A 57,671-nucleotide genomic window follows, 5' to 3' on the forward strand; every position below is an offset into this window, starting at 1 on the left:
CGGTATCCCCACTAGCGGCCACATCATCAACCCTCATCCTGACGAATCCCTCAATACTGGATCCGATTCTCAGTGATGTCACATTAACCTTCCAAGTCGTGTCTGTTTCCAGGCGCTGGTTACCTACGGCGAGCGATCGCCCTTGGGCTAGTTGACCCGTGCCTGAAAGCGGACAAAGCCGTAGGACCCTGGGGGGTTACCCGCGCTGGTGGCCTGGGGTAAATTGCCCAGTCTAGCCACAATCGCCCCATTGGTGTTGCTGCCGCAGCCCGCCAACCGACTGTCAATGGTGGTCAAGTCGATACCGGGGGCAACGTACTGCCCGACATCGCCATCGCTGCTGTTAGACAGCGATACCAGAATGGGGTACGGGCTGGTGCTAGATTGGGTGCCCAGCCCTAACATGATGCCGCGATCGCCCCCCGAGGTGCTTATCCCCGGTACTGGACTGGGGCCATTAGCCGCAGGAGTAGCATTGTAGGCCGCTGGCAAAAAGGTGACATTCGCCGGTACCAGATCGCAGAACAGAGCATTTTGGGCCGAGGCAGTGCCACTGGAGAGAACGTAAATCGTAAACTCTATTTGGTCGCCAGGCTGAATGCGATCGCGAATGCGGCCTCTCAGAAAGCCGCTGGGCCAGTTAGCATGGTTATCATCTTGATCTCGGGGAGCATCAACATGGTTCGGAGCGCCGGGGCTATTAATGCCATCAACCTGGTCAGTAATCGGGACACCATTGATCGCCGTAATTCTTTTAACCAGTAGAAGACTGGGATTGGTAATCTGGGTGGTGATGATGACGTTAGAAAAAACCGCTTCACTGGGGAAGAAAGCCCAGGTGTCGATTCCTTTAAAATCGCCATAGTTACTGGTAAATCCGTGTCCGCCAGTAATGCTTCGAACCCCCTGCCTAGCATTACGCGGAGAAGTTGCGCCTGTGCCATCTAAGTTAACTTGCGTGCCGTTGACGGTCGTGTAGTTGCTGTCGTCATAATAAAATGTGTAGCGGTCTATGGGCACTCCGTTGCGGTCAAGAAAGTTGGGAAATCCTTGGGGAGGATTGGTCATTTCAATGATGAAACCGCTGGTATTGCTTTCGGCATCTAGCATGGGGAAGTGATATTCACCATTGCGAATGACAACTCTGGCGTTGTAGGGAGCATTGCCAGGGCGGGGCTGTAAGTTGTTGCCGTTGGCATCTTTCCCATTCCAAAAAACGCGATTGGCTCCGGGGACTAACGTGTTTTCTAGCACCCGATCAGTCGCCGAGTTGAATATTCCATCTACGTTTGTATCAAGAATGATTTGATAGCTGCTGCCGCTAGCGACCGTAAAGTCGAAATAGCCCCCGACCCCAATCAAGGTACGATTGTCGCTATTGTTAACACCCGTAAATCGGAAATCTGTAGGCGGCTGAGGTATAGCCGGAGCTGCGGGAATACCCAGAGCACCAAGCACTCTAATATCTGGGCGATTAAAAAAGACCAGATGGGTATAGGTGTTTGTGGAAGGGGCATTGGGCGCTAAAGGATTCTGAACAATGACGTTGCCTGAGAAAGGGCTGAGGTTGTTGTCAACGGCCCGTGCAGAGTGATATAGAGCACTCCCATCGCTATCTAGAAAACCTTTGGAGTTGCCAAAGAAGACAAACCCAAAGGGGTCAACGTTGTTCATGTCAGTTCTGTAGAGATACCCATCCCACGTTTGAATATAAAAATCGCTGGCTAGGCTGCGACCGTTGCTACCCATGTTCATGGCGACGTAGTTAGTAAATACTCGTCCAGGTTGGGCAACACCTCCGGCAGTTCTAACCGTAATATCCCAGGCGGCAACCCCAGAATTTTGAGTATTGCCTGTTGGAAAGGCAGCTATAGCGCTAGTGGCAGGAGGATTGCCGCTGGTAAGCGGGGCACGAAACTCAACTTCGTAAATACCCGTTTGAGTGACGTTCACGATGCAGGGAGTATAGCCACTGGTGTTGGGTAACGGCCCAGCGGTTTCTTTGGCGACAGTGTCAATCCAGCCAAATCCTGTGTTTAAGACATTGCAACTGCCCTGTACACCAGAGGGATTGCGATAAACAATGTCAGCTGGATTCGTAGAACTGGTATGGACGCTCGATCCTAGGTTTAGGGTTTCACCCGCTTGCACATATACCTTTAGCAGAGTTTTACGGGGAATGTTTGCCGTTGTGGCGTCGGCCCATTCGGTGAAGGGGCGATCGCCCCCGTCAGCCACCATTTCCCGGCTGCCCTCGGCTCTGACGGGTTGGGTAGACCCTGCCATCAGCGCAGCTGTGCAGATTAAGGCTGTGGGAATAACAGTCCTCAGCAGGTTCGTTGAGGCTGTCGTTACGCAAGTATGACGACGAAACCAAGATGTCATATTGCTTCCTCTAGAGAGCGGGGCTGATGATCGGCAGGTGTGGGTTCGCGGTTTGACATGGGCTCTAAAGGCACTGCTTCAGGCACCGCTTGAATAGAAGGGTCATCGTCAATGCTGAAACCCTCGAGCAGCGAGTTGTCGAGTTTGATCGTGAGGCCAAAGTAAGGGCCGCCAGCGGAGCGGGAGCCGTTGAAGTCGCGATCGTAGACACCGCCAAAACTATAGCCCGCCGAGAGCCGCAGGTTGGGGTTGAGATAGTACCCCGTCTCTAGGGAAAAGCCGGTTTCGCTGTAGCCAGCGCCGGGCTGGTTGATCCAGCGGGCTTCACCGACGAGATCCCACTGGTAGTTGAGGCGATAGGTGGCCCGCAGCTGAGCCAGGGTGACGGTGCTGCTGCCGACCAAATCTGAGGCCAAGTACGAGGTGCTGCTCCGCAGGGCAAATTTACCGTAGAATTCCCACTGCCAGTTGGGAGCATAGATAGCCTCGGCGGCAAAGACGTGATCGGCTGAGCCGCTGCCGCTGTTCTCCAGCAGGCTTTCGGGCAGCAGGCCGGGGTTGCGGCGGTACTCGTAGCGCAGCAGGGCATTAAACACGTCGTTGTCGGGGTTGCGGTAGGCGAGGCCGAGGCGTAGGTTGGTGGTATCTCCCAGCCCTGAGAGCAGTTGGTTGGCGGCACTGGCTTGCTGAAAGCGGCCCAGCACCGTGAGGGAAGGCGACAGACGGCCCTGGGCATCGGCGGAAATGACGGTATTCGACGCCGCGCCAGAGGTACGGTGCTCAAACCGGAGGTTAGTTTGGAAGTCGGGGCTGCCCGTGTAGGACAGGCCAATGCTGTAGCTGCTGCCGCCCGTGGGGGCTAGGGCGGCGGCAGACTGACCTACAGCGTAGGGCTGGGCAAACTGGGTGCCCGCTCCGGTAACCAGATTGTTGCTTTGAAACACATACTCGTAGGCCAGGTCGAGCTGAAGACCCGGGGCCAGGGTGACACCCTGCTGAATGCCCACCGACCCGGACATCTGGCCTCGGTCAAACAGGGAAAAGTTGCCGGTCAATCGGGTGCCTGAGCCAAACTCGTAGTCGCCAGAGAGGTAGAGGGAGGTGAGGCTGTCGTTGTCAAACTGACCGCCGTTGAGGATCTGATGGGTGACTCCTAGGCTGATGCCGGGCTGAATTTGCCAGTTGAGGCCGAGCAGGGTGCGGTTGGGGTAGACGGCATCGGCCTGTCCGGCCAGGGTGAACTCATTGAGGGCGGTGAAGGTGACGTTTTCGGTGACAGGCAGGGTCGCCATGGAGCGAATTTGGTTGGTCACCGTGCTGAACTGGGGGTTGAGGCGATCGCTGCGATCGCGGTGAATCCAATCCAGTGAGGTAGTGGCGCTGCCAATGCGCTGCTGAATGCCAGCGGTGATCGTGGTCAGCGAATTGTCGAGGGGCTGCCCAGGGGCGGCAGCAACACCAGGAAATAGCAGCGGCTCCAGGGCCGTCAGGGTTGCTGGGGCGACGCCATAGTTATCTTCGTGGTCGTAGCCAAGGCGCAGAGTGGTCGTTTCTGAGAGATCGGCCTGGAGTTCGGCCCCGTAGCGGCGCTGGCCCGGCACAAAGCTGGTGGTGGCATTGTTGGTAAAGCCGGGAGAGACCTGCTGCCAGTAGGCTCGGGCCGAGAGCTGATCGCTAAAGGCATTGCTCACCTCCAGCCGATAGGCCTCTCCCGCCACGGGAGTGGCGTTGACCAGGCTGCTGGTCGAGTGGGCATATTCGGCCAGCAACAGGCCACCACTGCCAAAGCTCACCTGGGCATCGGCCCCGTAGAGCTGAAACTGCTGGTCGGCGTGGTTTTCTTGTAGGTAGGTGGCTCCTAGCCAGCTGGCCTGGGCCGGGTCGCGGTTGAGGTGGTAGCGCAGTCGGCCACCATAGAGGCTGGTGCTGCCGCCGCCTTCGTGCTGGTAGGTGGCCACAATCCGCCGCACCAGAGTACGGCCCTCGCTATCGACCACGGTGCGCAACACCGGCTGACGAAAGAGTACTGTGCCGCGATCGTAGTCAATTTCGTAGTCGGGGCCACGGCTGAGCTGTTGGCGATCGAGCACCTGACCGGGCCGATTTAGCTCCTCTAGCTCAAAATAGATCGCCTCGCTGCCGGGTAGCAGCAGGCGGCGCGACAGGAAGTAAAACCCGCTGGTGCCGTCGGGGGCAATGGTGTCGCGCTGAAACCCCTGGATATTGTTGCCGTAGATGGCGGAGAGCTGCAGGTTGCCCAGGTTGTAGTTGCCGCTAAAGCCGTGGAGCGATCGGCTGATGCTGCTGTACAACTGCGATGAGGTGGCAAACTCGTCGGTGCGGTAGTCGCCCCACATCACATAGTCAGACCCGGCATTGGGTGTGGGAGAGGTGCGCTCTAGACGCAAATAGAGGCTGTCGGTGGAGGGGGCCAGCACCTCTGAGGTGGAGTCATCGCCGTAGACCGGGTAGGGGCGATCGCAGTCTTGATAATTGCGAAACAGCGGCACGGTGCCGTCGCAGCCTTCGTTGAGGGCGCGATCGCTGCGGTAGGCCCCGGTAAAGCGCCAGTCGCCAAAGGAGGTAATGGCAAAGGCCCCACCCCGTATCGCTAGCTGGGTGCCAGCCCCGCCATCGGCGGGCAAAAAATCCCGGTAGCGGCTGTAGAAATCGGTGCCACCGCTGCCAAAACGCACGTCTACCACCCCGGTCAGCAGCGTGGGGCGTAGCTCAGTCGTAAACTCCACCTGGGTGTAGGCTTCGAGATCGCCCCGACTGGCCCGAATTGTGGTCTGGCCTGGGGTCAACCCCGTTTGCAGCGTCGTGCTAAAGCTGCCCCCCTGGGTCTGCACCTGAAACCCAGGTTGATCGGAGTTTTGATCGTCCTCAACAAACTGCCCCTGGCTGGCCTCCAGGGTAATCACCGTATCCTGACTGGCGACATTGCCCTGGTCATCTAAGAGCTGGCCCTGCACGGTGACCGTTGAGCGGCCATCGGCAGCTACCCGGCTTTCCAGGGTGGTGACGCTCATACTGGCGATCGCCCCCCGCACCTGGATGGCCAGGTCTGTCTGAGTCAGCGCAGCACCTCCTAGCTGGCCCTGGGCAGAGAGCTGGTTTTCACCGGAGTGCAGCCCCACCCCGTACCAGGTCTGGGTAATCAACCCGGTTTCTAGATTGGTTTCGGTGCGGCCAATCAGGTCGTCGCCCACGGGGCTACCGTTCACCATCAGGGCGATCTCACTGCCCACCGGAAATTGCAGCGTTACCGTGGTTGACGGAATGTCGAGAACAGCCTCGGGGGTGGGGGTGAGAAAGCGAATCGCTGCCTGGGTGGCAGGTTCTGAAGTTTCAGTAGTTGTGGTTGCTGCCTCAGCGGCGGCAGGTTGACTGGCGGGCGCTAGGGTCTCACTGGTCTCGCTAGCTTCACTAGCAGAAGGGGCTGCTAAATCCACCGCCTCACTAGCAGAAGATGTGAAAGGGGTTACCGAATCCATCGGCAGCGGCGAGGGTTGAGCGATCGCAGGTGTCAGGGGCTCAGCCGCAGGAACTGCTGGCACTTCGGCTTGAATGTCTGCCGCTGGCATGGGCTCGAACGCAGCCTGGGCCATCGCTAGCGGTGTTAGGCTGCCCAAGAGCAGACCCGCGTTGCCTAAGGCAAGAACCGTTCTCCGAAACTGACTACTCATTTTGGCCACCTCCCAGCTGGGCCTGGGGTTGAACCCCAAAATTCATTCGCACTAGGCCGCCGGGGGCCAGGTGCACCAGCCGAGACGCACTGTTGCGCTCAATAAAGACCCGGTTGGGGGCCAGCTCATAGCCAGGCACGCTCAGCGGGTCGAGGGTGCCAGAGCGATAGCCGGGCAGAACGTTGGCCAGGGAAAAAATGCCCCGCTCGTCGGTGGTAATGCGATTGCCGTCATCTAAGAAAATCACCGCATTGGGCAGGCCCGGCTCCCCGGTCTGCTGTTCGCCATCGAAGTTCAAATCTTCAAAGACTCGACCAATCAGGGTGCCGCAGTCGGACAGCAGCCCCGGATCAATCCTCAGCCGGTGACTGGCGGGGCCATCTCGCAGGAGCGCGCCTGTGTCGCTACGGCGAGCCGTCACCAGCGCCGAATTTCGGCCCGTGCCGCGAGCGGCATCGGGGGTAAGCTGGGCGGCATAGACTAGGCTCAGAGCCTCACCCACCGGCAGCGATGCCGCCGAGTCCACCTGAAATTCCACGGTGGAATTTGACTGGCTCACCTGCACGGGGTAGGTCTGGTCTGCGATCGCCGCTCGGGCAGACCCTGCCACCAGCCTGAAGCCCAGGGGCAGGGTGTCGGTAAAGGCAATCGTTTGCAGCGCAATATCGGTTTGATTGCGAACCACGACCCGATAGATCACGGTGTCTCCGGGCTGGGCAACGGCGCGATCGCCCGACTTAGTAAGCTGCATCTGCCGCGAATTGCACAGCGTCGTGACCAGGGTGAGGGCAGAAAGCTGAAGCCCAGCCTGGGCAGCATCGTTGACCTGTACCGTTTGCTGATCGATCTGCGTTGCCCCCGTAGCGGTAATCGGTTGACCATCTAGGGATGTGGCCCGGTAGGTGATCACACCGCCGCTATTGCCGATAATTTGCAACTTGAGTCGTCGCTGTAGGTAAGCGGTACCCGCTGGGGGCGTAACCACCAGTAGGTAAGTGCGCCCGACATCCACCTGGCCCCTGGCGGCATCGAACAAAAAGTTGTAGGTTCCCTGGGCTGAAAGGTTGTAAGGGTTAGCGTTGATGGTGTTCGGAGCCAGCCCCCCCGGAACATTGTTGTTGGGGTTATTGGGCAGCTCAGTGGGCGTTAGCGAAACCAAGGCCCCTAGCTCGGTCTGGAGCGGATCTCCCGGCAGCGGCTCGTAGAGCGCCACGGTAAAGCCCATGTAGTTCGGCAGCAGGCTGCCGCCACAGCCCAAAAGCTGGCCAAAGGGGTCAACTAAATTCAGCCCTAGCGCCACTGAGCTACTGCCCGTCCACGTCGCTGGGCCGTTGCCAACGCTATAGGTGTAGGTGACCTGGTTACTTAAGCTCGGCTCAGGTGAGGGTTGCGCCACCAGCGGCGCAGTTAGCGTGAGGGACAGGCCCAGCGCCAGGCCAAACCCCAAGAGGTAGCCCAATCGTTTTCGAGGTCGACCGCCGCTGCCCGATCGGGCTAGTCGGAGAATCGTGAGACTCCATTGCCATAGCTGGTGGAAAGAATGCTTACCCATTGGAGTTTTACGAAAACGATTCAGGACTGTAGGGCGTGAGGGTCAGATCGCGAAGCCAGGAAAAATTGGCACAAAAACCCTGTCCTCAAGAGACTTGGGGTCGCTCAGGGCATAGTCAGTAGGGATGGAAAGCTGGGGCGATCGCCAGGGGTAGCGGGAGTAAGCTGCGATCGCCCCCAGGGCTACTTCACAGTGACGTCGTAGGCCACCTGCACCACCACCTCAGGCTCCAGAGTCTGGGCAAAGTCCCAGCGAATGTCGGTGTAGGCTTCAGCCGGGGCTGGTTCCAGAGTCACCGTGCCATCCTCCTGCACCACCTCTACCAGGGGCTCGGCCACAAAGGACTTGCCACCGTCAATGCTGTAGGTAATAGCTGTGCCGTCGTTGCCCGTGGCCGTCGCCAGCACGTAGGTCATCTGGGGCGGAATCGACTGGGTGATCACGAGATCCTTAGCCGGCATTTCTCCGGCATTTTCTGACGCAACGGTGTAGCGCAAAACGTCCTGGGGCTGCACCGTTGCTTCCCCCTCCAGGGTTTGCCAGAGCAACTGGGGTTTACCCTGTGCATCGACCGTTTGCACCTGTTTTTCTGCCTGCAACACCAGCTTCATCTCTGGGCGGCGCACCTGCTGGGCAATCTCGGTGCCGATCGTCTGGAGCCGCGCCATCACGGGGCTACCTTTGGCCAGGGGAACGATGAACAGGGTTGCCAGGGCAGCTAAACCTAAACCAATCGAGCGTTTCATAGTCATAAACCTTGTCCAAAAATGCTGTGTAAGTTTCAAGTGGCGGTATTCGCAGAGGACGAAATGCTGCGCAAAATGCCGGATTCCGTCCCCAACGTGTTGGAGGCTTAGTTGACAATTCGGCGGAAGGTTAGCGTGCCGCCGACCTGAGGTGCCAGGGATGGAATGGTGTTAACGTACCGGGTTACCGCCGCCCCCGAGGCTGGATCGGTGCTGCCCAGCAATACCGCTCCGTTGTAGAACTGTAGGGTGCCGCCAGTGGCCACCGTGTTTTGACGGTGGGTGGTAATGCCTGCCCAGGTATTCGGTGCGGCGGCTCCATCCTCATTGATTACCAGGCCATTGCCGGTGAGCAGCACGTTGCCGCCGCCGCTGGCTGGTTGAATCTCAGAGATGTTTTGGTACGTAATCTGGTATTCCACAAATTGCCCTGGCCCAGGCCGCCGGGTCGGAGTCACGGTAAACGCCTCAAGCTGCGTTGTGCCATCGCGGTCAATAATGCGAGCCGCCTTCACCAGATTGACGAAGCCGGGATAGATTCGGTTGTTGGTAAAGTTGTAGACCGTGTCTGTGGTGGCAACAAAGGTGTTGCTGCTGTCGTTATCCACAAAAGCCACGATGGGGATGGTGTAGCCCTGAATTTGATTCGTGCCCGCAGGCAGATCTACCGTTACCTGGTAAGACTGCTGCTGGTTTGGCGTTAGGGTACCAATGACCACGGGTGGGTTAGCCGAGGCAAAGCCGCCAGCGGCGGTGTAGGTGTAGACAGCCGTTTGGGCACCAAAGCTAATAGTCACCGTTGTGCCATCGGGAATGCTGGCGTTGGTGCCGTGAATACCACCAGTTAGAAGGTTGGCCGCAGTGGGGGCAAAGGGCAAAAGCTTGACGTTGTCGAGATTGGTGGCAATGGTGTTCCTGACGGTGTTGGTGATGGTCGCCGCCGCCGGATTGCTAGCGCTGCCCTGCGTCCCTACCGTATCTACCGTGGTGGCGGCGTTGGTAAAGTCGTCCTGGGCATTGGTGGGGCCAATGGCGTTGGGAACGTTGTTAGGCCCATTGAGCAGGGCGCTGTTAGCTGCTGACAGGGGCAAAATGCCAACGACGTTCGATTCCCCATCGGGGCCAGTACCGGTATTGTTGCTGCTGGTGTCTGGGTCGTTGGGATTGGCGGTACCCGTCTTAGGGTTAGCGATAAAGTCGCTGATGTTGGGATTGGGCGGGAAGACGCCATCGTCATAGTTGTTGGCATCCTGGTCGCCCGACTCGTCGTAGACCAGGTTATTGGCCAAATCGCCAAAGGTTTGACCAAAGATTTGACCGATGTTGGTAATGGTGCCCCCAGTGGCGGGCAGGCCGCTGGTCACCACGGTAAACCTAAAGTCGTTGACGGTGGTGCCCGGCGGCAGGGCCCCGTTGGTGCCAGCATCGTAGATAAAGCCGATGCGCTTAACAGTACCTGCCGCTGGCGCAACGGTAGTCCAATTGACGCCGTTGATTGGGTTTTCGGTGCCGACGTAGGCATCATCGGTGGAATAGACCGGAATCCAGTTGCCATTGGGCACGATGGGCGCGATGCCATTCCACACCGTGTTGGGGGGCACGGTGGTGGAAACTAAGATGCGCTCGACTGGCGAACCATTGAGGTTGATCGGGGTGCCTTCCAAGCTGCCTGCGGGGAAGCCTGGCTGAGGATTATTGGCAACTCGGAAGTCGAGATCGTAGGTGATGGTGTCGTCGCGAGCATCGCTGGCCAGGGCACCGGGTGCCGTGGTTGAGGTCATTAATAGAGTCGTCTGGGCCAGGGGCTTGGGCTGGGTAGCCAAAAACTCCTGGTGGGACGCAGCCGCTTCCCGTTCGCCGTTGGCAGGAGCCAGGGTGCCATTGGCATCTAAGGTGTAGACATCGTTGGTAGTGGGTGCTGTATCAGTACTAAAGGCAATATTTTGCTGGTTTTGGGTATTAGGGGTGTTGTCAGCCGTATTACCAAACTGCACCCTTACCGCATCGCCTGCATTGGTGGCGGTGACGGCCATGGTTACCCGCACTCTAAAGTTTTGGTCGGCTCCAACAATGCCTGTATTGGGGAAAGTGGCCAGGTTATTGGTGCTATTACCTCCGGCTGGAACGGCGATCGCGGTGCCTAGGTTTGTACCATTGACGGCAATAATCTCCACGGCAGTGATAGTCCCCCCTGTGGCTAGAGGGCCAAGGGCCGTGGCCCCCGGAATGTAGACGAAGGCGTCGGCGTTGCCGGTGTTGGTGACCAAAAAGTCAAAATAGAGATTGTCGCTGGTGGCGACGCTGCCGCCGTTGGCATCCGTAAAGCCCGCATCGGTGACGGTTAGACCCCGTACCTCTTCTACCTTGATGGTGACGGTGTTAGAAATGGCGTTGAAGTTGGTGGTGCCATCGCTGTAGGTTGCGGTAGCTCGGTTAATAATGTCGGTACCGGCAGCGGTGCCTTCAGCTAAAACGGGTGCTAGGAAGTGGAGAGCGCCACTGGTGGCGATCGCCGTAATAACCAGGGGTTTGAATCGACTGGTAAACCGAGAATGAGGCGATGGTTCTGTATTTTTCATGGCTAATATATGGCGCAACAAATTCCCCTGGATAACGCCAGGGCTTTTACCCAAACAACCCTGCGAGGCATTAAGGACAAGCAAAAACTATAAAATATGGCATTAAAATAGATTGGTTAAGGCCTGAAAATGGCTCGCCTCCTGAGTATTCCCCTGAACGAAAGGAGAGAACCAGTTTTCAATTAATTACTTGAGTTTTAGGCCTGGAACCTTTTAGTCACGATTTGCCTCGAATTTGCAGCCGCTCTTCGAGGATTACTCGGGAGAACATTGGCAGGTTCTAGCTGTGTGGTGGCCATGGCATAAAGACTGAGTTTCTCTAAAGCTCTAGATTACAGGCATATGTACCTTGCGTTCATTCCTTCTGATGCCGTTTTTGCTTTGAGGAATATTTCAGAGAAGCAATAAAATTTAATGTGTTGATCTAGATTTTTTAGGCATGTCCAAAGAAATTTTTCCTCAGCAAATTTACCAATAGAATTTCTGGTTTGGGAAAAAGCTAAGTAGAAATAACGATGCGAAGTGGCTACCTATGATTGCCAGCATTTTGTGGCCAAGAATCGCAGGCTTTTGTCGATCACCCACCTTTAGGGAAAAGACTAAATCCTGTATCGGTGGCCAGCTCGATGCATTGACGAATGGCTATACGGGCTGTGCTGCGTCTAAGGGCAGCTAGCAGCAATGATTTAGACGCTAGACCAATCGGTTAACCAGAAGCCAGGTTTGCTTCTTTAGTCGCAGTTCGTCCAACCGGTGAGCAGTAGCTGTAGACGCTATAAAGTCTACAAACAGCCTATCTTGCAGGCCACACCAGGGTGGCGGTGTTGTCGATCGCCTGGGGGTTGCCGTCGCTATCGACTGAGTTAAAGTGGGCCAGCCGCCGCTGCACGTCGGGTGGCAGGTGCGAAAAGTCGAGCTGGGTATCGCCGTCGGCCACCGCTGCCCAAAAATGCCGCAGCTTGGGGGCGATCGCCTCGGCCTCAGCCTGCTTGAGCCCCACTGGCGGGCTGACCAGAAACTTAGTCATAAACCCTCCGGCGCGATCGCACATCCACTTATGCGACATGGCCTGCAAGTCGTCCCAGGGCTCGACGGCGGTGAGGCGGCGCGATCGCACCTCCATACGCAACTCCCCATCGCCGTGCTCGATCTCCACAATGCGGTAGGGATGGGGGTAGCTGACCAGCGACCCGGTCAGCACCTCGCACAGGTCGCCCCGACGCGCTATATCCTGCACGTGCAGGTGGCCCGTGAACATCAGCCGCACCTTCGCCGCCTCTAGTCGCTGGATGATTGCCTCAGCATTGCTCACCATGTAGCGCTGGCCCAGCGGACTGTTAGACTGCCCCGGCAGGTGTTCCAACACGTTGTGGTGCAGCATGACGAGAATCAAGTCGTCAGCGTATTCTGCCAGGGTGGCCTCTAGCCAGTCGAGCTGCGCCTGATCCACATAGCCCACCCGAATCTGCTCGCCGTTGGGCTCAAAGGCATTGGAGTTGAGCGTCACCAACCGCACGCCGGGCAGGATTTCGCGCTGGTAGTGCAGGGTTTTGCCGTCGCTGTAGCCAAAGTCTTGGTATAACCGGGGGAAGTCGTGGAGGCCAATGGCGCGATCGCTGGCATTGCGGGCAATCACGTCGTGGTTGCCTGGCACCACGTAGGCTGGAAAGGGCAGCTGTTTGAGGCGTTCTATGAGCCAGTGATGGTTCACCCATTCGCCGTGCTGGGTGAGGTCGCCGGGCAGCAGCAGAAAGTCAAGATCCAGCGTTTCTAAATGGTCGAAGATTTGCTCAATGCCCGGAATGCTGACTTCTACTAAATGAAAGCGATTGGGGCCGTTGTAGATCGTCTCAGGTCGAGCAATGTGAGGGTCGCTGACGATAGCGAAACGAAAACGCTGTCCCATGGAATTAAAACGTTGATTTTTATGCATGTCCCTAACAGCCTAGCCTTTAGGTGCCCAATTGGCCCAGGCAAAGTGGCATGATAGAAAGCCGTGATTCCAGCGAGGTCTAGGCTGTGGCAGTTGTTCGGGTACGTCAGCACGTCAACCCCCTAAGCGGAAAATACCAGGCTCCCGTTGAGGTTCCCAACTGGAGCGCAGTCTTCGCCAACCCCCAGCAACCGCTGCACATCGACATTGGCTGCGCTAAGGGCGTGTTTTTGCTGCAAATGGCCCAGCTTCAGCCCGAGTGGAATTTTTTGGGCCTTGAAATTCGCAAGCCTGTGGTCGAATCGGCCCAAAAGCGCCAGCAAGAGGCGGAGCTGACCAATCTGCATTTTATGTATTGCAACGTCAACATTTCCCTGCGATCGCTGCTAGAGAGCTGGGGCGACCAGAACCCGTTGCAGCAGGTGTCGATTCAGTTTCCTGACCCGTGGTTTAAGAAGCGCCACCAAAAGCGGCGGGTGCTGCAACCCGAGTTGGTGAGCACCATAGCGGAATTTTTGCCGTCGGGTGGGCGGCTGGTGGTGCAGTCGGATGTGGAAGAGGTGGCGGTGGATATGTGCGATCGCATCGCTGAAAACCCCCACTTTCTGCGCCAGGGCCAAGACTGGCTGCCTGAGAGCCCCTTTCCGGCCCAGACCGATCGCGAGCGGGTCACCCTAGAGCAGGGGCTGCCCGTTCACCGCGCGATCTTTATCCGCGCTTGACGGTCCACCCTCAACCAGGGTGTAAAATGTCCGTAGTTAAGACCTGGGGCTGTAGCTCAGCAGGATAGAGCGGCCGCCTCCTAAGCGGCAGGTCGAGGGTTCGAATCCCGCCAGCCCTGTTTTCACGTTATCGAGCCATCAATAAATAGACCATTGCCAACGGTGTTGGTGAGTTGCTGGGTTTTTGGAGCAACTGGCAGAGATGTCAGAGACTGCAAGAACGGATGAATTTCAAGACTCGCCAGGGTACTTTATAGATGCCTGCGCTATGTATGGAGACAAGCTTTAAGATGTCTGATCCAGAAGTGCAAGGTGTGGGTGGTGGGGTGAGTATGGTGGATAGAGCGCACATTCAGTCGTTTTCCGAGTTTTGCAGTGTATTTGTTCGCGAATGGGCAGGTGCTCTATAGGAACCAGCATTGGGCCTTTAATCACAGCTAGTTTGGGGTGGATGGTAACTTACTAAATTCTAGTTCTTCTAGATAGGTTTACGGAGGCGGCGGTAGAGAGTAGGCAAATGAGAAGATCTCAAGAGGAACAAATACGACACACAGAGAAATCAAATACAGACCAAATTTAAACACGCCAGAATGGCATATAGCGAGATGAAGTATTCCTGAAAAATTACAACAAAATTGAACAAAGCAATGCCAACAAACTATGCAAATGCAGTATGTAACTAAACCTCGAAGCTTAGTCCATACCTCTGAAGTACTATCAAAAGTTATTCTTGAAATCAAAGACTAAATATGACCTCATCATTTATAAGAAACTGGGATGGCGACGAATGGGAGAGATATATTCAAGGACTCCTCAAGCGGCATTATGGGCCAGGTAATTATCAAGATATTCCAGCAAGACATAAGGGGGACTTTGGCATTGAAGGTTATGCAGTGAAAGATGGTTGTGCTTATCAATGCTACGCCGCACAAGAGCCTTGCACAGTTGAACAGCGTTATAATGCTCAGCGCAATAAAATAACTACTGACATAGGAAAATTTATTACCAATGAGAAAGATTTAAGTCGGGTTTTTGGAGCCACAACAATTCATCGTTGGATTTTGGTTGTTCCAATTTCGGAAAGTGCTTTGCTTATGCAGCATGCATCAAAGAAAACGGAAGAGGTTCTCAATGCAAAGCTTCCTTACGTTGCACATGATTTTAAGGTGATGATTGAAACCGATCTGTGCTTTCAGAAAGAGATCAATGAATTGGCCAAAGTTGGTGTATTTGAAGTAGACTTGCCTGATTTATCAGTCGAGCAAGAATTCATGAAAATTTGGATCGAAGGGAATATCAAAACATTAAACAATCTGGAGCATAAATCAATAAAACTACTCTCTTCTAGCGAAGAACAAAAAGTCGAGAAATTTCAGCGAATCATGATTGATCGCTACTTAGTTGGGCAAAATTATTTAGATTTACTGAAGAATAAATACCCGGAAATGTACTTTCAAATTAGCCATTGCAAGCTAAGCTATGAAAGACATTTAGAAGTAATGAGTGAGATTAGTGATTCTTCGCCTAGGCAGCACTTTGATAATTCACTGGTCGAATATGGTCAGAGATTAGAAGGCTCTCTCACGTACAAATTGCCTTATTCTAGTATTCAAAATTTACAGTGGGAGGCAATGTCAGACTGGATGATGCGATGCCCGCTTAATTTTAATTAAGGGAGCATCGTCATGGATAATCAAGATATATTTAATCTCATTGACATTCCCTTTTCATTTCAAAAAAGGCCATCCCCTCTTTATTATCCTTATAGAACTGTCTGGGGCATCTCTATATTGGTTCTCATCTTGCATGTTTGCTCTCGAGGAAAACGAAGTTCAATTACCCGACTTCATATCTTGAACTGGGCAACGCGAAATAGTGAAAATCAAACTAAAATAGTAGAGCTATTAGAGGGTAGACTTTCTCGGACATCACTTATTGTTAGTCATGACCCAGGCTTTGATAGGGCTATTGAGTATTCAATCGCTGAGGGGTTAGCCGTAGTTGAGGGGAAAGCGAGGATTAAGCTAGTGGCGAAAGGCATTCAGATGGCGAAGGAAATAATGAGCATTGAAGACTGCCTACTAGAAGAAAAAGTTTTCTTACAAAAGAAAGGTTCCTCTTTAACTGAAGGACTGTCTGCAAGTCTATTAAAGCTTCCTTAAAAATGACTCTTGAAATCGTACATCTAAAATTAAAAATAAATACTCCTAAAGGTTTATTCGGTGTCGAAATACCCTTTTCAAAAGGGCTGTTTATTTTGCATGCGAACAATACATCTGGCAAGTCTACGTGCTTGCAATCTATCATTTATGCTCTTGGTCTAGAAGGTATGCTAGGTCCGAGCCAAGACATTCCAATGCCACCAGTAGTAACAGATTTTCTAGATTTTGAGGGAGAAGTTTACAATGTTTTGGAATCTGAAGTGTTACTTGAGATCTCTAATGGCAGGAAAGTTGTTACTGTCTGTAGGCAAATTAAAGGTTCCCGAAACAAACACTTAGTAACTGTTTGGGATGGGCCAATACTATCTCAATCAAACACTAATTGTATTTCAAGTGACTACATCGTTCGAGAGCCTGGTGGCGCTTCTCGTGAGAGAGGATTTCATTACTTTCTTGCAAATTTTATTGAATGGAAATTGCCTACTGTTCCAACATTTGAAGAAGGCGAAGTTTTGCTCTACATGGAAACCATATTTCCACTCATTTTTGTTGAGCAAAAGCATGGATGGTCAAATCTTAGAAATCGATTTCCTACTTACTTCAGAATCAAAGATGTTAGCAGAAGAGTATTTGAATTTTTATTTGACCTTGATGCCCAAGAAATTGCTTCCAGGAAAATATTTCTTAAGCAACAAGCTGCGGAACTGAAGACTCAATGGGCATTGAAAATTGATTTATGCAATCGTCTCTCTAGGTCGATTGATGCCACTATTAGTGGTCTGCCAACCCAACCTGTATCAATATGGCCTCCGAATGTTTTCCCACATATTTTAATGCCGTCAGGTGATGATTGGATTAATTCAAGAAGCTATATTCTTGAATTAGAAGAAGATTTAAGGGGCTTGGAGAACATAGATATTCCTAATACCGAAGAGGTATCTAATGCTGCCCAAGAAGAATTGCAATCTAAGCAATTGATACTAGCTGACATCGAGGTTCAGCTCAAGCTTAAGTTTGAGGAACTGGAAAATCAAATTGCATATATCGAATCTCTCAGATCTAGAATCACCTCATTGCGTGAGGAGCTATCAAGAAACCGAGATTTAAGAAGGCTTATAGAATTGGGTTCAACACAGGAACTACAGTCAAGTGGTGGAGTCTGCCCAACGTGTGAGCAAAGTATTAGTGACTCTTTGATTTCACCTCAGCCTTCTAGCGAGATAATGACGGTAGAACAAAACATTGACTTCATAAGAGAACAGCTTAAAATTTTTGAAGCTATGCTTGATAGCGAAAGTTCCAACATAGATTTAAAAAGAAGAAAAGTTAGTGCAATTGGAAATTTTGCATCAGAACTAAGGCAAGATATTAGATCCCTCAAAACTACTCTTACTTCAGAGTCTAAAGCTCCTTCATACGCTACTATAGAACGACGAATTCGAATTTCAGAAAAGATTCGCCAGACTAAAGTAGTTATTGATCAAACCGATCAAGTTCTAGGTGAGTTTAGCGATTTAGCAGAACAGTGGCAGTTAGTCCAAGCTGAGCTTTCCGCATTGCCAAAAGGAATTCTCTCTGATGAAGATGTCTCCAAAATTAGAAGTCTGGAAAGAAAATTTCGTGACCAACTCCGTGAATATGAATTTAGGAGTTTGAACGCCGACGATATAAGCATCTCTCAAAACACATACTTTCCTGAGTACGATGGATTTGATCTACAGTTTGATGCTTCTGCTAGCGATTACATACGAATTGTTTGGGCTTATTTGCTAGGGTTACTTGAGGTTTCTAGGGAGCATCACACAAACCACCTAGGCCTATTGATATTAGATGAACCTCGACAACAAAGTGCTGGAGAATCCAGCATTCAAGCTTTTTTAGCTCGTGCAAGTGCTGCAAGACAACATGGTCAACAAGTAATTGTCGCTACTAGTGAAAGTGAGCCTTTGTTAGAAGGTATTCTTGAAAACATCCCATATTCTTATGGATATAAAAGGTTTGACAATAGACTCATTGCCCCACTCTAGTCTCTCAGTATTGGCGAGTAGTGAATAGGTGCACTTAATCATGGAAAATATCAAACTTCATCACCTAAATAAAGTTTTATAAAAACCTCAGCAGCTTCAGGGTTCATAGATTTTAGTGCTCTAACAATCTCAACAACGGTTTCAGCCGACGGATCGCGCTTTTCATTCGCCCATCGGTAGACATTGTTGCGTTCAACATCCAGTACGGCAGCAAGGCTGTACTGGCTGATGTTGTAAGTCTCAAGTACTTGCTTGAGGGCGGCTCCTGCTTTTCCCATGCCCCCATCTTTCCAGAGGATGTTGTTCTCTCTAGCATCTAAAGGGTTGACGCAGTCAGAAGTGACGCTATAATCGTGGCATCCAATTTGACGCTAATGATGGAGTCTTCTATGTCATCCAACCCCACCGCTCGCTACAGTGCCCGCATCCTCAACCCCGAATCTTCCGGGCCAGTTCATCTCGAACTCACCCTCAAACTCCACAGCTACCCCCACCCCGATCGCGAACCCGTCAAAATTCTCGTCATCGGCAGCAAGCGCTCTGTGAGTTCCATCGTCGTCGCTCTCCACCAGCTCGGCTTTGCCGAAATCTTTGAGTGGACAGACTTTCTCAGCGCCCCGAATGCCGACAGGCCGATCCAGTTTCAACCCGGCGAAGTGATGAAAGCCCTGGTGAAGTTTTTGCCGAGAGAGTAGGTATGTGGTGGGTTAGAGTTACTGACTCGACTTTAGGATGCTCTGCTATAGGGCCACTTTGCGGATGGTATCAACGTTGGGCGTTGCCTGCCATACTCTTTACTTCCCACACCAACGAAGTCGTTACAATTGGAGCAGCTAATCTCTACAGCCCCTGTTCAATCAGAAGCCCAACCGTGGATATAACAGCCGCTGAATTAGTCAAACGCAAGCAGGCTCAGATTGTAGAGCTGTGCCGCCTCAACCAGGTCGCTCGGCTCGACCTCTTCGGCTCCGCTACCCGGCCCACCTTTGATGCCCAAACCAGCGATTTTGACTTTTTAGTCGAGTTCGCTACCGACACCCCAGAGGGCGCTGCCGATCGCTTCTTTGGGTTAAAGCACGGTTTATCGACCGTCCTGGGTCGCACCGTAGATTTAGTTGACCTTGCCGCCGCCAAAAATCCCTACTTCTTGCAGGCGATCGCGGGCGATCGCATTACCCTCTATGGGCCTTGAGGTTCAGCGATAGTAGGGGAAAGGTTAATACCCGCTCAGGGAACCCCGCTGCTTAGCAGTGGCTTCGGCCCAACGGAAAACCAGCAGCCCAATAGCAAAATAGACGACCCCGTTGAGCAGGGCCAGACCGTAGATAAACCAGTCTAGACCCAGGCTTCGGGCCATCAGATCGCGCAGCAGGCCGGTACTGGGCAGCATGGGCAACAAAAACCGCAGATACTGCATCAGGCCGGTGGCTTCCTCCAGGGGGGCCGCCAGCAAAAACAGCAGCAGAAACTGAAAAATCCCCAAAATTTGCTGCACTCGCTTGAACACCAGCGCCGCCGCCCCCAGCAAAAAGGCCAGACCATAACCGCCCAGCAGCAGCGAAGCCAGCGGCAGCAGCAGGATCGGGGGAAAGGCCAGGCGACTGCCGGAGAGCCCCATGAGCAGCAGCAACACCACTATCAGAATGAGCAACCGCAGGGCCAGGCTGGCAAAGGCTCTGGCCAAAAACACTCGCGGTGCCCCATAGGGGGAGAGAAAGACCTGCTCCAGGGTGCCGGTTTCAGCTTCGATCTGGAGATTGATAGCAATATCGTTGTTGACAGAAATGATCAGCGTCCACAGGGCGTAACCGAGCACTACGGCATCGAGGCGATCGCCAAAGGCAAATCCAGGCCCAGCCATGTACTGGGCACTGGCAAACAGCCCGTAGAAAACCGCCATGATGATGACGATTCCCGAGATCACCTCCGTGGGGTAGCGAATGAACTGAATCCAGGTGCGCTTGAGTTCGGCATACAGCAGATCGATCATAGGGAAGCATCCGGGTGGTCTTTGACCAGTTTGAGAAATACTTGGGTGAGGTCGGCGCGATCGCGCTGCACCGCTACTAGCGGCACAGGACTCAGCGCCCCCAGCAGCCCATAGAGATTTTCTGGGGTGCCAGCGTAGGTAATCTGCGCCCCCTGCACCGTCGCCCCCAGCTGGGTCACCGTGTGAATCTGCTGGGTGGAAAGCTCGCCTTCCACCTCCAGGTGATAGGTGGAACTCGAAAATTCTTTTAGTAACGATTCGGTAGACTGCTCAGCAATGATGCGCCCTCGGCGAATGATGGCCACCCGGTCGGAGAGTTCTTCGGCCACATCGAGCTGGTGGGTCGTCAGCAGCACAGCTCGACCTTCCTGAGCGATCTGGCGCACCAGGGTTTTGACCATTTCGCTGGCCTCCACGTCGAGCCCCAGGGTGGGTTCATCTAGCAGCAGCAGTTTGGGATTGTGGATCAGGGCGACGGCGATCGCCACCTTTTGCTGCATCCCGCGCGAGAGCTTTTGCACCGGGGTCTGGCGCTTTTCCTCTAGCCCAAACCGGGCCAGCAGTTCCAGTCCCTGGCGATGGGCCACTTGACGGGGCACCTGCCGCAGGACGCCGAAATATTCCAAATTTTCTTCCGGCGTCAGCCGCCAGTACAAATTGCGGTTGCCCTCCAGCACGGCACCAATGTGGCGCAGTGCCCGGGGCTGGCGGTGGGGGTCTTCCCCTACCACGGCAACCCGCCCGAAGGTGGGACGCACCAGGCCCGCAATCATCTTGATGGTGGTGGTCTTGCCAGCACCGTTGGGGCCTAAAAAGGCCAGCACCTCTCCCTGGTGCAGGGTTAAAGAGACCTGCCTCACTGCTTCAAACCGCTGTTTGCCCCGCCCATAAACCTTAGAGAGATCGCGGGCATCTAGCACAATGGAGTTTGGTGAAGAATTTTCAGCCCAACCATCGGTTGGACGATGAGCAAGTTGCACGAAAGGGTTAAGCTCCCAACGACAGGTAGAGTCTTTACTTATCTTAAAGTTTTTTGCTGGTTGGTCAGCGTGGTCTGGGTGCAATTGACTTGCACCAGCTTGGCTTTGCCCAATCTTTGAGGAGATAGACTTTTCCAGCGCTCCCAAACAAAAAGGAAGCTGTAAAACCCCCGGTCGGTTACTCATCTTTCAAGGGTTGGGGGAATCGTTTCAAACGTCTCTATAGCCATTCCTCTTTTGCGGAATCGGTATGAGCGGTCAGGTTATGGGTTAAAGCTTGCTACCGCCCCACTTAAAAAGCCCTGATGCTCAAGCTTGAGCATCAGGGCTTTTTGACTATCTTCTAGGGTCGACGCCGAGTTTACTCGTCCTCGTCCAGATAGGTTTCGTCTTCGACCTCGATCTCCACGTCGGCCACATCAGACACCGTACCACCGATTTCGAGCTTTTCTCTCACCTGAGCTTCGACCTTGGCAGCAAACTCAGCATCTTCTTGCAGGCGCTGAATCGTGTTCTCACGCCCCTGGCCAATGTTGTCGCCTTCGTAGCTGTACCAGGCTCCTTTGCGAACAATCACGCCGTGCTGCTCGGCTAGGTCAACCAGGCAGCCCATGGTCGAAATGCCCTGGCCAAAGAGAATGTCAAACTCACCAATGCGGAAGGGTGGGGCCACCTTGTTTTTGGCGACCTTGACTTTGGCGCGAATGCCGTACTCTTCGGTGCCTTTCTTCAGGGTTTGAATGCGGCGAATATCGAGGCGCACCGAAGCATAGAACTTGAGCGCGTTGCCCCCGGTGGTGACTTCGGGGTTGCCATAGGAGATGCCAATTTTTTGGCGTAGCTGGTTGAGGAAAATAACCGTACACTGCGACTTGCCGATGCTGCCGGTGATCTTCCGCAGAGCTTGGCTCATCAATCGGGCCTGAAGGCCGACGTGGGCATCGCCCATTTCGCCTTCAATCTCAGCTCGAGGTACGAGGGCGGCTACGGAGTCAACCACCACAACGTCAATAGCGGACGATCGCACCAGCTGATCGACCACTTCAAGCCCCATTTCACCCGTGTCGGGCTGGGATACCAGCAGTTCTTCAACGTTCACCCCCAGAGCGGCGGCATAAATCGGGTCGAGGGCATGCTCAGCATCCACAAAGGCCGCGACGCCACCCGTTTTCTGCACTTCGGCCAGCACGTGCAGGGCCACGGTAGTTTTGCCCGAGCTTTCAGGGCCATAGATTTCAATGACGCGTCCCTTGGGCAGGCCGCCACCCAGGGCTAGGTCGAGGGTTAGTGCGCCAGTGGGAATCGTTTCAACCTTCATGCGGGCAGCATCGCCTAGGCGCATGATGGAGCCTTTGCCAAAGTTGCGCTCAATCTGGCCCAGCACCATCGTCAGGGCTTTTTCCTTCTCGGTTTGCTCTTTGCTTCCGCCTTTCTTTGCCGCCATAGTCGCCTCAATGCTTTAGGAACAAGACACCTGAACCCCAGAACAGTTGTCTTCAGAAAACCAGTATAGTACAATTGACCTAAATCGTAATCGGTAGTTATCTAGTTCGTCTAGTTATTTCTGAACTCGGTCTTCCTGTAGTTAAACCTCCCAAATCTATGGAGGAGGTTAGTTATGGCACCTGAACAACTCAATACCTTAATTGCCCTGGCAGACTGGCTCGTGGCTGTGACCTATCGGCGTTCGACGGGCTTCTGCTGCTGGGTGATAACACCTGAGCTATCGAGCCTCACCGATGGCGAAACCTATGCCAGCAGCAGTGCGGCTCTGGCCGCTGGGCGCAGTCTAGTGCAATATTCCACCGGGCCGCAGATCGACTTTAGCCGCTGCCGCCTTTCGGAGTAGCGATCGCCGGCCTAGCCCATATCTAAGACCCCACGGCCTGATTCCAGTAGTTGGTAGAATTTGCCCGGCAGGCCTGTTAGCGCCATCGCTTGGGACAATGAACAGGCCCAGTTTACGAGTCTTACCCATGCCCGGAACTCTCATTCGCCAAGTTATCTATGCCGCGCTAACCCTAATCGGCTTCGTCTGGACGAACTACTACCTGGTGCAGTTCACCATCGCCACCAAGGGTGAGTTCACTGCCACCAACCTACTCAACTTTGACTTGTCTACCTTTATCGAGCAGGTCTGGGCTAACCCCGCCTCTAGCTTTATCGCCGTAGACCTCACCATTGCGCTGCTGCTGGTGATTACGTTTATCGTGTCGGAAGGGCGGCGGCTGAAAATCAGGCTCTGGGGCATTTATATTGCTCTGATGTTTGCGATCTCCTTTGCCTTTGGCTTTGCGCTATTTATGTTTGTGCGTGAGCGCAAGCTGGCCGAAACCGCGGTTTCCGACCCCACGGCTTGAGTCTTGCTACAGGCCTGGGGTGGTTTGAGCAAAGAGAGCGTCAAAATCTGTGGTAACTACAGCCCCGGGCGTGCCCTCTGGTTTAGAGATTACGTCAAAGGCTTTATTGCGGGCGGCAGGCGCTAGCAACGCCTGCACCACCACCTCGGCCACATCGGCGCGGGGAATGGAGGTGGGAATGCCGTCAGGCGGATGGGCCAGCAGTTGGTCATCTTTGCCGACGATCAGCTCGCGCTGGCCGCCCGGCTGATCTTGCAGCCCGCCCGCTCGAATAATGGTGTAGTCGAGGCCGGAGTCGATTAGGTAGGCTTCTGCCTTGCGCTTCCAGATCAAAATGTTGCCGTTGGCCATGCGGTTGAGGGGGTGTTGCTCATTGGTGCCGCCCATGGAGCCGACTAGGACGATGTGCTTGACTCCGGCAGCTTTGGCGGCTTCGATCTGATTGATTTGGCCGTGGTAGTCAACCTGCTCGGGGGTGCCCCCTTCGGGATAGGTAAACTCTGGCCGCTGCCCCGGTTCAGGTGGAGCTTTCATTTGGGGGATGGCGCTGGTGAGAATTACCAAGGCATGGCAGCCTGTTAGCGCAGTTTGGAGGCGATCGCGATCGCTCACATCCCCCAAATAAAACCCTTCCGTTGTGCCAAACAGCTCTTGCACTTTTGCCTCAGACCGGGCAAAGCCCTTGGCCACAAACTGCTCTGGCCGCTGCTGAAGTTTTTGAACGGCGATCGCCCCAGTACGCCCGGTGGCACCAGTGACTAAAACAGAGAGGGGAGTAGTCATAGAATGTTCTTTCTCTTGCTTCTATAGTTCTATATCGACAAATTTTGCTCTGAAGCTGTTTAGGCAAATGGCCTCTCTACAATACACAGCTAGGGGATAGCGAAGGAAGAGCATTGTGGAGCCAGCCCAGAACCAACGACAGCCAACCATGATTGGATTTTCGGCAGTGCTCATGTGGGCAACCCTGGCCCTGCTGACCGACCTGAGCGGCACCGTGCCGCCCTTTCAGCTAACGGCGATGGCATTTACGATCGCATTCTTCATTGGTCTAGCGGCCTGGGTGCAGGCTGGGGGCAATGTGCTGCGCCACCTGCGGCTGCCCTGGCAGGTGTGGGCCTTGGGCATCGTCGGGCTGTTTGGCTACCACTTTTTCTATTTCATGGCGCTGCGCCACGCCCCAGCGGTGGAGGCCAGTTTGATTGCCTACCTGTGGCCGCTGCTGATTGTGTTTTTTTCGGCGCTGCTGCCCGGTGAGCGGCTGCGCTGGTTTCATGGAGCGGGGGCGATCGCAGGCTTTCTCGGCGCGGGTCTGCTGGTCACTAAGGGTCAGGGGTTTAGCTTTGACCCCCAATACACCACCGGATATCTGGCGGCCCTGGTCTGCGCCCTCACCTGGTCGGGCTACTCGATTCTTTCCAGGTATTTTGGAGCAATTCCGACCAATGCCGTGGGGGTCTTTTGTGGGGCCACGGCCCTGCTGGCCTGGATCTGTCACGCTCTGTTTGAAACAACGGTAGTGCCGGTTGGGTGGGAGTGGGCGGCAATCCTCGCTCTAGGGCTGGGGCCGGTGGGGCTGGCGTTTTTTACCTGGGATTACGGGGTGAAACACGGCAATATTCGCGTGCTTGGGGCGCTGTCCTACGCGGCTCCCTTGCTCTCGACGCTGCTGCTGATTGTCTCTGGCCGGGCAGAGGCCACAGCGGTGGTGGGGCTAGCCTGTGCGCTGATTGTGGGCGGGGCCGTGTTAGCCACGCTCGATTTTTTTAGGCCTCGGGCTGAGGAAACTCCCACTCAGTGACCTTTTTATGGTCATCTAATTCAAACGACAAATATTTGCGAATAAAGTTTTCTGCTCTGAGGTTATAGGATAAATCCTTAAACGCTAGTAGCCATCGCCGTCTTGCTTAGGAAGCTTGAAGGTAGAGTATACAACTTACATTTTTAGAGCGAGAAAGTCGCTGAGTTCTTGCCCTAGCCACCACAGTTCAGCATGGGAGAGGAGTGAATGCCCTACCACGTATTCAACTCTGCCTACAAAAATAGTCAGTTTAGGAGAAATAGTTACCTCGCCGCCCCTAATGGTGAGCCCATGCCATTGATGTAGCGATCAAACGTATATCCGGATCTGTAGGTCAAAAGGTTAATAATGTTCCCTATTCTCAGGAAGCTTGGGGGTAGAGTATACAACTTGCAGTTCCAGATCTAAAAAGTCACTGAGTTCTTGCCCTAGCCACCACAGTTCAGCATGGGAGAGGAGTGAATGCCCTACCACGCATTCAACTCTACCTACCAAAATAGTCAGTTTAGGAGAAATGGCTACCTCGCCCCTAATGGTGTGCCCATGCTCATTAATGTAGCGATCAAACGTATATCCGGGGTTGTAGGTCAAAAGGTGGATGTTCCGTACTGCCAACGATTGAACATCCCATTGAATCTTGCTGATTTTTGAAAACTTTCTGATTTTTCCGTTGCGTTCAATGGTTATAACCGAATAAAAAGGCAGTTTTTGAATGACATACATGACTAAGAGAATGCCCGTCGTCATGATCAGCGCCCCGCTCGCACTGATCGTCATTGTAGCGAGGAAGCTAACAGCGATAAAACTCAAAAACCCAATTGAAGTTGCAAACAACGGTTGTAAAATCTTGATTGCGATGCGATCGCGCTCACGAAGAACCTCAATTTGGCTATTCTCGGGCCTTAGATTAGGATAGCTACAATAGCTACCGTCCTGAGACTCAAGCGCTGCCAGCGCCACCTTGGCTGATTCAAACCGTTTATCTAGCTGTAGGTAGGTCATTTTTTCGAGCCATCGAGAAAACCGCTTGCTAATAGCTCTACTGTCAAACTGAACTCTGCCGTTGACCTGGCTCAGATCGGCTGGATGCTTTCCCGCAATTAAATAAACTAGGGTCATTCCGAGACTGTATAAATCTGAAGCAGGGACAGTTTGCCCGGTGAACTGCTCCAGAGGGATATAGCCATAGCTACCGACAATCGTAATGGTGCCATTCTTCTTGTCGGCAACGGTTTGAACTGAGCCAAAGTCTATTAAATAGAGATCGCCTGCGCGATGCCCAGATCGATCCGAAAATAAGACATTGCTGGGTTTGATATCGCGGTGAATAACTGCCGGAGCATGTTCGTGGAGATAGACCAAAATCGTTAGCAATTGCCTGGCAATATCCACGAGTTCTGTCTCAGAAAATCGCCGCCCTGCCTGCGCCGCTACCTCAAGAGACATCGCATCGATATAGCTCTGCACCAGGGCAAATCCCTGACCTAGATCAGTACTGATATCAAAGCTGTCAAGATACCTAGGAATAGCCGGATGATCAAGAGCTTTCAGAGTTTCGGCTTCGCGCTCAAAAAGTTTGAGATCGTCCCAGGTAAATTCGGGGCCAAACAGCAGTACCTTGACCACAACAGGCAATTGAGTCTCTAAATCAGTTGCCAAAAAAGTTCTGCGTCCAACTTGTCGGCTCAGTAACCTCTGAACGTGATAACGGTTATGCAGGGTGTGGCCAATAAGCGATTCCATAGTCTTACCAAAAATTGTTTCTCGGAATATTAATCGAGGGTATCAGAAAGCATTACCGTACTTTGCACTATGGGTTTGTTCCCTTGGGCTCAATATTGCAAGTGAGCAGAGCATTAGGACATGTCGCTGCTAGGGAGTCCTTTGGTGCGGGGGCTTGCCTCAATAGGTGTCCTAATCAACTGGACATCTGCAATAGCGACCCGATCACAGATTGGTTTGAAACAGATCTCTGAGTAAAACTTGAACTTTTTCAGGAGTGCCTTCGTAGACGGCGCTTTCTCGAATGGCCGCGATCGCCGCCAGTTCTCGATGATTAACCTCGCCGTAGGCAATGGGATACACGCGCACGCCGCTCTGCCGAATCACCTCCTTAACTTGGTTGAAGGTGAGGCCGTCAGTGCGATCGCCGTCCGTCAACAACAGCAGACAAAACTGGCCGTCGGGGTCTGTTTTTTGCATTGCCATCAGCTCGGCTAGGGCCACTGCCAATCCGTCATATAGGGCTGTGGAGCCTTCGGGCTGGAGCTGATCAATAGCGGTAAACAGCCGCTTTTGCTCTAGCTCATTGAAGGGAGCCAAATGAATGCGGCGGATGGGGCGATCGCTGAAGGTCACTAAACCAATTTGGTTGCCGGGGTTAATCTGCTGGCTGGCGAACCGCAGCGCCTCCTGCACGGCTTTGAGTCGATTGTTTTGCTCCATTGAGCCGCTAGTATCCACCACCAGCTCCATATAAACAGTGCGACCTCCGTCTTTGCGCTGCTTCCAAAACGCCTGCGCTGCCTTTAGCACCTCCCCCGAGGGCCGCGGCGGAAAGTTGCCCTGCTTGAGATAGTCGGTCTGTATGTGACCCTGCTGAACCGCCTGTTTCTGCATGGGGGCAGCGGTGGCAAAGGCGGCAAAAGCTTTTAGAGCCTCGCGTTCGGCAGAGCTTGTCCAATCAAAAGCGACCAGGGGCGAGGTTTCAGGTACCCCAAAGGGAATCTCCACCAGGTGAGCAAACTCCGGCTCCTTTTTCAGGTTCACAAAGCTCTGGCGCGACATAATAATGGCCTGAAAAGCGTCGGGGTCTTGCCGCCAAATTTGCTTTAAATCGAGGTAAGTGGGGGTTGTCAGGGCAATCTGCTGCTGAAAGGCGGCAAACACTGAGTTCACCGCTGGATTGTCTAAATCCTCTACCTGCAGTGGGGCACCGGTCTGGTCATATCCTGCTGCTCGCCAGAGCAGCGTATACAGAAAATTAAGCGCCGGGGAGGCAATGTAAGGGTTGCAAAAGCCCACCTCAAACTCCCCCGCTAAGATGGCCGCAACCACGCGATCGAAGGTTACCTCCCCCTTCTCAGCCAGGGTTTCGTATACCTGGGGCTGGAGGGCAAAAATTGCCTGATTCGCGACTAACGCTGGTGCGATCGGGGTCACCGCGACCCCGTCAGCCTTGAGCAACTCTAGCCACAGCTCGTGGGCTGGAGTATAGCCCGCGGGCTTACCTTTCTTCGCGGCGATGATTTGTGCCCCCAGCCCCGATGGAATATTGCGCACCCCCACCTGAATCACCTGCCCGGAGGAAAGCGTTTGCCGCCGCTGATTAAACGCCTCAGCCACATCCACTAGCCAGCGCTCATCGGCGCGATTGCCGTTGGCCTTTTCGGCAGAGCTGTAGATCTCGATGTAGACTACCTCGGCATCGCTGGTGGGCTGTGCCCCGTGCAGCGGATAGGTGTTGGGGTCGGGCACCGCGTCGGCCAAGGGCGGAATGGCCGTGCTGTAGGCAGATGTATCTGAGACGAGCTGAGACTCGACCTCGACTTTTGGCAAAAGTTTTTGGTGCAGGTAGCGATCGGCCGACTCAAACGAGTCAATTGACCTACCCGAAAGTAGCCCCATCGCGCTCAACCCCCATAGCCCACTTAGGCATAGCCCCACCCCCAGCCACAATTTGAAGCGTCGTGGTTTCATTGCTCTCACTCTCCTAAAAGGCCGTTTTGGTTCTCTGCGTTTAGGGTCTGTAGCCAGGTTGAAATTTCAGCCGACGACGTCAATGACGGCTGCCGAAAGGTATCTAAAACTATTTGGTCGTGCAGCTCTTGCAATTGGGCGCGGGTTTGCTCAAGCCGCTTGTGGCTGCTATACAACTGCTGCTGAGCGAGCTGTTGATAGCGGTACGTTTTTACCTCCCGAATGGCCCTCAGAGCCTGGGCTAATTGTTCGGCTAAATCCAACACGGTGTGCAGGGTCTCTAGCAAATCGGGGATAAAGATTGATTCTTTTTGGGCAATTTGGGCCGCAACGGCTTGGATAGCTTCTGCTCGTTGCCGAGCCAACATCCAGAACGAGTGAGGAATATCTGAATATTGGTGTTCTACATGATTTAGGTGGCTGATAAAAACGTCTTTTTGCAAGAGATTAGCCGCATTAGGCGTTGTCGAAAGCATGCGCCTGCGCTGATTAAGCTGTCGCTGTATAGTGGCGATCGCCGCCATACTAATAATCAAAACGCTAGCAACCACAACCCAGCGCAATCCCAACCACAGCACTATCCCAAAACTGCCTAGGGCTAGAGCTATCAGTAAAATCAACGTATGGGGGAGATGATACCTATACTGTCGGGAATAGATAGCCATAGCGGGAAATCCCAAATAACGAATTTTGATGCCTGCAAACGATCGGCCTGAAGCTAGAGCGTTGAGACAGGTACGATAAGCATTAGTTGCTGAGCATCAAGAATTGGCGGCTCTTAGGCGATCGCCAAACCAGTTAGAAAAGCAGAGTATCAATGCCCAACAGCTGCCAAGAGTTAGCGGCAGCAAAAGTATCGTTTGCTGAGACACTGATGTCCAGGTTATTGGGTTAGTGATTAGGTCGAAGGCAGGACGGACAGCGGTTGCGATCAGCGGTTGCAGATAATTTTGGACTCAGTCCCAACGGTTTCCTTCAATCCGCTGCACCGCAGTTGTTAGACGGCTTTCAATCAACCGCCACCGCCACCACCGCCACCACCGCCGCCACCACCACCACCGCCGCCACCACCGCCACCGCCGCCACCGCCGCCACCGCCGTCATCACGATAGAAAATAGTTTTTTCAAAATCGCGATGGTAAGAACAATTACGATTGTTGCAGTGTTGAATAACTCGCCTAGTGCCACTTGATCGAGATGTTGGGTAAATCAAAACTTTAGATTGAGTTTCGAGCATAAACTTTCCACAACGTGGACAACGACGATCAATAATCCTCTTCACAAGGAAGATGGGACTTAATAAAACTATTAAGACGGGGAAGGCATCTGAAAGAAATTGAAATTCGTCAAATTCATCAGACCCGACCTGCTGCCATTGTGGTTGAGGCAGATGCAAAATTGATGAAGGAAAGACAACCTGTACTTCAAGTTCATCTCCAGGTTGCAATGCCTGGTTTGCAACGAATTCAAATGTTGTTCCATCAATCGTTCGGCTAGTAGCGGGAACTCCATAGGCACTGTAGCCGAGGACTTGACCTGACAGAACATCGGGTAAGTGAACAGTAACAGCACTAGATAGGACAGCGGCTTCGCGATCGGCAAAAACGGCTTTCCAATAAACCTGAGTTTCGTCACCGTTAACTTGTAGCCCGCCGACAACCCGATACTTAACCACAAACACATGGGATTCAGGCGGGTTCAGAGAATGCTGCCAGCGAATCCACAGTTGATTGTCTTGAGTTCCTGTCGTTGCAGCAAGTTGCTGCCCATTTTCTGTGACTGTGACATCCGTAATGTTGTCCACCATGCCCAAAGGAATGTAGCGATAGCGTTCATTTGTATAATTGGCTGTGAAGACATAATTCTGTGTTTCTGTCACCCACATATCACCATTAGGTTGAACATCCACTTCTACCTGAATGAAATTCCAGTAGAATGGAACACTTGATGCACTAACGTGAGTAGTTAAAGTCAGAATAGCCACCAAAGTTGCAATAACTACAGCTGCAATTTGGCAAAGTTTTTGAGAATTAAACATAAAGTAACCCGCGTATTGGGTATCTGGCTGGCTCAAAGAAAATACGTGAATTTGTTTGCATAGCTCTATCGATCGAGAGTTTATCTTTATTAATCGGTTATCCATAAACCCTACCTCTGAGAAAAGCTGCTTCCAGTGGTCTATCTCCTGAAAAACTCAACTAGGTATGAAATTTATTGTTTTACAAAAAGCTGAATGCCAACCAGTAACCTTGCAAGTTTTGCCCAGCCCATACCCTCAGCCGTCTAACAACTGGTTCAACCAACCACGCTACGGGATGGGCGATCGCCCCTGTGCGTCGGCCAGTGGATTGCATAGTGAGCACCGTAGAACTAGTAACAGCAGGCAAAAGTTGACTGCTGTTACGCGACTAATTAAATAGAAACGCCCCCAAGGGCGATCGCATTTGATCAGGTCTTACCGAAGGTCTTGCCTATGGGAGCCGTGGAACTGATGAGGTAAATCCTACTTAAATGCTGAGTAAAAGTAAAGTAAAGTTTGATTAAATCCTAGAATTGGCCATAACGCTAGGCTTTTGTCAGGGTAATGCCTGAGTTTTGCTTGGGTTGAGTAGAATAAAGGCGTCGTAGGTTAGGAATTTTGTGATGGCAAAGCCTTCCCTCAGGGCTACGTCCCAGGGGGTTGAGATGGCCAGTCAGGCTCTCACCCGCATGGGCTTAACTCAAGCTCGCCTGGCTGAGCAGGTAGGCTGTAGTCGTCAGCCAATCACCAATTTCTTCAAGGCAGAGGCAATTTCCCAAGCGATTTTTATGCAAATTTGCGATCGCCTTGGTCTGGACTGGCAGGCGATCGCAGGCTTAGCCAGCCCCATCGCTATCGCCCCCAATCCAACACCCCACCCTGTCGTTACCCCACCCAGTCTCGATGCGCTGGTGCAAACCCTGCGGCGGCAGGTCTACCCCAGCATTCGTGAGCGCTGTGGCACTATGCGGGTGCTCGACATGTCGCATCCTGTGGCGGTCAACGATATTTATGCCAGCGTCAACATCCTGGAGCAAATTTCCGGTCGCCGCTACCGGCGCGTAGAAGAGTTGCTGCACAGTTGCGATGGTGATTTTGAGCGTCTCGGCCTAGGGGCAATTGCCGAAGAACGCATGCCCGCTTTAGACGCCGTTAAGACCTATAGAAAATTAATCATTTTGGGCAAGCCTGGGGCGGGCAAAACTACCTTTCTAAAATACTTGGCTATTCAATGTAACGAAGGAAAGTTTGAACCAGACTGCGTGCCTATCTTTATCACCCTGAAAGATTTCGCCGAAGCAGAGGATGAGCCCAGCCTATTAAGCTACATCGCTGATTATTATCATTCTATTGAAACCGCTAATTTAAACTTAGCCGATAGTTTTCAGCAACTTTTTGCTGCTGGCAAGGCGCTACTACTGCTCGATGGATTAGATGAAGTTAGAGGAGAAGATCACCAGCATGTTATCAAAGAAATCAGGAATTTCTCAGAACATTTCTGGCAAAATCAATTTATCATAACCTGTCGAATTGCGGCCTGGGATTATGTGTTCGAGAAGTTTAACGAGGTTGAGGTCGCTGATTTTGACCAGGCTCAAATTGAAGCGTTTGCGTTTAAATGGTTTGATCAGAAGGTAGTCAAGCCAGCTCAGTTTCTCAAGCAGCTTAACCAGCATCCTCGCATCAAGCAACTAGCCACGAGTCCCCTGCTGCTGACATTGATTTGTTTGGCCTTTGAAGAGTCGGGTGGCTTCCCCGGTAGCCGTTCCGAGCTCTATAAAGAGGGCATCGATGCTCTGCTGAAAAAGTGGGATGCGAAACGCGGTATTCAGCGTGATCAGGTTTACAAGAACTTATCTCATTTGCGCAAAGAAGACTTGCTGAGTTATCTGGCGCTGATTACGTTTAAAGGGAAAGATCTGTTCTTCAAAAAGAATATTGCTGAACGCCATATTGCCGACTATATCTGCAACCTATCTGAAGCCGATGACGCTCCTGAGGCTCTACAAATTGATAGCGAGGTTATTTTGCGGTCGATTGAGGCTCAGCATGGCCTATTGATCGAGCGAGCGAAGGGTATTTACTCCTTTTCTCACCTCACGTTCCACGAGTTTTTTGTGGCCCGTGAGATCGCCATCAATAGCCTTGCGCTGGAGCAGGCTCTTCAAGAGTTGGCGAGCCATGGGACAGATAAGCGTTGGCGAGAGGTGATTTTACTCACCACAGAAATGCTGCGGGATGCCTCGCTGCTGCTGCTGCCGCTGAAGCAGACCATTGACCAACTGCTGGCCGATTCGCCCCGGCTACAGCAGTTTTTGCAGGAGGTGAGCGATCGCGCCACCGCTCCCGAATTTGCCCCCTTTAATCCCGCTGCTGCCCGCGCCTTCTGCTTCGATATTGATTTCGATATCGACGAAAACCGTGCTGTGGCCCTGGCCCTCGACAAAACCGTTAATCTGCTGGTTTGCGCCAGCTTTCTCACTCGCATGATGGAGGATATGGACCTGGCCGAGGCCATTGCCGTTGCCCAAGCCTACGATGCTCAGGCCGATCGCGAGGCCAAAATTACTCATGCCAGCTCGGCTAATGCCGTTATGTCGATTGCCATTCAAATTGCTCTGGATTCGGGAGGGTTGGACAACCCAGCCCGTCAAACCCTCAAAACCCTCAGGCAGCGGCTTAAAGGCCACACCGCCGACGATGAGACCGTGCAACAGGTGGCCGATCAGGCCCGCAAAGTTGCTAAGAATCGCCACCACATTGGCCAAGACTGGCATTTCACTCCTGCAGAAAAATCTCAGCTCAAGCAGTACTACACGACAACGCTGCTCCTGGTTCAATGTCTCCAGAGCAATGGCTGTATGCTGTCTCCCAGGCAGCGTCAATCGCTTCAAGCCTCTCTGTTTTTGCCTTTGCCTTAGCATAGAGGTGAGGCCTAAGCGAGGGGCCGAAACGTCAAACCCTGTGCCAACTCACCATTGTATTTGCGATGACTTTCACCCTCTATTCTGTTGCCACCCCTGTGGTCAAACACCTGGGTCCTGAGGGCTACCCAGGCAGCGTGAGTACTTGGCAGGACGGCGTGACACTAGCTGGCCCCGGTACGCACTTCGGATTCGTTTACACTGGGTCACCGACCTTAGAACGGCAGGGAGAAGAGGGCCAGGGCAAAACCACCCAGGCCTTTGAACTGACCCAAGGCATGTATTTTTGTTTACCTGGAACCGGCCAGCTTAAGGGGCAAGGTGCCATTGGCTTAGTCATCACCTGCCCAACCTACCGGGGCATGTTTAGCCTTGGTGGCCCCCTGGAGCCAGCGGGGCGATTGGCCTACATCGATGGCGGCACCAGCAGTTTGCTGATTCCTCCAGTGATTGTGGGCGACCCTTGCCTGAACGCCATGTACTTTCCGGTTGGGGTTGAGCAAACGCTGCATACCCATCCCAGCGATCGCCTAGGTCTGGTTGTCGCCGGGGCCGGTGTGGTTGAAACCCCAGAAACTACGGTTAGAGTTGCCCCTGGCGACGTTTTTTGGATTTCGGCGGGCCAATTGCATTGCTTCTGCACTGCCGACAGTCCCCTGACCATAGTGGTGTTTCACCCCGACAGCGAGGGAGGCTTTAACCACCGCGACAACCCCATGCTGCGGCGTACTCTCGTAGATGGCATCAGTGCGGCAGAGTTACCTGAGATTCAAACCCCGGTCGAACTGCTGTTGTCGAGCCTAGGCTCTGAGTAGTGACGATCGCCCTCCAGGGTCATTTATTACCGATCACCTCGCCACCCCAGCACCAGGGTCAAGCCCAACAACAGCGGCGTCAGCCAGTCGCCCCAGCGAATATATGGGGTGAGGGTCTGGCGGCGATCGAGGGTGGCGCGGTGGGTGAGATAGGTGTGAGGCTCTCCCAACCAGAGGGTGCGGCCGTGGTTGTCGACCAGGCCAGAAAGTCCGGTATTAGTGACGCGCAGCGCCCAGCGATCGCTCTCTACCGCCCGCAGCACATCAAACCCGTGGTGCTGCCTCATCATCCACACCGGGTAGGGGTCGTTGTTGGAGGCGGTGACCATGAACTCGCCGCCGCTTTTTACCTGCTGGCGAAACAGACGACTGTAGGCCGACTCATAGCACACGCCGACAATCCCTTGGCCGACGCTGGTCTCAAACCGCTGATTGGATGCCCCTGGTACCAGGTAGCTATCCAGCGGCGACAGGCGACTGATCAGGCGTCCCAGCACCGCCTCAAAGGGAATGTATTCTCCTAGGGGCACCAGCTGCACCTTGTCGTAGCGTCCGTAGGTTTGGCCGTCGGGCCGCAGTTCGAGCAGGCTCTGGGTGTACTGCGATCGCCCTTCCCCCGGCACCGGCGCAAAGGTACCCAACCACAGAGGCACCCCGGCTTGCTCCACTGTGTGAATGATGGCCGCAATTTGAGGCGCATTCGGATTCCACAACTGCGGCATTGCCCCTTCTGGCGTTACCACCGCATCTACGCCCTCGGCTACCAGGGAGCGGTAGCCGTTGATGTAACCCGCTAACGCCTGGTTGACCCCTTGGGGCGTCAGCTTTTCGCGGGTGGGCACATTGCCCTGGATTAGGCCCAGGCTGAGGGTCTGACTGACAAAAATGACCTCGGTGCGGCCATAGAGAATGGCACCGAGGGTATGCCCTAGCAGTACCAGCGCGATCGCCGTGAGGGCGAGGGAGCGGCGGGTGGATGAGTGGATGGGGGGATGGGGGGATGGGGAAGGTGGGGGAGGGCTGCCCAGTAGCTTGGGGACTGGGGAAAAGGCGAGGGTGAGGAGGCCGTTGGTGGCAACCAGAATGGCGGTGATGGCTCCCGGCCCTGATAGGCGGGACAGGTGCAAGATCCACAAGTTGTTGGGGCTTTGGGTCAGGCTGAGGGGCGACCAGTCAAGGGGGCTGTGGTTGCGCAAGGCTTCGAGAGCGCACCAGAGCGCAGTCCCAGCAAGCACCAGCCAAAATCGGCGGCTAGGCCAGCGATGGGCAGCCCAGGCAGTCACCCCACCCCAGACAGCAATGTAGACAGAACCCCAGAAAACAATGAAAAGCCAGGAGGAGAGGGCGATCGCAACGCTACTTTCCCAAGGCACCCCCATCCACATCAGCGGATGCAAGTGGGTAATCCACGCCAGCGAAATGCCGTAATACACCAGCCCCCACAGCAGCCCATAGGCCGCCGCCAGCCCTACCGAAGGCGTTGCTAACACTACCCACCACAGCGGCACCAGCCCCACCCAAGCTAGCGGCCAAATACTCCACGGCGGCAGCGCCAACGCCATCAAAATTCCGCTGAGGGCAACTAGACCCGTCAACCGCCAACTCCAGCCAGAGCCAAGATCTCGCAAAAACGTCGCTGCCACCTTCATTGCCAATCTCAGCTATTCCTTCCAACCCAGATAAATGGTTGTTTTACGAGCGTCTTCTCAAATAGTGGGCATTGCCCACCCTACAGTAGCGACCAGAGCCGCAAATTAGCCAGTTAGCAATACAGAGGTTTAAACCGATGACAGATCAGTCCTTTCCGTTGGGTCCAGGGCGGCGGCACGGCCCTGGTCGAAGGGGGTCTGGGGCCAGCGAAATGGCCCCAGCGGTAGGCTTGGCTTTAAGACAATTGCTCTCCGCCCATACTAGCGGTGCATCGCTGCGCGGATGCACCCTACGCCCCAAAAAATTGAGGAAGCGACGGCGAGTCACTTCCTCAATACGGTAGTTGAAAACAGAAACCAACGATTTGGAATAAACCGAAGATTCTACTCGGCGGTCGCCAACTCAGTGCTGCCCCGACGACGGCGGCTAGTCAGCGTATTAAACAGCATCTGACCGATCGCCTTAATCAGATTCCCTTCCAACTCTTGGAACATCTGCATGTTGACGCCAAAGGCATCGTTAGCCTCTTCGACAATGCGGGCAATCATAGCGTCATCCACCGGAGCCGCATCCATCGACTCGCGGTACTTGGCCTTAAATGCCTTCTCATCGGAGATCTCGGGGAACTCGTAAAACGCCGTACCCTCGCCCTCAGAGAGATTCATCGCTCGCTGGGCAATACCCTTAAGAATTTGCCCCCCCGACAGATCGCCAATGTAGCGAGTGTAGGAATGGCTCACCAGCAGCTCAGGCGCGTTGTTGCCCACTTCGCGGATGCGATCGACATAGCGCTGACCGCCAGGAGTCATCGAAATCTCATTCGCCCAGTTAGGGCCGTAGTAGTAGGCCAGATCAGACTCTAGAGAGGCCTTGCGGTGTAGCTCAGGGAAGTAAATCTTAGAGACAACCAGATGGTCTTTGTGACGCTCTAGCTCCTCTTCCATCGCCGCGTAGGCGTAGTAAAAGTTGGCCACCAGCTTGCGGTAAGAGTTCTTCTCAACCACACCCCGCAAAAAGCAACGCACAAAGCCCATATTTTCGGCCATGGTGTGGGCTTTCTTGGTGCCTTCGCGCAGCTCGGTGGATAGGTTACTGCTCATGCTGACTGTCTCGCTCTAGGGTGAATTAAAAGGTGAGGTTTAAACGGAGTTTCGGTTAGACAATACTTGGCTAGCCAGACCAGCTTCAATTATGAGAAGCCGTAACATGCCCTGACAAAAGCCACATTTGTTTAACTTAGACCTATTTGACGATCGTTTGCATTACGAATTTTTACAGGCAGTTACTCAACGTTATGCCTTCTCAGGTTCTTCGCAGAATTGATCGGGGAATTTACCATTGCGCCCCTACTGCCTAGGGCAAAGACGCAACGGTAGGCGTTATTTGGCTGCCATCCGAGTTAGCAGCACTGGGCAGGGGGCATACACCCGCACAAAGTCGGTCAGCGACTCGCCCAGCACTTTGTCTAGGTCGGGTAGACCCTTGGCGATGGTCGGTCGGCGATCGGGGGAACCCAGAATGATCAGATCCACATTGCGCTCTTCGGCTAGCTGGCAGATGCGGCGACCCGGCTTACCCTCGGGGGCCGACAGCTTGTAGGCGATACCATACCGTTTTGCTTCAGCCGCCGCTGCTGTCAAAATTGGGTCTTGGTTGGGGTCGGCGCTGACCACGTCAAAGGGCTTGGTTTTGAGGCTAGAGACGCTGTGTACCAGGGTTAGCTCACCGCCCTTAACATCGCGCAACAGAGAAATAGCAATATTTAGTCCTTCGCGCGCTGAGTCAGATTTATCCATTGCCACCATGACTCGCTTGATCGGACGAATGCTGTAGAGATCGTCTTTCACCAGCAGCATGGGCCGCGACGACAGCTGAAACACATACTGACTGACAGAATTTTCGAGAATCGCCTTGAGCCCCTGCAACCCGCGCGAGCCCATGATGATCAGATCGGCATTGACCTCATCAGCCACCTGGATCACCACATCTTTGGGGTCGCCCTCCCGCAATACGGCGTTTACCCGACCGGGGTCGAGGTTGAGGTTGGTGATGGCATTGGCCAGGGTGCGCCCGCCCGCCTCCCAGCGCTCGGCCATAGTCTCCGCAGACACCTGGGATGGCACTACATGGAGCACCGTCACTGAAGCTCGCTGCACTAAGGGAATCTCCATTAGCGCTTTCATCATGGCTTCGGTGTTGCCAGTGCCAGAGTCGGCCAAAAGAATTTTTTCGATCATGGTGTCCTCGTATGGTTGCGCTTAAGGGTTGAGAGCGATGGGAACGTTATTCAGAGCCAAGGCCCCTTAAAAATTCTGAGGTGAGGCCTTCCCACCCATCTCAAACCATCGGCTCAAGGGGGGATAAAACTGAGCTAAGGTGTTCTCAATCATCATAGGCACTGGGTTTGAGCCTATTTTGGCGCGATTCATAATTTGTAGTAGAGTCGGCCCGCTGGTTGGCGGCCCCTAGATGAAACAGTCCCACTGGTATGAGCACCGGGTCGTTGTCCAGCCCCACCACACCGATTATGCGGGCATTGTCTGGCACGGCACCTATATCGCCTGGATGGAGGAAGCGCGGGTGAACTACCTCAGCGACTGCGGGCTCACCTTTGCGGACTGGGTGAAGGCCGGGGTGGATTTACCCGTGGTCGATTTGGGGTTGAAATATCGGCGATCGCTCGCCCTCGGCGACACTGCCCTAGTCAAAGCCCGCCTTGAACCGGCTAAGGGAGTTCGCATCCTCTGGCACTACGACATTCAAAATGCTGCCACCCAAGAGACCTGCATCGAGGGCACCGTCACACTGGCCCCAGTAGACTTCAAAACTCGCCGCATACTGCGCCGTCTGCCAGAGGACCTACAGACTGCCCTCAATTCTATTCTCTAAAGCGTTAGCTCCCCTAAGACACAGCCCCAAAACTTTGCCTCAAAACTTTTGTAGGATGAGCAAAGCGCAGCGTGCCCATTCAGCCCTAGATCGCCGATCTGATGGGTACGATCTAGCGTCCTCTGCCCATCTACGGTTGCCTCGAATATGTTTCTTCCCCTCCCCCAAGCCTTTGCTGTCATTTGCGCCCTAGTCGTCATGCTGGCTGGCTGGCTCGGCGTTGCCCCCACCGCCCACGCCCAAGAGAATACGGTCGATTACACCCTCACCGACCTCAGTTTTCGCGACTTCTCGGGCAAGCAGCTTTCGGGTACCTCCTTTGCGGCGGCAGAAATGCGGGAGGCCAACTTCGAGAAAGCCGACCTGAGTAAGACCATTCTCACCAAGGCGTCGTTTTTGCGGGCTAACCTGGCTGGGGCCAACCTAACAGGCACCTTTGCCGATCGCGTCATTTTTGACGGGGCTGACCTCTCTAATGCTCTCTTTATCGACGCGCTGCTCACCAGCAGCAGCTTTGGCGATGCCAATATTACCGGGGCCGATTTCTCCGGGGCAATTGTCGATCGCTTTCAAACTGCGCAGATGTGCAAGCACGCCGACGGGGTGAACGAGACCACTGGGGTGGCGACGAGGGATAGTTTGGGCTGTCGGTAGGGGGGTAGATGAGTGGGCGGGTGGATGGGTGGATGGGTAGGGCGAAGTCGCCACCGTAGGGTGGGCAGTGCCCACCATTAGGGAAAAAGTTCTCCAGAAGTCGCCTCAGACTGCGATCGCGCCCAACCCAGCCGAGTCAAAGTGTTTTTGCAGAGTGGCCTTAGGCAGCGGCCCTAGCAGGTGATCCCAGGGCAGGGGGCGATCGAGATCCCAGTCTTCGTGGACGTAGTAGTCTAGCGGCGGAATTTGGCCCTGGAAGTCTTTGAAAGCGCGGCGGTAGCTGCCTAGAGTGTCGCCATAGTGGCGGACGCGTTCGAGCACGGGGCCGAGGCGGCGATCGCCCCGCGAAATCAACGCCTGAATCACCGACCAGTTGTAGCTCTCGGGCCGAAAGTCGATGCCCTTCGAGCGCAGGTGCTTTTGCAGATACTTGAGCCGCTTTTCGGCTTCGCGGTTGACCCCGCACCATTGAAACGGAGTGTGGGCTTTAGGCACAAAGGTGCTGCACCCAAAGGTGAGCCGCAGCCCCGGGGCAGCTTTCTTAAGCCGCAGCATCAGGGCGACGGTCTGCTCCAGATCATCCATGGTTTCGCCAGGAATACCCGCCATGCCGTAGAGCTTCATAGCGCTGAGGCCACCAGCTTTGGCGTTGACGGCAGCATGCTCAATATCGTCGGTTTCGAGTTTTTTGTTGACGATGTGGCGCACCCGTTCTGACCCACTCTCGATCGCAATGGTGATCGAGCGGCTGTCGTGGCGGGTCAGGGTCTCAGCCAGCTTGGGGGTGACAGTGTTAGTCCGCACCGAGGAAAGGCTGATCCGTACATCGTCAAACTGAGGTCTATTTAAATAGTCAAGCAGTTGGTCAAATTCGGGATGCTGGGTGACTGAAGCCCCAAGCAATCCCAGGCGACTGGTGACGGCAAGCCCCTGCTCAATCGCGGGGATCAAGGACGCTTCTAGGCTGGCGGGGCGAAAGGGTAGCGTCAGGTAGCTGGCCAGGCAAAAGCGGCACATCTCTGGACAGCTGCGCACCACCTCCACCATGTAGATGTTTTCCCAGGCGGCGTGGGGGGTGACAACGGTTGAGGCCGACAGCACATTGCCTCGGTAGGTCTGCTTTTGCACCGCAGCGGAGATATCGGCATCGACTGGGGCGATCGCCCGGACACCCCCCGTTGGCCCATCGTAGGTAACCTCGTACAGAGAGGGGACATAAATGCCCGGCACTCTCGCTAAGCGGCGCAGGGTTTCGGTACGGGAGGCAGATTTTAGCTCGACCAAGGCATCAACGAAATCATCTAGTAGAGTCTCGCCATCCCCCAGCAAAATTACGTCAAAGAAGTCAGCAAAGGGTTCGGGGTTGGCGGTGAGCACTGGGCCGCCGCCAAAAACCAGGGGGTGGTCGGCGGTGCGATCGCTCGCAAACAGCGGAATATCGAGCTGCTCTAGCAGCGTCAGCAGGTTGGCGTAGTCCAATTCCCACGACAGCGAAAAACCCAGCACATCAGCTACCGCAGGCAGCGGCTCATGGCCGTCGGTAAACAGCCGACTCACCTGAACATCGCCGCGACGGGCCAGCGTGGCCCACACCACCTGATAGCCCAGACTGGTAATGCCCACGCTGTACTCGTTAGGAAAGGCAAACACCACCGCCAGCGCACCCTCCTGGGGAGCGGCGGGTTCAAACAGCAGAGTTTCATCCTGAAGGGGAAGGGAGGGCACGAGCAAGATTACGCAAATTAAGGCTTCTTTAGTGTAGTCAGTGGCAGGCGTCTTCACCCAGGCAGGCATTGACAAGCAGTCGGTAGAATTACAGGCCGCACAACAACGCTTTATCAAAGCCTGGGGCGGCACAGCCACCCATCGACCCAGGGAGGTTAGAAAACGATACGTCTGCTCACACAAACCCAGCTTGGCTCAGTTGATTTGCGCAGGCGGTGAGGTTTTCCCTAGGCAAGATGTCGTAAAAGCACGGTGTCAACTCAGAATGTATAAACCTACGATTAAGACAACGCGATCTACCCGACTCTCCCACCGTGAAAACACTTCGTTAAACGCTACCGCAGCAGTGCGGCCTCGGCCTATGACTTCCTCTATGCCTCCCATTCGCCCCACCTATATTCTTGCCGACGAGACTACGGTGAGCGTCCCCCGAGATCCATCTCTGCTAGCCCAGGCCGAGCGCATTGCTGAGGGCTACCACAAGTGCCAGGCGGCGGAAGCTTCGCAGTGGCTCAAGCAGGGGCTCGCCCATCTGCGGCAGGGGCAATACACTCCGGCCCTATCGCTGTTGCAGCAGGCGCTGCAGAGCTACCGCAACCTGGGTGACAAAGAGCGCCAGGCCAAGGTGTTGCTGACTCTGGCCAGCCTGTATTACCGAGTGGCCGACTACCTGTGGGCGGCAGACTACGGACGGCAGTGCCTGCGTATTGCTCGCGAGCTGGGCGACGATGCGATCATGCAGCAGACCCTGGGCCACTTGGGCAACTGCTATCGCCACTTGGGCAACCTGCAGCGGGCGCTGGAGTATATGGGCCAAAGCCTGACCCTAGCCAAGAAAATCGGCGATCGCCCCGGCGAAATGCGATCGCTTAACAACCTGGCGATGGTCTACCGGGCCAAGGGGCTCACCCGTCAGGCTGCGACTCTCTACGAAGCCAGTCTGATGATGGCCACCAGCCTGGGCGATCGCACCACCAAGCTGCAAATTTTGCAAAACCTGGGCAACACCTATCTCACCCTGCGGGAGCATCCCCAGGCGATCGACTGCTACGAGCGCTTTCTGGCCATTAGCGAAGGCGGCGAAGGATCTACCGACAACCGCACCAACCGCCGCATTCTCACCCAGCTCACCCTGGCCAGCATTGCCATGGGCGACCACAACCGGGCGATCGTGCATCTTCAGCACCATCTGTCGATCGCCTGCTCCCTGGGCGACACCAAAGGGGCCGCTGTTCTACTCGATGACCTCAAGCGCAGCTATGTTGCCCTCAGTGAAGCGCGAGTGGCGGTGCTGCGGCCCGAACTGACCTCAATGTAGTCCATCACGCTTAAATCTCCTCTCTAGAACACAAAAAGGGGGCCGCGATCGCGGCCCCCTTTTCCTAATGGTTAGGGAATTGAGCTAGCGGAGTGCCGCTGTCTACTTCCAGTTAGCGGCTACCATCTCAGCCAGGTCAACGACGCGCTGGCTATAGCCCCACTCGTTGTCGTACCAGGCCACCACTTTCACCATGTCGCCGCCCATCACCATGGTCAGGCTAGAGTCAACGATCGAAGACTCGTCGGTCTTGCGGTAGTCGATGGAGACCAGAGGTAGGTCACTGTAGGCCAGAATGCCCTTCATGGGGCCTTCAGCGGCGGACTTCAGCGCTTGGTTAACCTGGTCAGCGATCGCAGGCTTCTCCACCTGAACCACCAGGTCGACCACCGACACGTTGGGGGTGGGCACGCGCAGGGCGATGCCGTTCAGCTTGCCCGCCATTTCAGGAATCACCAGAGCCACAGCCTGAGCTGCCCCGGTGGTGGTAGGCACAATGTTGAGTGCCGCAGCACGGGCCCGACGCAGGTCGCGGTGGCTAGCATCGAGCAACCGCTGGTCGCCGGTGTAGCTGTGGGTGGTGGTCATCGTGCCTTTGATGATGCCAAAGGTGTCGTTGAGCACCTTGACCACAGGGGCCAGGCAGTTGGTGGTGCAGCTAGCGTTGCTGACCACGTTGTGGCGATCGTGGGTGTACTCTTGGTGGTTGACGCCCATGACGTAGGTGCCAATGCCGCCGCCTTTGCCCGGCGCGGTGATCAGCACTTTTTTAGCGCCCGCTTCGATGTGGCGAGAGGCACCCTCTTCGCTGACGAAAACCCCGGTGGACTCAATTACCAAGTCAATATCCCAGGCGGCCCAGGGCAGGTTGTTGGGGTTGCGATCGGAGTAGCACTTAATAGTCTTGCCGTTGACGATCAGGGTGTCTTCGCCGGCGCTGACATCGGCATCAAGGCGACCCAGCATCGAGTCATACTTCAACAGGTGGGAGTTAGTCTTAGGATCAGACGTATCGTTAATAGCGACCACCTCAAGCTGGCTGTTCTCGCGCGTCAACCAGCAGCGCAGAAAATTACGGCCAATGCGGCCAAAACCATTAATTGCTACTCTAACCACTGCGTTTAACCCTCTGTTGTAGTCGGAACTAGGTATCTATTCTTAGACGACACCATAATATCGCAAAGCATGATCTACTTTATAGGGGTCGGCTATTGAACTGAATCTATCTAAAACTCAAAGTATCCTCCGAAGGCTCTATGACTAGGTAAGAGCGATCGCCCTATCCATTGGCAAACGATGGAATCAGTTCCCAGCAACAGCATAAGTATTTCTACTTTATCCATTCCTTTTACATAGAAAATTGATATGCCGTCCTGATAGACACTTTTGTTGGGCGCTTTATATATAGAAAAAGATTGGCCTGAGCGCACCTTAGGCCTTCCCCATGCTCCCTGACTGAAATTGGTAAGCCTGTGGTGAGGCACCTTTTTAGATGGTTAACCAGACTATCGTCCGCAACGCATCTGCCTTGGGGATCACAATTGAAAGCCCGTCAAACGACCGCCCAGCCAGGCTAATACCGATGTTTAGGCCAATTCGGCAATTCTTGCTATGATTACGCCTGACACTTGGTGTGGTGTGGTGTTGTAAGGAGTGTAACGATGCCGATTTCCGTAGATTTTACCGGCAGACCCTTTCATTTCATTGGGATAGGGGGCATTGGCATGTCGGCACTGGCCTACATCTTGACCAAACGCAACCTGCCCGTATCAGGATCTGACCTGCGCTTAACCCACATCACCCGTCGCCTGCAAGAGGCCGGGGCCCACATCTTTTGGCAGCAAGAAGCCGCGAACCTAAGTTACTTTCTCACCACCAATCAGCCAGCCCTCACCGCCGCCGGTCGCAACGGCTCTAGCGTAGCGGTGGCTGCGCCGGTTATAGCTTCAGACGCGAGTCCCCAAGTGGTTTGTTCCACTGCGATCGACACCCGTAACCCGGAATATCAGGCGGCTTTAGAGCTGGGTTGCCCAATTCTGCACCGCTCTGACCTGCTGGCCGCCCTCATTCAGGAGTACAGCAGCATCGCCGTTGCTGGTACCCACGGCAAAACCACCACCAGCAGCATGATCGGCCACTTGCTGCTCAATGCCAACCTCGACCCTACCATTGTGGTGGGCGGTGAAGTATCGAGCTGGGGCGGCAATGCTCGCCTGGGCCAAGGGCCCTACTTAGTTGCCGAGGCCGACGAGTCTGATGGCACCCTATCGAAGCTGTCAGCCAGCATTGGCGTTGTCACTAACATCGAGCTAGACCACACCGACCACTACCGCGACCTGGAAGATGTGGTGCAGATCTTTCAAACCTTCCAGCGCCAGTGTGGTCTGTTGGTCGCCAGCGCCGACTGTGAGGTGGTACGCACCAGCCTCAAGCCCGATGTCACCTATAGCCTTAGCCCCGATAACGGCGCGACGTATCACGTTACCGACTTGCAGTTTGGAGCCGAGGGCACCTCAGCCCTGGTTTGGGAACTGGGTCAGCCCTTGGGTCGCCTCCGTCTGCGAGTGCTAGGCTGCCACAACCTCAGCAACGCCTTAGCGGCTGTGGCCGTCGGGCGGCACCTGGGCATCGCTTTTGATCAAATTGCCGAGGGGTTAGAGAATTTTTGCGGCGCTCGCCGTCGATTTGAGCATCGGGGCAGCTACAACGGCATTCAGTTTTTTGATGACTATGCCCACCACCCCAGCGAGATTCGCGCCACCCTGGCAGCGGCTCGCATTAAAGCCGATCAGACTCTGCCAATCGACAGCCGTCAGGATAACCGCCGCGTGGTGGCGGTGTTTCAGCCCCACCGATTTAGCCGTACGGCAGCGCTACTGAACGATTTTACCGATGCTTTTGTAGATGCCGACCAGGTAATCATGGCCGACATCTACAGCGCGGGCGAGAAAAATACCTTTGGAGTATCGGGTCGCCAACTAGCTGATGCCGTAAGCCACGCTCATCCAAGGGTTTTGTACGGCCACACCTTAGACGACATTCAGGCCGCTCTGGCCCACAGCCTGCGGCCCGGCGATCTGGTGATGTTTATGGGGGCGGGCAACCTCAACCAGATCATCCCTCAGGTGATGGCTTACTACGCGGAGGCCGAGGTGCCCTCGCTGCAAGAGGCCTGTTAGGCACAGGCCTCGCAACGGAGTTGGCTAGCCTAGGGAACGACTGTTGAGAGCTGGGACTATGAACCAAACCCTTGGAGTCGCTCCTGAGTTTGCCTGTCTGAAACCACAGGTGTCGCTACAGTCGCTGACCACCTTTCGGGTGGGTGGCCCGGCGGAATGGCTGGCTATGCCACGCCACCAGAGCGAGCTGGAACAGGTTTTAGACTGGGCGATCGCCGCCAACCTCAAGATCACCCCGCTGGGGGCAGGGTCGAATTTGCTGATCAGCGATCGCGGTATTCCCGGTCTGGTAATCTGTACCCGTCGCTGGCGTGGCACTGAATTTGATGCCGCTGGTCGCGTTACCGCAGCAGCGGGCGAGCCACTACCCACGCTGGCTTGGAAGGCTGCCAAGCGCGGCTGTCGCGGCCTCGAATGGGCCGTGGGCATTCCCGGCACCGTAGGCGGTGCAGTGGTGATGAATGCCGGAGCCCACGGCGGCTGCGCGGCAGAGGTGCTGACCTCAGCCACCGTGCTCGACCCCGAGACCGGCATTCTGACCATGACACCCGCTGATTTAGCGTTTCAATACCGCACCTCCATCCTGCAAGGGGGGCGGCGGATGGTGTTGGATGCCACCTTTCAGCTAGAGCCAGGGCATGACCCCGAAGTGGTGATGGCCGACACCCTGGCAGGCCTCAACCAGCGGCGGGCCACCCAGCCCTACGATATGCCCAACTGCGGCAGCGTGTTTCGCAACCCCTACCCCCACACCGCCGGGACGCTGATTGAGAAAACTGGGCTGAAGGGCTACCGCATTGGCAACGCCCAGGTGGCCGAGCGCCACGCCAACTTTATTTTGAATTTAGGCGGGGCCACCGCCACAGATATTCAACACCTGATTCGCCATGTGCAGGATGAAGTAGAAGCCCGCTGGGCCGTGCGCCTGCAAACCGAAGTGAAGTTTATGGGCGAGTTTCCGAGTATTTAGAATTTCGGCGTTGCTGATCAGCAGTATGATTTGCCCCCCTAACCCCCCAATTCTGGGGGAATCAGACAACCTCAAAGTCCCCCAAACTTGGGGGTCGGGGGGCCGATGCAGCAACCGTTGCTTTTGCAGATTCATCCCTTGATTCAGCAACGCCAGAATTTTTAGGAAAGGCGATCGAGGGCCATCGCCGCGATCGCGCTATCCGCCTCACCCACCACGGTTTGGGCAAAGCGCTGGGCAACCGGCGGTAGATATACAAAGGGAGCGCTGAACCCGGCCATAACGTGTAAACCGTCTACGCCAGGAATGGCTCCTACCAGCGGTAACCCGTCGCGGCTAAAGCTAACTCGACAGCGCCGCCAGGTACCCGGCACATCCGCCAGGGCAGGAATTTGGGCCGCCATGGCAGACCGCATAGTGCGATCGCTCTCCACCCCATCTAGCTCTGCATCCAGATCGGTCAGCGTGCGGCTGATCTGGCCCAGGCAGACATGGCCGTCTACAAACTGAATCGCCCCGCTGTCGAGAATGGCAGGAGTTAGCTCATGGCCCGGCTGATCCCACTGCCCGTCGATATCGGGCTGACTTGCCTCAGATTCCTGCCTAAAGCGCTGGGTCTGGGCAGGCATAATCAGCGATCGCAGCCTGAAATCGAGCGGCGGTGTCTCGATCAGCTCGGCGTGGGTGTAGTAGAGCGGAATATTGACCTGGGCCTGGTGCAGCAGCGCTCGGCTAAAGGCCCCTGCCGCCACCAGAACATTCTTGGCCGGGCAAGCCTGCTCAGTGGTTAAAACGCCCGTGACGCGATCTTTGATCCGCACCACATCCACCACAGCCGCAACCATGCGGGTGCCGCCCAAGCGCTGAAACGCCTGGTTGTAGGCGCTGACCAGGGCCACTGGGGAAACATGGCCATGGCGCACGGTGAAAGCTCCGGCGATCGCATCCCGATTCAGCAGCGGCTCCAGCTCTTGGGCCTCGGTGGCCGACACAAAGATCGGCGGCGTCGCGCAATGGGCATAGGCTGTGGCGGCGGCCTCAGGGTCACCGTCCGCCGCCAGGGTCAGCACCAGATCTAGCTCGCGGAACTGGGTATCGGCCTCCAGTTCTTCGCTGAGCTGGCGCTGCTTGGCAATGCCCTCCTGGCAGAGCTGCTGGGTGAGGGCCGTGCTGCCCGACCAGTAAGGGATGCCGCCGTAGCTGTAGCGGGTAGCGTTGCCGGGCTCTAGGGCGCGATCGATGAGTAGCACAGACAGCCCCCGGTGGGCCAGTTCGTAGCTGACCGCTGCCCCCACCAGACCGTTGCCGACCACAATCCAGTCAAAGGTTTGCATAGTTACTAACGAAGGTTTAGGGGAGCGGGTTTAGGGTTTAAGGGAACAGCAGGTTCCTCGCCTGCAACCATAGACCTTATACCTAAAACCTTAGGCGTAAATCTGACTGAGGATAATCCGCAGGCGATCGTAGTCGTCTTTCAAGAAAATGCTGAGGGTACGGCCCGCCTGCACCAGCCAGGAGCGATCGAGCTTGCGAAGCTGGTAGCCCTGGCGCAACACGGCTGCCACCAGGCTGTCTACTGGGGCGCTGCCCATGGCCAACAGGGTTCTTAAAAAATCGAGCTGCTCGGTAAACTCAATCACGACTTCAGGAGAGCAGGCATACACCCCCTGGTGCACCTGGGGTGGCCGGGGCGGCAGGTGTTGAAAGATTGGCCCCTGGGGTCGCCCAGCCAGGTCGGGGGCACGAAAGCCCACGATCGCTGCCTTAAACTCGGTCTTGAGCATGGCAAAAATCTGCGGCTGCTGCTGGCGCAGATCTTCAAGCGACAGCCCCAGCGCCCGCGCCCGATGTACGGAGTCAATTGGGCTGGTGGTGGCGTGATAGACCACCCCATAGACGGTGTTGCCCGACTCCTCATCCAGGGCGGTGACCCAGCTGCCAAAGGGGGGCATGGCCGAAAACGCCAATGCCTCAGGCTCTAGGCACTGGGCCAAAAATTCGGTAGTGGCGGTTTCAATCACCTCGGCGATGTGATTGGGCTGCCGCGCTGGGGCCGTGGTCTGGGGCAGAGGTAAGCGCATGGCGATACCTAGCGCCGCTTGCCAGAACTCACCGGCTCCAGCTCAGACATCTCAAAGGTGACCAGCTTATCCCAGTTGCCGCCCTCAAACAGCACCGCTACCTTGCCGTCAGTAATGCGCTGCACCAGACCCTGAAAACCGTAGTAGGTATCGTTGATGTTGATCACCGTAACCGGAGCCCCAGGAAAAATCATGATACTAATACTTTTGAGCTGCCCCTACAGTTTAAGGCAATGTGCTGAACTGGCCTATTACTGCCAGCGGATTTCGTACTTAGAGCCGGTTGGTGTCAAGGGATCGACCAGTGGCCAGGGCAAGATTTTCCCTGAGTTTTAGCGTTGCTCTGTGAGCGATCGCCCCCTACGCTACCCAACCTGCGTCGGGCCGAGTCTTTCTTGGCCAGAGCGTTATGCTAAAGCTCTAGCCCTGTACTACCCTATGAGCCAAACCTATAAAGCCACTGGCATCAACCTCAAGGCCATGCCCCTAGGGGAAACCGATCGCCTGCTGACCATCCTTACCCCCGAGATCGGGCTGGTGCGGGCGGTGGCACCAGGGTCGCGCAAGCACCAATCGCGGCTGGGCGGACGCAGCGATCTCTTCGTCATTAACGAATGCTTGGTGGTGAAGGGCAAGCGGCTCGACAAGCTCATTCAGGCCGAGACTGTACGCACCTTTCCTGGGCTGAGTCGGCACCTATCCCGACTCACAGCCAGCCAGTATCTAGCGGAGGTCGTGTTACTGATGGCTCTCAGCGATTCTCCCCAGAGCGATCTGTTTCACGTCTTTGTGGAACATCTAGAACGGCTGGAAACGGCATCGTCAGGGGCAGTGCTAGCGGCCCTGTGCCACGGGTTATATCACCTGCTGGCCCTGTCGGGGGTGGCTCCAGAGGTTCACCGATGCACCCTCAGCCGGAATGAGATTGTGCCCAATCTACTCGACCCCGCCTGGCGAGTAGAGTTTAGTTCCGAAGCGGGGGGACTGATACAGACCGACGGGGCCACCCAGCTCGGTGAGGGGCAAGGCCACTACGGTCAACCCACCAAACGCCCCCTGTTGCTCACCGCCACCGATGTCGCCTTACTCCAACAGCTCACCAAGCCAGAGATTTTATCCACCCTACCCATGGGGCTAGAGAGCCCAAGCTCCCAGACCGGAAAAACCCAGCAGCTATGGGCACGAGTCGAGCGGCTTCTGCGAGAATATACTGAGAACTACTTTGAACGTCCCATTCGGTCGGCGGCTTTGGTTGATGTCTGTTTAGCTACCCTTTAAACTGCTGGATATTGCGCCGCCCAGTGCCCAGGTTCGTTGGTTACCCCATGCTCCGTGAGTTTGAAGCTAATACAGAGGCTACCAAGGCAAACCATTTGCCCCAGGCAGAGGATCGAGGGTCTGGCCATGGCACCGACCTAGGCACTGGGGCAGACTCCGCAACCCAAACCGCCACTTTGCCCGCTGCTTCTGCATCTGAGGCTACTGACCCAGAGCCTGAGAATGGGTTTCGGGCCATTTTCCGAAACCGCAATTTTTTGATTTTGTGGACAGGGCAGCTGTTTTCCCAGCTCGCCGATAAGGTCTATCTAGTGCTGATGATTGCCATCATCGCCGCCCGGTTTGATACCCCAGGGCAGAGCATCAGCGGCTGGGTGTCGGCGGTGATGATTGCCTTTACTGTACCGGCGGTGCTGTTTGGGGCGCTGGCGGGGGTGTTTGTAGACCGCTGGCGCAAGCGTCCGGTGCTGGTGTGGTCTAATCTGCTGCGCGGCGGCCTGGTGATTGCGCTGCCCTTAGGGATTTGGCTGACGGCGGGTTGGGGGCCAGTGATGGGACTGCCGGTAGCCTTTTTGCTGCTGCTGGTCGTCACGTTTTTGATCTCGACCCTGACTCAGTTTTTTGCCCCGGCAGAGCAGTCGATTATTCCCCTCATTGTGGCCGAAGGGGATTTACTCTCGGCCAACTCGCTCTATACCACCACCATGATGGCCTCGGTAATTGTCGGTTTTGCCGTGGGGGAACCGATTTTAGCCCTGGCCGATCGCTTAATGCTGCTGCTCGGTATCGCCAACAACGGCCCGGCGATTTTGGTCGGCTTGAGCTATATGGTGGCCGGGCTGTGCCTGATGACGATGGATCCCGGAAAAGAGAATTTATCCGCTGCTCACGAAGATATATCTCAATTTTGGGCTGACATCAAAGATGGATGGCGCTATTTAGGGGAGCAGGTGCAGGTGCGGGTGGCGATTATTCAGCTGGTGCTGCTGTCGTCGGTGTTTGCGGCTCTGGCGGTGCTAGCGGTGCGTCTGGCGGAGATGATTCCGGCCATTAAGGCGTCGCAATTTGGCTTTTTGCTGGCGGCGGGTGGCCTGGGCCTGGGCCTGGGGGCCGTGCTGGTGGGAAATTTTGGGCCACGCTTTCCGAGGCGCTACCTGAGTCTGTGGGGTGCCCTGGGCATGGGGGCGTGCCTGATTGCCCTGGCCTGGACAACCCAGCAGTTGTGGGCCTCGATGGCGATTATTGCCATCCTGGGGCTGTGCGGTGCCTTCGTCGGCATACCGATGCAGACCCTGATCCAAGAAAAAACGCCGGAATCTATGCGCGGCAAGGTGTTTGGCTTACAGAACAACATGGTCAATATTGCCCTCAGCCTGCCCCTGGCCCTGGCTAGCGTGGTAGAAGCACACCTGGGTTTGGCCAATGTTTTTGTCGGCATGGGAGCCTTGGTAGGACTAGGGGGAGTTGTAACCTGGTATATTGCCGATACGGCAATGAGAAAGACCCAGGCCCCGGGCTAGGTTTCATTTTTTTACCAAAGGCAGATCTGCGGGCTTGGCGATCGCGGCGGCATTTTGCTGGCGCTAGTTTAGGTTGTTAACGGATAACGCTGGACAGCATGCACATCGCGTGGCTTGGCAAGAAATCGCCCTTTTGCGGCAACGTTACCTATGGCCGAGAGGTCACCAACGCGTTGCTCGAACGCGGTCATCGGGTGACGTTTCTCCATTTTGCCCAGTCTCAAGATGGCCACAGCCGGGGCAGTTATGCGGAGCGATCGCAGGAAGTTCCCCTCCCCTTTCTGTTCAAATCGCAGATTCTCACCATTCCTTCTCTGAAGTCAGGAAAGCTGCTGGCCGAGGCGCTAGAGCGCATCCAGCCCGACGTAGTGCATGCGTCGCTGACCCTATCGCCGCTCGATTTTCGACTGCCCGAGATCTGCGCCGAGCTAAATATTCCCCTGGTGGCCACCTTTCACCCCGCCTTCGATCGCCGGGTGCGCAGCATAACGTCAGGTACCCAGCACCTCACCTACCAGCTCTACGCCCCCTGTCTGGCCAACTACGATCGCGTCATCGTCTTCTCCGATCTCCAGCGCGATCTGCTGACTAAGCTTGGAGTGCCCGACGATAGGCTAGTTGTGATTCCCAACGGGGTCGATACCCGCCGCTACTCGCCGGGTCCATCGGCGGTGAAGGCCGATCTCTACGCCCGCCAGCTGTTTGTCTACCAAGGGCGCGTTTCGCTGGAGAAGAATGTGGAGGCGCTGCTGCGGGGCTGGCGGCAGGCCGATATGGGGCCAAACTGCAAGCTGGCGATCGTCGGTAGCGGCCCCCTAGAGGCGTCGCTAAAGCGCTACTACGGCGACGAGGACGACATTATCTGGCTGGGCTACCTGGCTAACGAGCAGCGCCGTATCGACATCTTGCGGGCGGCGGATGGGTTTATTTTGCCGTCGCTGGTGGAGGGGCTGTCGCTGTCGCTGCTGGAGGCGATGGCCTGCGGTACGGCCTGCATTGCCACCGATGCCGGGGCCGATGGCGAAGTGCTGGCGGAGGGGGCGGGCATTGTGCTCGACACCCAGCGGGTATCAACTCAGCTACAAACCATTCTGCCGATTTTGCGCGACCATCCCGAAATTACTCAGCTTTTGGGGCATAAGGCCCGCGAGCGGGTGCTCCAGCGCTATACGTTGAAAGACAATATTTCAGCCTTAGAAGCTATGTATAGCCAGGTGACGGCGGAACAGCGCCTGATGTGTGGGCAGCGAGCCTAAAGGAGAGAGTGGGTTATGGAAGGGGGGTGGGGGCGATCGCCCTACCACTTCACCCGCCGTTCACCTGTCGCTCCGCCGTAACCAGTGCCCACCCGTGGCAAGCTACTCTTTTGGGGTGAGTTACATCCATAACCGTCCTTGGCTGTCCCCTCAAAGCGACGATGCGGATGGTGCAGCATTGGTATGATGGAGTACGTCTTGATCGCTTCAACAAACCCATCATCATTACCACCAAAGTTCTATCTAAAAAGAGAGCTCTGGGGTTGTAACGGCAACCCCGCCACCGTAGACGTCATAGGTGACATCCGTAGTTTGAGACACTTTGATCTGCATTCTGGCGCGTGCAACTGAGCCAGTCCCGACTGATAACTGTTTATAGTCTGAGCCGTTAAGAGTTTGTTTTTGGCTATCGAATCCCAAAAAACCTACGCCGTAACGAACTTTGATTGAAGCACCAACAGGAAGTTTGAAAAAGGCCTTTCCATTGGCATTCCAAAAGCTTTCCACAGTTCTCCAATCTCCTGCCTCAATACGCTTGGTACGAATCATGATTTCATTCTCCTTATAGTTGCGATCGAAAACTAAAGTAGCCTAGACCTCAACACCAAGATTTTTTCTCATCTGCTGCATTGCAATGGTTAACCGAGAGCATGCCACTTTTGAAAAAGAGTTTTTTACTCATAGGCTGAAACGCTTTATATGTAGACTTTCAGCCACCTCGCTGCATTAATACTCCAGTCAAGCACCTTTCAAAGTGACATGCATCCTGGTTAACTGCACCCTAATATTAGGGTCTCACGTCATAGGTAAGGACGTAGTCGGCACCGTCAAGCGTGAAACTGGCGCTGGAGTTTTCTACCGGAGTATCACGAATTACAACCGTACCGAGATGATCGTTGTAGTCGGGCCAGCGTCCCAAGTCCAAATCCCATAGTTTAACCTTAGCTCGGACGGTGAACGGGAGTTCGTCGTTAATCTCGAAGACCTCGCCGTTGTTCATATTCTCTCGGTAAGTTTTGCGGCCAGCGTTGGTAAACACTTCTAGAAGGCATTCATCCGAGCCAAAGGTGTCTTCAGTTTCGTTACAGGTAAGCGATTTGATGAATAGAGACGCCATGGTATTTCTCCTAATTTTGGCAAGGGAGTTGTTGTAATACTGAGCAGCCCTTACCAACCCACTCGATATCACAGAAACAACCGAATGCTGTGAGTTCTCAATATATAGCTCTCTAGGCATTCAACGAGTTTGAAGCTCTTCGTTGGTTCGTTTCTATATCCAATATGGAACATGCTATTCAACGGTGGTATTACCCGTGAGGGTACTTTTGGAGTCTCTGCGATTTCACTTCACCAATGACTTAACAAGCCAACTATGTACAGAACACAGAGCCGATGTTTGAATACCTTGAACTAGACGCTAGCGGTGCGTCTAGTTTGCCACCGTCTCACTCTGCGAAAGCTCAGCCCCGACCTGAGCGGGTGCACTACCGTCTCTACGGAAGTCTTGCAGGTATAGACCGCACCATCAAAATCCTCTATGCCTACGGCTACGCCGACCCCAACGACTGGAGCGACCCCATCCCCGTGCTGCCCAGCGCAGATGATTCAGACTTGATAGACCACTACGATCGCTTGCCTAAGAGCTGATCGCGCAGCGATTTAATGCGATCGCGAAACTTAGCCGCTTCCTCAAAGTCGAGGTTCTTGGCGGCCTCTTTCATCTGCTTCTCAAACTGGCTAATCAGTTCAGGAATTTCTTCCAGGGGCAGCTCTTCTTTGTGCTCGTAGACCTCTTCAAGCTCGTGGGCACTGAGTCGGCGAGAGACTTCTAGAAACGACAGAATCGAGTTGCTGTTGCGGCGAATAATTGAGGTGGGCGTAATGCCATGGGCCTCGTTATAGGCGGTTTGGATGGCGCGGCGACGTTCGGTTTCGCTGATCGCCTTGGCCATGCTGTCGGTGAGGTTATCGCCGTAGAGAATTGCCTGACCGCTAATGTGGCGGGCGGCGCGACCAATGGTTTGAATCAGCGATCGCTCGGCCCGCAGAAACCCTTCCTTATCGGCATCTAAAATTGCCACGAGGGAAACTTCCGGTAAATCCAACCCTTCCCGCAGCAGGTTGACCCCCACCAGCACGTCGTAGAGCCCTTCCCGCAGGTCTTGGATGATCTCAATCCGCTCGATGGAGTGGATCTCGGAGTGCAGGTAGCGCACGCGAATGCCGTGCTCGTCGAAGTAGTCGGTCAGGTCTTCGGCCATGCGCTTGGTCAAAGTGGTGATCAGCACCCGCTCTTGCCGCGCCGCCCGCTCCTTGATTTCGCCCAGCAGGTCATCAACCTGGCCTTCGGTGGGGCGCACAAAGATCTCTGGGTCGAGCACCCCGGTGGGGCGAATGATCTGCTCGACCACCTTATTTTGGGAAATCTCCATTTCCCAGTTGCCGGGGGTAGCGGAGACAAAGATGCACTGGTTCACCTTCTCCCAAAATTCTTCGGCTTTGAGGGGGCGGTTATCGGCGGCGCTGGGCAGGCGAAAGCCGTGGTCGATCAGCACCATCTTGCGGCTGCGATCGCCGTTGTACATGCCGTGAATCTGCGGAATGGTGACGTGGGACTCGTCAATCACCAGCAGCCAGTCTTTGGGGAAGTAGTCGAGCAGACACTCGGGCGGTGACCCCGCCTGGCGACCGGCTAGGTGGCGGGCGTAGTTTTCCACCCCGTTGCAGTAGCCCACCTCGCGGATCATCTCCAAGTCGTAGCGGGTGCGCTGCTCTAGCCGCTGGGCCTCCAGTAACTTCCCCTCCTTCTCTAGCTCCGCCAAACGCTCTAGCAGCTCATCTTTAATCGCCTGGCAGGCTTCTTCGATGCGATCGTCCGGGGTGACAAAGTGCTTGGCCGGGTAGATGCTGATGCCTTCCATGCTTTGCAGAGTGGCTCCGGTGATCGGGTCAACGTAGCGCACGGCGTCGATCTCGTCGCCAAAGAACTCGATGCGGATGATGCGGTCTTCGTAGGCGGGGCCGATCTCCAGCACGTCGCCCTTGACGCGAAACTTGCCCCGGCCCAGGTCTAAATCGTTGCGCTCGTACTGAATCGAGGCCAGGTCGCGCAGCACCTGGCGCTGGTTGACCTCCATGCCCACGTGCAGCGGAATCGAGGCTCTCAGGTATTCTGACGGAATCCCTAGACCGTAGATGCAGCTGATCGAGGCGACCACAATCACATCTTTGCGCTCAAACAAAGAGCGGGTGGCCGAGTGCCGGAGCATGTCGATCTCGTCGTTGATCGAGGCGGTCTTGGCGATGTAAGTGTCGGTGGTGGGAATGTAAGCCTCGGGCTGGTAGTAGTCGTAATAGCTAATAAAATATTCGACGGCGTTGTCGGGGAAAAACTCGCGCAGCTCGTTGCAGAGCTGGGCGGCGAGGGTTTTGTTGTGGGCCAGCACCAGGGCGGGTTTGCCAATGTTGTCGATGACGCGGGCGATGGTGTGGGTTTTGCCCGTGCCCGTGGCCCCCAGCAGAGTTTGGTACTTGGTCTTGTCTTGCAAAAACTGGGTCAGGCCTGCGATCGCCTTGGGTTGGTCTCCAGCAGGTTCAAAGGGAGCCTGAATGTTAAAGTCGCCCATAGGTCAGCAATCGGTACAAAGACACTACTACGCTTTTTCAATAATGACCGATCTCAAAGGAATTGGTGAAACCAACGAGGGTGTCTGTCCGAATCTCACCCTAAGGGGGCGGGGATGCCTATGGGTTGAGCTGCACGGTGGTACCGTCGCCGTTAAAAGCTCCGCGATCGCGCTGACCGCCTACGCTGGAGAGTTCGACCACCAGCAGGCGATCGCGGCTGGGTTTCAAACGCACATGACCAAGCCTGTCGAGCCAGACCAGCTAATCGAGGCGATCGCCGCCTTAGTGCAGCCAAACCCTTAGCTCTATTGGGTAAAGGTTTGACGCCGTGTCTTTTGACAAAATCTTGGCTGGCAAGGCATGTTAGCCAGACCCTTTGCTTTGGGCAAAAACACTGGCATGAAACCATCTAACCTGGCTGTAGGTCAACCCTCGGCCACCCGATCGCCTGGGAATCGCTGTTATCGCACGGTCTGGCGCTGGCACTTCTACGCCGGGCTATTTGTGATTCCCTTCATGGTGATTCTGGCCGCGACGGGCATTATTTACCTCTTTAAGCCCCAGCTAGATGTGGCTATGTATCACGACCGCATGGTTGTGCAGCCTAGTTCTACTACTACTTCTTACATCGAGCAGATACAGGCCGTTGAAAGGGCCTATCCCGCAGCCGTGGTTACTCAGGTGACGCCGCCCGTAGCCACCAATCGCAGTACTGAGGTGCTAGTAACAACGGCGAATGAGCGCAATTTGATGGTGTTCGTTGACCCTCACAGCGGAAAGGTTTTAGGCGATCGCGATGAGGACAACAATTTGCAGGCGATCGCCCGCAAGATTCACGGCGAGTTACTGATTGGCAAACTCGGCGACTATTTAGTTGAGCTAGCCGCCTGTTGGGGTTTAGTGCTGCTGATCACAGGGCTGTATTTATGGTGGCCGCGCCAACAATTCGCTGTTTTGGGCACCTTAATTCCGCGCCTCTGGAGCCAAAACAAACGGATATTTTGGCGAGACTTGCATGCTGTACCGGGGTTTTATGGCGTTCTTCTCATTGGTTTTTTGATTCTGACCGGCTTACCCTGGACGGGTTTTTGGGGAGAGACCTTTGCCCAAGTGTCGAGTCAGTTCCCGGCTCAAATGTGG

48 protein-coding genes and 1 tRNA gene (1 of these 49 running past the window's edge) are annotated in these 57,671 nt (G+C 54.9%); 23 read left to right on the top strand and 26 right to left on the bottom strand.

The annotated features are described in order from the left end of the window. Positions 1-147 precede the first annotated feature (147 nt). The 6 genes from H6G07_RS22725 to H6G07_RS22750 form a co-directional block, all read right to left on the bottom strand. Positions 148-2,286, bottom strand: coding sequence for a hypothetical protein (locus H6G07_RS22725; protein ID WP_199312370.1), 2,139 nt, complete (start codon positions 2,284-2,286; stop codon positions 148-150). Positions 2,287-2,381: 95 nt separating this feature from the next. Next, the gene (locus tag H6G07_RS22730) at positions 2,382-6,074 is read right to left on the bottom strand and encodes a TonB-dependent receptor (protein ID WP_190740788.1); all 3,693 of its coding nucleotides are present in this window, start codon (positions 6,072-6,074) and stop codon (positions 2,382-2,384) included. Then, the gene (locus tag H6G07_RS22735) at positions 6,067-7,626 is read right to left on the bottom strand and encodes a DUF11 domain-containing protein (protein ID WP_084173555.1); all 1,560 of its coding nucleotides are present in this window, start codon (positions 7,624-7,626) and stop codon (positions 6,067-6,069) included. Before H6G07_RS22735 ends, H6G07_RS22730 begins: the two co-directional genes overlap by 8 nt. A gap of 182 nt (positions 7,627-7,808) precedes the next feature. Then, positions 7,809-8,372 carry a DUF11 domain-containing protein gene (locus H6G07_RS22740; RefSeq protein ID WP_073610614.1) on the bottom strand — a complete coding sequence of 188 codons (564 nt, stop codon included), beginning with the start codon at positions 8,370-8,372 and terminating at the stop codon, positions 7,809-7,811. A gap of 107 nt (positions 8,373-8,479) precedes the next feature. Then, a complete protein-coding gene (locus H6G07_RS22745; protein ID WP_073610615.1) occupies positions 8,480-10,951 on the bottom strand; it encodes a beta strand repeat-containing protein in 2,472 nt (823 codons plus the stop codon). Positions 10,952-11,744: 793 nt separating this feature from the next. Further along, positions 11,745-12,857: a metallophosphoesterase family protein gene (locus H6G07_RS22750; RefSeq protein ID WP_073610616.1), complete on the bottom strand. Its 1,113-nt coding sequence runs from the start codon at positions 12,855-12,857 to the stop codon at positions 11,745-11,747. Between the two features lie 113 nt (positions 12,858-12,970). Between H6G07_RS22750 and trmB the strand changes: the two genes are divergently transcribed. From trmB to H6G07_RS22775, 5 genes are all read left to right on the top strand, one after another. Next, complete coding sequence (gene trmB, locus H6G07_RS22755; protein ID WP_073610617.1) at positions 12,971-13,606, top strand: tRNA (guanosine(46)-N7)-methyltransferase TrmB; 636 nt, start codon at positions 12,971-12,973, stop codon at positions 13,604-13,606. A 45-nt stretch (positions 13,607-13,651) separates the two neighbouring features. Then, positions 13,652-13,725, top strand: a tRNA-Arg gene (locus tag H6G07_RS22760). Between the two features lie 630 nt (positions 13,726-14,355). Then, positions 14,356-15,279 (top strand): hypothetical protein, encoded by a 924-nt coding sequence (locus tag H6G07_RS22765; protein ID WP_073610618.1) that lies wholly within the window; start codon positions 14,356-14,358, stop codon positions 15,277-15,279. A gap of 12 nt (positions 15,280-15,291) precedes the next feature. Continuing rightward, positions 15,292-15,768, top strand: coding sequence for a hypothetical protein (locus tag H6G07_RS22770; protein WP_073610619.1), 477 nt, complete (start codon positions 15,292-15,294; stop codon positions 15,766-15,768). Positions 15,769-15,770: 2 nt separating this feature from the next. After that, on the top strand, positions 15,771-17,795 hold the full coding sequence (locus tag H6G07_RS22775; protein ID WP_073610620.1) for an AAA family ATPase: 2,025 nt from the start codon (positions 15,771-15,773) through the stop codon (positions 17,793-17,795). A gap of 50 nt (positions 17,796-17,845) precedes the next feature. Here H6G07_RS22775 and H6G07_RS22780 read toward each other — a convergent pair whose 3' ends face one another. Next, positions 17,846-18,073 carry a helix-turn-helix domain-containing protein gene (locus H6G07_RS22780; RefSeq protein WP_073610621.1) on the bottom strand — a complete coding sequence of 76 codons (228 nt, stop codon included), beginning with the start codon at positions 18,071-18,073 and terminating at the stop codon, positions 17,846-17,848. Positions 18,074-18,184: 111 nt separating this feature from the next. Between H6G07_RS22780 and H6G07_RS22785 the strand changes: the two genes are divergently transcribed. Together H6G07_RS22785 and H6G07_RS26955 are read left to right on the top strand one after the other, a co-directional pair. Continuing rightward, positions 18,185-18,490 (top strand): hypothetical protein, encoded by a 306-nt coding sequence (locus H6G07_RS22785; RefSeq protein WP_073610622.1) that lies wholly within the window; start codon positions 18,185-18,187, stop codon positions 18,488-18,490. Between the two features lie 176 nt (positions 18,491-18,666). After that, positions 18,667-18,987, top strand: a complete 321-nt coding sequence (locus tag H6G07_RS26955) for a nucleotidyltransferase family protein (RefSeq protein ID WP_073610623.1) — start codon at positions 18,667-18,669, stop codon at positions 18,985-18,987. A 24-nt stretch (positions 18,988-19,011) separates the two neighbouring features. Here the strand turns inward: H6G07_RS26955 and H6G07_RS22795 are convergent, their stop codons facing one another. From H6G07_RS22795 to recA, 3 genes are all read right to left on the bottom strand, one after another. Further along, the gene (locus H6G07_RS22795) at positions 19,012-19,785 is read right to left on the bottom strand and encodes an ABC transporter (protein WP_073610624.1); all 774 of its coding nucleotides are present in this window, start codon (positions 19,783-19,785) and stop codon (positions 19,012-19,014) included. Continuing rightward, positions 19,782-20,765, bottom strand: a complete 984-nt coding sequence (locus tag H6G07_RS22800; protein WP_244901961.1) for an ABC transporter ATP-binding protein — start codon at positions 20,763-20,765, stop codon at positions 19,782-19,784. The genes H6G07_RS22795 and H6G07_RS22800 overlap by 4 nt, the downstream gene beginning before the upstream one ends. 361 nt (positions 20,766-21,126) lie before the next feature. Beyond that, the gene (gene recA / locus H6G07_RS22805; protein WP_073610625.1) at positions 21,127-22,209 is read right to left on the bottom strand and encodes a recombinase RecA; all 1,083 of its coding nucleotides are present in this window, start codon (positions 22,207-22,209) and stop codon (positions 21,127-21,129) included. 174 nt (positions 22,210-22,383) lie between these two features. On the opposite strand from recA, the gene H6G07_RS22810 reads away from it, so the two are divergent. Next, positions 22,384-22,614, top strand: a complete 231-nt coding sequence (locus H6G07_RS22810) for a hypothetical protein (protein WP_073610626.1) — start codon at positions 22,384-22,386, stop codon at positions 22,612-22,614. Between the two features lie 127 nt (positions 22,615-22,741). After that, entirely contained in the window at positions 22,742-23,125 is a 384-nt protein-coding gene (locus tag H6G07_RS22815; protein ID WP_073610627.1) for a DUF2834 domain-containing protein, read from the top strand. Between the two features lie 6 nt (positions 23,126-23,131). Here the strand turns inward: H6G07_RS22815 and H6G07_RS22820 are convergent, their stop codons facing one another. Next, on the bottom strand, positions 23,132-23,908 hold the full coding sequence (locus H6G07_RS22820) for an SDR family oxidoreductase (RefSeq protein WP_073610628.1): 777 nt from the start codon (positions 23,906-23,908) through the stop codon (positions 23,132-23,134). A gap of 115 nt (positions 23,909-24,023) precedes the next feature. On the opposite strand from H6G07_RS22820, the gene yddG reads away from it, so the two are divergent. After that, positions 24,024-24,926: an aromatic amino acid exporter YddG gene (yddG, locus tag H6G07_RS22825; protein WP_479684960.1), complete on the top strand. Its 903-nt coding sequence runs from the start codon at positions 24,024-24,026 to the stop codon at positions 24,924-24,926. A gap of 342 nt (positions 24,927-25,268) precedes the next feature. On the opposite strand, the gene H6G07_RS22830 is transcribed toward yddG, so the two are convergent. The 4 genes from H6G07_RS22830 to H6G07_RS22845 all read right to left on the bottom strand — a co-directional run bounded on the left by H6G07_RS22830 (position 25,269) and on the right by H6G07_RS22845 (position 30,768). Beyond that, positions 25,269-26,669, bottom strand: a complete 1,401-nt coding sequence (locus H6G07_RS22830) for a serine/threonine protein kinase (RefSeq protein WP_073610629.1) — start codon at positions 26,667-26,669, stop codon at positions 25,269-25,271. Between the two features lie 204 nt (positions 26,670-26,873). After that, a complete protein-coding gene (locus H6G07_RS22835; protein ID WP_073610630.1) occupies positions 26,874-28,625 on the bottom strand; it encodes a vWA domain-containing protein in 1,752 nt (583 codons plus the stop codon). A gap of 5 nt (positions 28,626-28,630) precedes the next feature. Beyond that, positions 28,631-29,290 carry a hypothetical protein gene (locus H6G07_RS22840; RefSeq protein ID WP_190740790.1) on the bottom strand — a complete coding sequence of 220 codons (660 nt, stop codon included), beginning with the start codon at positions 29,288-29,290 and terminating at the stop codon, positions 28,631-28,633. A gap of 347 nt (positions 29,291-29,637) precedes the next feature. Beyond that, entirely contained in the window at positions 29,638-30,768 is a 1,131-nt protein-coding gene (locus H6G07_RS22845; protein WP_242026954.1) for a DUF2207 domain-containing protein, read from the bottom strand. 500 nt (positions 30,769-31,268) lie between these two features. On the opposite strand from H6G07_RS22845, the gene H6G07_RS22850 reads away from it, so the two are divergent. Continuing rightward, entirely contained in the window at positions 31,269-33,566 is a 2,298-nt protein-coding gene (locus tag H6G07_RS22850; RefSeq protein ID WP_073610632.1) for an NACHT domain-containing protein, read from the top strand. Between the two features lie 68 nt (positions 33,567-33,634). Then, positions 33,635-34,384, top strand: a complete 750-nt coding sequence (locus H6G07_RS22855; RefSeq protein ID WP_199312371.1) for a cupin domain-containing protein — start codon at positions 33,635-33,637, stop codon at positions 34,382-34,384. 26 nt (positions 34,385-34,410) lie between these two features. Here H6G07_RS22855 and lnt read toward each other — a convergent pair whose 3' ends face one another. The 3 genes from lnt to H6G07_RS22870 form a co-directional block, all read right to left on the bottom strand. Next, positions 34,411-36,033 (bottom strand): apolipoprotein N-acyltransferase, encoded by a 1,623-nt coding sequence (gene lnt / locus H6G07_RS22860; protein WP_073610633.1) that lies wholly within the window; start codon positions 36,031-36,033, stop codon positions 34,411-34,413. A 384-nt stretch (positions 36,034-36,417) separates the two neighbouring features. Next, on the bottom strand, positions 36,418-37,134 hold the full coding sequence (locus tag H6G07_RS22865) for a biliverdin-producing heme oxygenase (protein WP_073610634.1): 717 nt from the start codon (positions 37,132-37,134) through the stop codon (positions 36,418-36,420). A gap of 279 nt (positions 37,135-37,413) precedes the next feature. Next, positions 37,414-38,271: a universal stress protein gene (locus tag H6G07_RS22870; RefSeq protein WP_073610635.1), complete on the bottom strand. Its 858-nt coding sequence runs from the start codon at positions 38,269-38,271 to the stop codon at positions 37,414-37,416. Positions 38,272-38,503: 232 nt separating this feature from the next. Between H6G07_RS22870 and H6G07_RS22875 the strand changes: the two genes are divergently transcribed. Together H6G07_RS22875 and H6G07_RS22880 are read left to right on the top strand one after the other, a co-directional pair. Then, the gene (locus H6G07_RS22875; protein ID WP_073610636.1) at positions 38,504-38,923 is read left to right on the top strand and encodes an acyl-CoA thioesterase; all 420 of its coding nucleotides are present in this window, start codon (positions 38,504-38,506) and stop codon (positions 38,921-38,923) included. 147 nt (positions 38,924-39,070) lie between these two features. Further along, positions 39,071-39,577, top strand: a complete 507-nt coding sequence (locus H6G07_RS22880; RefSeq protein ID WP_073610637.1) for a pentapeptide repeat-containing protein — start codon at positions 39,071-39,073, stop codon at positions 39,575-39,577. Between the two features lie 105 nt (positions 39,578-39,682). Here H6G07_RS22880 and H6G07_RS22885 read toward each other — a convergent pair whose 3' ends face one another. After that, positions 39,683-41,302, bottom strand: a complete 1,620-nt coding sequence (locus tag H6G07_RS22885) for a B12-binding domain-containing radical SAM protein (protein ID WP_073610680.1) — start codon at positions 41,300-41,302, stop codon at positions 39,683-39,685. 361 nt (positions 41,303-41,663) lie between these two features. Here H6G07_RS22885 and H6G07_RS22890 point away from each other — a divergent pair, with 361 nt between their 5' ends. Next, positions 41,664-42,620, top strand: a complete 957-nt coding sequence (locus H6G07_RS22890; protein WP_171973089.1) for a tetratricopeptide repeat protein — start codon at positions 41,664-41,666, stop codon at positions 42,618-42,620. 102 nt (positions 42,621-42,722) lie between these two features. Here the strand turns inward: H6G07_RS22890 and H6G07_RS22895 are convergent, their stop codons facing one another. Continuing rightward, positions 42,723-43,736: a type I glyceraldehyde-3-phosphate dehydrogenase gene (locus H6G07_RS22895; RefSeq protein WP_073610639.1), complete on the bottom strand. Its 1,014-nt coding sequence runs from the start codon at positions 43,734-43,736 to the stop codon at positions 42,723-42,725. Positions 43,737-44,281: 545 nt separating this feature from the next. On the opposite strand from H6G07_RS22895, the gene murC reads away from it, so the two are divergent. Both murC and murB read left to right on the top strand, forming a co-directional pair. Further along, positions 44,282-45,799, top strand: coding sequence for a UDP-N-acetylmuramate--L-alanine ligase (murC, locus tag H6G07_RS22900; protein ID WP_073610640.1), 1,518 nt, complete (start codon positions 44,282-44,284; stop codon positions 45,797-45,799). 58 nt (positions 45,800-45,857) lie between these two features. Next, complete coding sequence (gene murB, locus H6G07_RS22905; RefSeq protein WP_073610641.1) at positions 45,858-46,769, top strand: UDP-N-acetylmuramate dehydrogenase; 912 nt, start codon at positions 45,858-45,860, stop codon at positions 46,767-46,769. Between the two features lie 161 nt (positions 46,770-46,930). Here the strand turns inward: murB and H6G07_RS22910 are convergent, their stop codons facing one another. From H6G07_RS22910 to H6G07_RS22920, 3 genes are all read right to left on the bottom strand, one after another. Continuing rightward, a complete protein-coding gene (locus tag H6G07_RS22910) occupies positions 46,931-48,103 on the bottom strand; it encodes an NAD(P)/FAD-dependent oxidoreductase (protein WP_073610642.1) in 1,173 nt (390 codons plus the stop codon). A gap of 90 nt (positions 48,104-48,193) precedes the next feature. Further along, on the bottom strand, positions 48,194-48,850 hold the full coding sequence (locus H6G07_RS22915; protein WP_073610643.1) for an HAS-barrel domain-containing protein: 657 nt from the start codon (positions 48,848-48,850) through the stop codon (positions 48,194-48,196). A gap of 8 nt (positions 48,851-48,858) precedes the next feature. Then, a complete protein-coding gene (locus tag H6G07_RS22920) occupies positions 48,859-49,044 on the bottom strand; it encodes an NAD(P)H dehydrogenase subunit NdhS (protein ID WP_073610644.1) in 186 nt (61 codons plus the stop codon). Positions 49,045-49,288: 244 nt separating this feature from the next. Here H6G07_RS22920 and recO point away from each other — a divergent pair, with 244 nt between their 5' ends. From recO to H6G07_RS22935, 3 genes are all read left to right on the top strand, one after another. Then, on the top strand, positions 49,289-50,128 hold the full coding sequence (recO, locus tag H6G07_RS22925) for a DNA repair protein RecO (RefSeq protein ID WP_073610645.1): 840 nt from the start codon (positions 49,289-49,291) through the stop codon (positions 50,126-50,128). A gap of 47 nt (positions 50,129-50,175) precedes the next feature. Continuing rightward, positions 50,176-51,648 carry an MFS transporter gene (locus H6G07_RS22930; RefSeq protein ID WP_073610646.1) on the top strand — a complete coding sequence of 491 codons (1,473 nt, stop codon included), beginning with the start codon at positions 50,176-50,178 and terminating at the stop codon, positions 51,646-51,648. A gap of 98 nt (positions 51,649-51,746) precedes the next feature. Continuing rightward, positions 51,747-52,904 (top strand): glycosyltransferase family 4 protein, encoded by a 1,158-nt coding sequence (locus H6G07_RS22935; RefSeq protein ID WP_073610647.1) that lies wholly within the window; start codon positions 51,747-51,749, stop codon positions 52,902-52,904. A gap of 243 nt (positions 52,905-53,147) precedes the next feature. Here H6G07_RS22935 and H6G07_RS22940 read toward each other — a convergent pair whose 3' ends face one another. Then, on the bottom strand, positions 53,148-53,453 hold the full coding sequence (locus H6G07_RS22940) for a hypothetical protein (protein WP_073610648.1): 306 nt from the start codon (positions 53,451-53,453) through the stop codon (positions 53,148-53,150). A 238-nt stretch (positions 53,454-53,691) separates the two neighbouring features. Then, positions 53,692-54,021 (bottom strand): hypothetical protein, encoded by a 330-nt coding sequence (locus H6G07_RS22945; RefSeq protein WP_139297169.1) that lies wholly within the window; start codon positions 54,019-54,021, stop codon positions 53,692-53,694. A 275-nt stretch (positions 54,022-54,296) separates the two neighbouring features. Between H6G07_RS22945 and H6G07_RS22950 the strand changes: the two genes are divergently transcribed. After that, positions 54,297-54,551, top strand: a complete 255-nt coding sequence (locus tag H6G07_RS22950) for a hypothetical protein (RefSeq protein WP_073610650.1) — start codon at positions 54,297-54,299, stop codon at positions 54,549-54,551. On the opposite strand, the gene uvrB is transcribed toward H6G07_RS22950, so the two are convergent. Continuing rightward, the gene (gene uvrB, locus H6G07_RS22955) at positions 54,527-56,530 is read right to left on the bottom strand and encodes an excinuclease ABC subunit UvrB (protein ID WP_073610651.1); all 2,004 of its coding nucleotides are present in this window, start codon (positions 56,528-56,530) and stop codon (positions 54,527-54,529) included. The genes H6G07_RS22950 and uvrB overlap by 25 nt on opposite strands. A 43-nt stretch (positions 56,531-56,573) precedes the next feature. On the opposite strand from uvrB, the gene H6G07_RS22960 reads away from it, so the two are divergent. Further along, positions 56,574-56,834, top strand: coding sequence for a response regulator (locus tag H6G07_RS22960; protein WP_190740793.1), 261 nt, complete (start codon positions 56,574-56,576; stop codon positions 56,832-56,834). Between the two features lie 96 nt (positions 56,835-56,930). Continuing rightward, positions 56,931-57,671 carry the 5' portion of a PepSY-associated TM helix domain-containing protein gene (locus H6G07_RS22965; protein ID WP_084173569.1) on the top strand. Its footprint extends 705 nt past the window's final position, so the window shows 741 of its 1,446 coding nt (coding positions 1-741); it begins with the start codon at positions 56,931-56,933; its stop codon lies beyond the right edge, outside the window.

Origin of the sequence: Phormidium tenue FACHB-1052, assembly GCF_014696675.1 — a bacterium.
Lineage (GTDB): Bacteria > Cyanobacteriota > Cyanobacteriia > Phormidesmidales > Phormidesmidaceae > Nodosilinea > Nodosilinea tenuis_A.

Excerpts from the sequence above, each read along its gene's own strand:
- H6G07_RS22945 (WP_139297169.1), bottom strand. The coding sequence starts at position 54,021 with ATGGCGTCTCTATTCATCAAATCGCTTACCTGTAACGAAACTGAAGAC.
- H6G07_RS22840 (WP_190740790.1), bottom strand. The coding sequence starts at position 29,290 with ATGGCTATCTATTCCCGACAGTATAGGTATCATCTCCCCCATACGTTG.
- H6G07_RS22960 (WP_190740793.1), top strand. The coding sequence starts at position 56,574 with ATGACCGATCTCAAAGGAATTGGTGAAACCAACGAGGGTGTCTGTCCG.
- H6G07_RS22725 (WP_199312370.1), bottom strand. The coding sequence starts at position 2,286 with ATGGCAGGGTCTACCCAACCCGTCAGAGCCGAGGGCAGCCGGGAAATG.
- H6G07_RS22785 (WP_073610622.1), top strand. The coding sequence starts at position 18,185 with ATGTCATCCAACCCCACCGCTCGCTACAGTGCCCGCATCCTCAACCCC.
- H6G07_RS22865 (WP_073610634.1), bottom strand. The coding sequence starts at position 37,134 with ATGAGCAGTAACCTATCCACCGAGCTGCGCGAAGGCACCAAGAAAGCC.
- H6G07_RS22935 (WP_073610647.1), top strand. The coding sequence starts at position 51,747 with ATGCACATCGCGTGGCTTGGCAAGAAATCGCCCTTTTGCGGCAACGTT.
- H6G07_RS22880 (WP_073610637.1), top strand. The coding sequence starts at position 39,071 with ATGTTTCTTCCCCTCCCCCAAGCCTTTGCTGTCATTTGCGCCCTAGTC.
- H6G07_RS22845 (WP_242026954.1), bottom strand. The coding sequence starts at position 30,768 with ATGGATAACCGATTAATAAAGATAAACTCTCGATCGATAGAGCTATGC.
- H6G07_RS22920 (WP_073610644.1), bottom strand. The coding sequence starts at position 49,044 with ATGATTTTTCCTGGGGCTCCGGTTACGGTGATCAACATCAACGATACC.
- H6G07_RS22770 (WP_073610619.1), top strand. The coding sequence starts at position 15,292 with ATGGATAATCAAGATATATTTAATCTCATTGACATTCCCTTTTCATTT.
- H6G07_RS22850 (WP_073610632.1), top strand. The coding sequence starts at position 31,269 with ATGGCAAAGCCTTCCCTCAGGGCTACGTCCCAGGGGGTTGAGATGGCC.
- H6G07_RS22835 (WP_073610630.1), bottom strand. The coding sequence starts at position 28,625 with ATGAAACCACGACGCTTCAAATTGTGGCTGGGGGTGGGGCTATGCCTA.
- H6G07_RS22775 (WP_073610620.1), top strand. The coding sequence starts at position 15,771 with ATGACTCTTGAAATCGTACATCTAAAATTAAAAATAAATACTCCTAAA.
- H6G07_RS22795 (WP_073610624.1), bottom strand. The coding sequence starts at position 19,785 with ATGATCGATCTGCTGTATGCCGAACTCAAGCGCACCTGGATTCAGTTC.
- H6G07_RS22870 (WP_073610635.1), bottom strand. The coding sequence starts at position 38,271 with ATGATCGAAAAAATTCTTTTGGCCGACTCTGGCACTGGCAACACCGAA.
- H6G07_RS22815 (WP_073610627.1), top strand. The coding sequence starts at position 22,742 with ATGCCCGGAACTCTCATTCGCCAAGTTATCTATGCCGCGCTAACCCTA.
- H6G07_RS22915 (WP_073610643.1), bottom strand. The coding sequence starts at position 48,850 with ATGCGCTTACCTCTGCCCCAGACCACGGCCCCAGCGCGGCAGCCCAAT.
- H6G07_RS22750 (WP_073610616.1), bottom strand. The coding sequence starts at position 12,857 with ATGGGACAGCGTTTTCGTTTCGCTATCGTCAGCGACCCTCACATTGCT.
- H6G07_RS22745 (WP_073610615.1), bottom strand. The coding sequence starts at position 10,951 with ATGAAAAATACAGAACCATCGCCTCATTCTCGGTTTACCAGTCGATTC.
- H6G07_RS22940 (WP_073610648.1), bottom strand. The coding sequence starts at position 53,453 with ATGATTCGTACCAAGCGTATTGAGGCAGGAGATTGGAGAACTGTGGAA.
- H6G07_RS22740 (WP_073610614.1), bottom strand. The coding sequence starts at position 8,372 with ATGAAACGCTCGATTGGTTTAGGTTTAGCTGCCCTGGCAACCCTGTTC.
- uvrB (WP_073610651.1), bottom strand. The coding sequence starts at position 56,530 with ATGGGCGACTTTAACATTCAGGCTCCCTTTGAACCTGCTGGAGACCAA.
- H6G07_RS22950 (WP_073610650.1), top strand. The coding sequence starts at position 54,297 with ATGTTTGAATACCTTGAACTAGACGCTAGCGGTGCGTCTAGTTTGCCA.
- H6G07_RS22930 (WP_073610646.1), top strand. The coding sequence starts at position 50,176 with ATGCTCCGTGAGTTTGAAGCTAATACAGAGGCTACCAAGGCAAACCAT.
- recA (WP_073610625.1), bottom strand. The coding sequence starts at position 22,209 with ATGGCGGCAAAGAAAGGCGGAAGCAAAGAGCAAACCGAGAAGGAAAAA.
- H6G07_RS22810 (WP_073610626.1), top strand. The coding sequence starts at position 22,384 with ATGGCACCTGAACAACTCAATACCTTAATTGCCCTGGCAGACTGGCTC.
- H6G07_RS22820 (WP_073610628.1), bottom strand. The coding sequence starts at position 23,908 with ATGACTACTCCCCTCTCTGTTTTAGTCACTGGTGCCACCGGGCGTACT.
- H6G07_RS22730 (WP_190740788.1), bottom strand. The coding sequence starts at position 6,074 with ATGAGTAGTCAGTTTCGGAGAACGGTTCTTGCCTTAGGCAACGCGGGT.
- H6G07_RS22910 (WP_073610642.1), bottom strand. The coding sequence starts at position 48,103 with ATGCAAACCTTTGACTGGATTGTGGTCGGCAACGGTCTGGTGGGGGCA.
- H6G07_RS22735 (WP_084173555.1), bottom strand. The coding sequence starts at position 7,626 with ATGGGTAAGCATTCTTTCCACCAGCTATGGCAATGGAGTCTCACGATT.
- lnt (WP_073610633.1), bottom strand. The coding sequence starts at position 36,033 with ATGAAGGTGGCAGCGACGTTTTTGCGAGATCTTGGCTCTGGCTGGAGT.
- H6G07_RS22780 (WP_073610621.1), bottom strand. The coding sequence starts at position 18,073 with ATGGGAAAAGCAGGAGCCGCCCTCAAGCAAGTACTTGAGACTTACAAC.
- H6G07_RS22875 (WP_073610636.1), top strand. The coding sequence starts at position 38,504 with ATGAAACAGTCCCACTGGTATGAGCACCGGGTCGTTGTCCAGCCCCAC.
- H6G07_RS22830 (WP_073610629.1), bottom strand. The coding sequence starts at position 26,669 with ATGGAATCGCTTATTGGCCACACCCTGCATAACCGTTATCACGTTCAG.
- H6G07_RS22890 (WP_171973089.1), top strand. The coding sequence starts at position 41,664 with ATGACTTCCTCTATGCCTCCCATTCGCCCCACCTATATTCTTGCCGAC.
- H6G07_RS22765 (WP_073610618.1), top strand. The coding sequence starts at position 14,356 with ATGACCTCATCATTTATAAGAAACTGGGATGGCGACGAATGGGAGAGA.
- murC (WP_073610640.1), top strand. The coding sequence starts at position 44,282 with ATGCCGATTTCCGTAGATTTTACCGGCAGACCCTTTCATTTCATTGGG.
- recO (WP_073610645.1), top strand. The coding sequence starts at position 49,289 with ATGAGCCAAACCTATAAAGCCACTGGCATCAACCTCAAGGCCATGCCC.
- murB (WP_073610641.1), top strand. The coding sequence starts at position 45,858 with ATGAACCAAACCCTTGGAGTCGCTCCTGAGTTTGCCTGTCTGAAACCA.
- H6G07_RS22855 (WP_199312371.1), top strand. The coding sequence starts at position 33,635 with ATGACTTTCACCCTCTATTCTGTTGCCACCCCTGTGGTCAAACACCTG.